The organism is Ancylobacter tetraedralis, assembly GCF_014195655.1.
In the GTDB taxonomy this organism is placed as follows: Bacteria; Pseudomonadota; Alphaproteobacteria; order Rhizobiales; family Xanthobacteraceae; genus Ancylobacter; species Ancylobacter tetraedralis.
The window spans coordinates 173,015-230,432 of sequence record NZ_JACICD010000006.1 but is presented as its reverse complement, the minus strand read 5'-3'; the positions used below and the strand labels follow the sequence as shown (position 1 = coordinate 230,432).

Below are 57,418 nucleotides of genomic sequence, written 5' to 3'. Positions count from 1 at the left end.
CTGCGCGTCGACGACGTATGGACGAGCCGCCTCCCGTCGCTCGGGCATCCGCGGCAGCAGGCTCTCTTGACTTGTATGGTAGTATGCAAGATGGTGCGCATGGGTAGGGAATACGCAGATGCAACTCGCCGGATTGGATGCCGCATCGCTCAAGACGGTACGCGTGAGCGTCGTCGATCAGCTCTATGCGACCCTGCGCGGCGCCATCATCGATAATGACCTCAGCCCCGGCGCGCGGATCTCCGAGACGGAAATCGCGCAGCATTACGGCGTCAGTCGCCAGCCGGTTCGCGAAGCGTTCATCAAGCTCGCCAATGAGGGGCTCCTCGAAATTCGCCCCCAGCGCGGCACCTTCGTCGCGAAAATCTCCCGGCCCGCCGTCATGGATGCCCGCTTCGTGCGCGAGGCTGTCGAAGCCGACATCGTCAAGTTGCTGGCACAGGCACCCGAGCCGGCGCTGATCGCGGATCTGCGCGATCAACTGGTCCGTCAGCGCCAGATTATCGGCGGCTCGGCCCGGGACTTCATGGAGGCTGACGAGGCCTTTCATCACACGCTTGCCGCCGGTGCCGGCAAGGAGAACGCCTGGCGGGTGATCGTCGAGATGAAGGCGCAGATGGACCGTGTGCGCTTCCTGTCCAGCATGCACTTCTCGGTCGCCCGCCTGGTCGATCAACACACGCAACTGGTCGATGCGATTGCGGCGGGCGATGCCGTTGGCGCCGAGCAGGCCATCCGCTTTCACCTGCGGGGCATCCTTCAGGACCTGCCGATCATTGAGCAGGAGCACCCCGAGTATTTCCGCTGACCCTCCGGCTCCTGGCCGGAAATCAAGAAACGAGGAGGAAACCATGATGTTCAAGACAATCGCGCGACTTGCGGCCACGTGTGCCGCCCTCACGCTGCTCGGCAGCGCCGCCATGGCGGATGTCACCCTCAAGCTCGGCCACCTCGCCAATGAGGACAATATTTGGCACAAGGCCGCGCTGAAGTTCGGCGAAGAAGTTCAGGCCCTCTCCGATGGCCGTGTGAAGGTTCAGGTCTATCCCAACGAGTCGCTCGGCAAGGAGATGGACCTCATCAACGGCATGCAACTCGGCACCGCCGACATGACGATCACGGGCGAGAGCCTGCAGAACTGGGCGCCCAAGGCGTCGCTGCTGGCGCTACCCTATGGTTATCGCTCGCTGGAGCACATGGACAAGGTCGCCTCCGGCGAGATCGGCAAGCAGATCGAGGCCGAGATCATCGAGAAGGCGAGTGTGCGCCCGCTCACCTATTTCGCGCGCGGCCCGCGCAACCTTTCCGCCAACAAGGAAATCAAGACGCCGGACGAGCTGAAGGGCTTCAAGCTGCGCGTCCCGAATGTGCCGATCTTCGTCGCGGCGTGGCAGGCCATGGGCGCCAACCCCACGCCGATGGCCTTCTCCGAAGTGTTCACATCGCTGCAGAACGGGACCATCAACGGCCAGGAGAACCCGCTCGCCCTGTTCAAGTCGGGCGGCTTCTACGAGGTGCAGAAGGTCATCAACAAGACCGAGCATGTCCGCTCCTGGATCTACCTCGTCATCTCCGAGAGGACCTGGAACAAGCTGTCGGACCAGGACAAGGCGGCCGTAACGGAAGCCGCCAAGCGTACGCAGGTCTATGAGCGCGCGCTGTTTCTCGCCGACGAGGCGGCGCTGGTGAAGGATCTGGAAGGTCGCGGCGTGAAGTTTGTCGATGTCGACAAGGAAGCGTTTGCCGCCAAGGCTCGCGATGCCGTGATCAAGGCCGTACCCGCCTCCATTCGCCCGCTCGCCGAGCAGATCTTCAACAGCAACTGACACGTCCGTGCCGGCCGGCTCCACCGGTGAGCCGGCCGGTCCGCGCGCGGAGGCATTCATGACACGTCTGTTCAAAGGACTGGAGGGGCTGTGCCGCCTCCTGATCCTGGCGGCATTCCTCGTGCTGTCGGGCTCGGTGCTGCTGCAGGTGTTTGCCCGAACCTTCCTTGCCTCCGCCCCTGTGTGGACCGAGGAACTGACCCGCTTCTGCCTGATCTATATCGGCGCCCTCGGTGCCGGTCTGGCGCTTCGCAGCGGTGACCTGGTCAATGTCGACCTTCTCTGCGAGAGCATGCCGGGTCGTCAGCCCTGGATAATGCGGCTCCTCTGCGCGCTGCTCACCGCCGGCTTCGCCCTGGTTCTCATCCCCCCGGCCTGGGACTACACCTCGATCGGCATGCGCCAGACCGCTCCTTCGCTCGGTTGGCGCATGGATTTCATCCACGCCGCCATGCTGGTCCTGTTCGTCACCCTCGCGCTGTGGGCGCTGATGCGCGTCTACGAGATGCTGTCCCGTCGTCATGACGGTCGCCCAATTCCGATGTCAGGGGACGAATGATGGGCCTCACACTGCTGCTTTGCACCTTCGTGGTCGGGCTTGCCATTGGCCTGCCGGTCGCGGTCACACTCGGCATCTCCTCGATGGCCTATCTCGTCTTCGCGGACATCCCCCTCGTGGTGATTCCGCAGAAGATGTATGCCGGCATGGACAGCTTCGTGCTGCTCTGCATCCCCGGCTTCATCCTGGCCGGCAATCTCATGAACTCCGGCGGCATAACCGAACGCATCATCCGCTTCGCCAACGCGCTGGTCGGCTGGATGCGCGGCGGCCTTGCGCAGGCGAATATCGCCGCCTCGATGTTGTTCGGCGGCATTTCGGGTACCGCGGTGGCGGACGTCGCCTCGGTCGGCGGCATGATGATTCCCGGCATGAAGAAGGCGGGGTATTCCGCTGCCTTCTCGGCGGCGGTCACGGCGGCCTCCTCGACCGTCGGCCCGATGATCCCGCCGAGCGTGCCGATGATCATCGTCGGTTCGCTGTCCGGTCTTTCGGTCGGCAAGCTGTTCCTGGCAGGCGCGGTGCCCGGCGTGCTGATGGGGCTCGCCATGATGGTCACCACCTATTTCCTCGCGAAGAAGCACGCCTTCCCGCGCGAGCCGTTCAAGGGCCTGCGCGAACTGTTCACCTCCTTCGCGGGTGCGATCTGGGCCATCGCGATGACGGTTCTGATCGTCGGCGGCCTGCTGCTCGGCATCACCACGCCGACCGAAACGGCCATCGTCGCCTGTCTCTATGCGGTCGTGGTGGGCCTCTTCGTCTATCGCGAACTGCCCGTCAGCCGGATTCCGAAGATCATCATCGACAGCGCCATCAGTTCGGCGGGGATCCTCGTGCTGGTCGGCACGGCCAATGTGTTCGGCTGGATCCTGGTGGCCGAGCGCATTCCGCAGATGCTCGCCGATACCGTGCTGTCGATCACCGACAACAAGTTCGTCGTCATCCTGCTGATCAACATCCTGCTGCTGTTCGTCGGCATGTTCATGGAGACGATCGCGGCGCTGATCATCCTGTTCGTGCCGCTGCTCACGCTGGCGACCGCGGTCGGCATCGATCCGCTGCACTTCGCCTGCTTCGCCGTGCTGAACCTGATGATCGGCCTGACCACGCCGCCCGTCGGCGTATGCCTGTTCGTGGCGGCCAATATCGCGCGGCTGCCGCTCTCTCCGGTCATCAAGGCAATCGTGCCCTACATCCTCACCAACATCATCGTCCTGCTGATGGTCAGCTATTTCGCCCCGCTCGCGACCTGGCTGCCCAACCTGCTGATGCCGTGAGGTCTGTCATGAGCGATGAAATTCTCAACCGCGTGGTCCGCCTCCATGCGCAGGACGACCTGCGGATCGAAACCCTGCCGCTCGCCGAACTTCAGGCCGGCGAGGTGCGCGTGTCCGTGCTGGCCGGCGGCATCTGCGGCTCGGACCTGCATTACTGGCACGAGGGCGGTATCGGCACGATCCGCGTGCGCGAGCCGATCATTCTCGGCCATGAGGTGGCCGGCCGCATCGAAGCGCTGGGGTTCGGCGTGGAGGGGCTCAAGGTCGGCCAGCTCGTGGCGGTCAACCCCTCGCATCCCTGCGGGGAGTGCGAGTTCTGCCGCAAGGGCCTGCCGCGCCATTGCATGAACATGCGCTTCAAGGGCTCGGCCATGTACCTGCCGCACGAACAGGGCATGTTCCGCGATCACCTCGTCATCGGCGCTGCCCAGTGCCTCCCGATGCCGGAGGGGGTCTGCGCGGGCGCCGCCGCGTGCAGCGAGCCGCTCGCCGTGTGCCTGCACGCCGCCAATCGCGGCGAGGCGGTCTCTGGAAGCCTGAAGGGCAAGACCGTGCTGGTGACCGGTGCCGGGCCGATCGGCGCGCTGTGCGTCGCGGTCGCCCGCCAGCGTGGTGCGGCCGAGATCCTTGTCACCGATATTCAGGACGCGACGCTCGTCATTGCCCGCCAGATGGGCGCGGACCACATCGTCAACACCGCCCGCGAGCCGGAAGGCCTTGCCCGCTGGCAGGAGGGCAAGGGCAAGGTCGACCTGGTATTCGAGTGCTCGGCGGCGGCGGCGGCGATCCGCGATGCGGTCAGCGTGCTGCGTCCGCTCGGCACGCTGGTACAGGTCGGCGTCGCCGGCCCGACTCCCCTGCCGCTCAACGTGATGGTGGGCAAGGAAATCCTGTTCGTCGGCTCGCAGCGCTTCGACAGCGAGTTCGCCGAGGCCGCCGAACTGATCGGATCCGGTGCCATCGATCCGCGCCCGATCATCACCTCGACCTATCCGATCGGCGAGGCGCTGGCGGCCTTCCACGCGGCCTCCGACCGCTCGGCCTCGGTCAAAGTGCAACTTGCCTTCGCTGCCAGCTGACGGCACGTTCGATCCGAAAAACGAAAGACGACCTCATGAGACAAACCTGGCGCTGGTTCGGCCCCAAGGACCTCTGCTCCATCGACGACATGCGGCAGGCGGATGTGGAAGGCGTGGTGTCGGCCCTTCATCATGTGCCGACCGGGGCGGTGTGGACGCCGGAAGAGATTGGCCGGCGTCAGGCCGAGATCGGCACCATGACGGATGGCGCCCCTTCCACCCTCACGTGGGATGTGGTCGAGAGCCTTCCGGTTTCCGAGGACATCAAGCGGCAAAGCGGCGAATGGCGCGACCATATCGCCAACTGGAAGACCTCGATGCGCCACCTGCGCGCGGCCGGCATCGAGGTGATCTGCTACAATTTCATGCCGATCCTCGACTGGACGCGTACCGACCTCGCCTACCGCCTGCCGAGTGGCGCGACCTGCATGCGCTTCGACGCCGTCGACTTCGCGGCCTTCGACCTGTTCATCCTGGAGCGGGCCGGGGCGGCGGAGGGCTATTCGCCGGATATCGTCGAGACGGCGCACGAGCGTTTCGCCGGCATGTCGGACGCCCGCAAGGCCGAGCTTGCCGGCAATGTCGTGTTTGGCCTGCCCGGTTCGGCCGAGGCGATGTCGATGGACGACGTGAAGCGCCATCTCGCGCGCTATGACCGCATTTCGCCGGCCACGCTGCGCCAGCATCTGGTCGACTTCCTCGCCGAGGTGAGCCCACTGGCCGAGGAGATCGGCATGCGGCTGTGCTGCCATCCCGACGACCCACCGTTCCCGCTGCTCGGCCTGCCGCGCATCATGTCGACCGAGGCCGACTACCGTGCGGTGATCGAGGCCGTGGACATTCCCGCCAACGGCATCACCCTGTGCACCGGCTCGCTGGGCGCGCGCGCCGACAATGATCTGCCGGGCATGATGGATCGCCTCGGTGGTCGGGTCCATTTCCTTCACCTGCGCAATGTCGCCCTGGAAGAGCGTCATCTCGGCGGCTCGTTCCATGAGGCGGCACATCTGGAAGGCAATACCGACATGGTGGCGATGATTGCCGCCATTCTCGCGGAGGAGAACCGTCGCAAGGCTGCCGGGCGCGCCGACTGGAACCTTCCGTTCCGCCCCGACCACGGCCAGAACATCCTCGACGATCTCAACCGGGGTGGCCAGCCGGGTTATCCCTCGATCGGCCGGCTCAAGGGCCTTGCCGAATTGCGCGGGATCATGACCGCGCTCTCGCATCCGCTCGCCAGGGCCGCGCAATGAACCGTCTTTCAGCCACCGCTTTTCCCGCCGGAACGGCCGAATGGCCCCGCTACCGGCCGGAGGAGTACCGGGCGGGCATCGTGCATCTCGGGCTTGGCAATTTCGCCCGGGCGCATCTGCTGGCCTATACCGATGAGGTTCTGGCCACCCAGGGCGGCGACTGGCGGGCGATCGGCGTGTCGCTGCGCGGCACCGCCGTCGCCGAGGCGCTGAACCCGCAGGATGGTCGCTACACGCTGATCATTCGCGGGCAGCAGACGCATGCCCGCGTCATCGGGGCGCTGAAACATGTCATTGCCGGCACGCACATGGCGCGCTGCGCGCTGACGGCCATGGCCCGCCCAACCTGCCGGATCGTCAGCATAACGGTGACGGAGAAGGGCTACGGCATCACCAGCGAGGGCCATCTCGACCGCGCACATGCGGCGATCCGCGCCGATCTCGCCCGCCCCGAGGCGCCGACGGGCGTCATCGGGCTCATCGTGGCGGCGCTGGCGCATCGGCGCGCGATGGGGGTCCAGCCCTTCACGGTACTGAGTTGCGACAATCTCTCGCATAACGGCCAGAAGCTGCAACGTGCGGTGCTGGAATTCGCGACAGAGGCGCATGGCGAGGACGTTGCCGGCTGGATCCGGCAACAGGTGCGCTTCCCCTCGACCATGGTCGATCGCATCACCCCGGCCTCGACAGCGGAAACTCTTGCCACCGCCGCCACGCTGACCGGCCATGAAGATCTTGCCGCCGTCGAGACCGAGCCTTTCCGTCAATGGGTGATCGAGGACGATTTCAGCGCCGGCCGGCCCGCGTGGGAGCTTGCGGGCGCGCTCTTCGTGCGGGATGTTGGCCCCTATGAGCACATGAAGCTGCGCATGCTCAATGGCGCGCATTCCATGCTCGCCTATAGCGGGCAACTCTCCGGCAAGGCCTATGTGCGGGATGTGATGGCCGACCCCGCCCATGCCTCTCTCGTGCGTCGCCACCTCAAAGCCGCCGCTGCCACCGTGCGTGGCCTGGCGATCGATCTCGATGCTTATGCCACGGCGCTTGCCGAGCGCTTCGCCAATCCCTCGATTGCCCACGCCACCGCGCAGATCGCGATGGATGGCACCCAGAAGCTGCCCCAGCGCATCACCGCCCCCGCACTGGAGGCGTTGGAAGCCGGAACCCCGGTTCGTCCTTTCGCCTTCGCGCTGGCGAGCTGGGCTGCCTATCTCGCGCGCCGCGATGCACGCGGTGCTCCGATCCGTGTCGATGATCCGCGTGCCGATGCGCTTTTCGCGGCGGTCTCTGGCGGGACGGACGCGGCGACGCTGCTGCCGGCCATTGCCGCCGCGTGCCCCGACATTCTGCCGGACGCCCTGCGTGCCGGGGCTTTCGGCGCGATGCTGGAGGAGCTTCTCGATGCGATCCTGCGCGAGGGCATGATGGCGGTCCTGGCCCGCGAAGCCGCGCTTGGCGGAGAGTAAGGCGGTGCGCTTTCTTTCCATCGGCGAGGCGATGCTGGAGCTTTCCGAGCAGCAGGCGCCACTCTGGGCGATGAACGTGGCGGGCGACACGCTCAACACCGCCTGGCACCTCAAGCGCCTGGCCGGCGAGGCGGCCGAGGTCGCCTATTTCACCGCGCTCGGCAGCGATTCTTTCTCGGCGCGGATCGAGGGTTTCATCGCGGATGCGGGGATCGACACCCGCTTCATTCGCCACGAGGCGTCGCGGGGGCCGGGTCTCTACGCCATCTCGCTGCGCGATGGCGAGCGCAGCTTCACCTATTGGCGCGACCACTCGGCGGCGAAGCTGCTGGCCGATGACGAGGCGACGCTGGCGGCGGCCTTCGGCTGGGCCGACATGGCCTATCTCAGCGGTATCACGCTCGCCATTCTGGCGCCCGAGGCGCGCGAACGGCTTCTGGCGGCTCTGGCTGTCGCGCGTGAAGCCGGCGTCACGATAGCCTTCGATCCCAATATTCGCCCCCGCCTCTGGGAGAGCGCCGAGATCATGCGCGCCACCCTCCTGCGCGCGGCGAAGGTGGCGGACATCGTCCTGCCCAGCTTCGAGGACGAGGCGCAGCATTTCGGCGATGCCAGCCCCGAGGACTGCGCCCGGCGCTACGACGCGGATGGCAGCCGCGAGGTCGTCGTCAAGAATGGCGGGCGCGATGTGGCGGTCGCCATGGGAGGCCGATGCAGCCACCATGCGATGAGGCCGATCGAGCCGGTGGACACAACCGGTGCCGGGGACGCCTTCAACGCCGGCTGGCTTTTCGGCCGGATCCGGGGAGGCTCGCCGGAAGAAAGTCTGGCAGGCGCCCACGCGCTGGCGACGCATGTCATTTCGCACAAGGGTGCGCTCGTCTGATCCGCCGGGCGATGGCCGGCGCGACCGGCTCGGCTTCCTCGCAAGGGAGCCGAGCCGGTCGCGCGATATTGTCTTCCGGGTCTGGTCGCCGCGGGACGCGGGGCGGCGGTCCTTTGACGGATGTCGTTGGAGCGGCCCCGGCGCCCCCTAGCCCGAGATATGCATCGTCCTGCCGGTTGCAGCCGCCGGGTGCGCCGGCCGGGGGAGGCCGAGATGTTCTCGCAGCGTGCTGCCGGTATAGTCCGAGCGGAACAGGCCGCGCTCGACGAGACGCGGGACAACCTCGTCGACAAAGCGCTCCGCCGGGCCGGGCAGATGGGTGGACATGATGGCGAAACCGTCCGCAGCGCCACTGCGGAACCAGTCTTCCAGATCGTCGGCCACCTGCTCGGCGGTGCCGACCAGCAGTCGATGCCCCGAGCTCACCGCAGCATAGTCGCGCAACTGGCGGAGCGTCATCTTCTTGCGCCGGGCAATGGAAGTCAGCTGGATGGCGTGGCCCTGCATCATCCCGGAGGGGGGAAGATCCGGCACCGGCTCGTCGAGCGGGAACGCGTTCATGTCGTGGCCCAGGCGGTCGGAGAGCACCCGCATCGCCGCCTGGGTGTCCATCATCGAAGCAAGCTCGGCGACGATCTCCTTCGCCTCCTCCTCGGTGCGGCCGATGACCGGCGAGACGCCGCAGACAACCTTCACGGCGTCGCGGGCCCGGCCGGCGGCCTCGGCCTTGTCGCGCAGCTTGTTGGCGAAGGCCAGGGCCTCTTCCTGGATCTGCTGCGCGGCAAAGACGACCTCGGCGGTGGCGCCCGCGAAATCGAGGCCGCGATCGGAGGCGCCGGCCTGGAAGATGACCGGATAGCCCTGCGGCGGGCGCGTGATGTTGAGGGGACCCTTCACGCTGAAATGGGGACCCACGTGATCGAGGACATGCATCTTCGCCGGGTCGACGAAGACGCCCTTTTCCTTGTCGCCGACGAGCGCGCCTTCCTGCCAGCTGTCCCACAGTCCCTTCGCGATCGCGACATATTCCTCGGCGATCGCGTAGCGCTCCTCATGCGGGGGGTGCTTGTCCCGGCTGAAATTCGCCGCCGCGTCCGGGCTCGATCCGGTGACGACGTTCCAGCCCGCGCGCCCCTGGCTCAGATGGTCGATCGAGGCAAAGGCGCGGGCAATGTTGTAGGGCTCCGAATAGGTCGTCGAGACGGTCGCCACCAGCCCGATGCGCGAGGTGCTCATCGCCAGCGCCGCCAGCAGCGTCAGCGGCTCGAAGCGGAGCATCATGCCGGGATGGGCGTCGAGGCCGGTATTCACCGCGTCGGCGAAGAACACGAAGTCGAGCTTGCCCGCTTCCGCCTTCTGCACCACGCGCTGGAGGAGAGGCAGGTTCTGCGATCCGAACTGCGCGTCCGGCATTCGCCATCCCGCGACATGGCTACCGGCGCCGAGCAGAATCATCCCGAGATGCATGGTCCTGTCCATTATTTCTCTCCACTGCTCAGCAGCGCCTTATGTCTGCGTTCCGCCTCCTCGGCGGCGGTCACGATCGACAGTTGCGGGGCGCGCGAGGCCATGATCGCCAGCGCGTTCTCGTGAACGTCGTGGCTTTTGGCCGCGCAGGCATCGGCGACGATCCGGACGTGGACCCCCGCATCCACGGCGGCGAAGGCGGTGGCCAGCACGCAGCAATCCGTCGAGATGCCGCACATGACGATCTCGTCCTGCGGAGCGAAGATCGCCCTCGCTTCCGGCGTCCATTTCGAGAAGGTATCGCTGGAGATGCTGCGTCGATCGCGCCAGGGATCGTCGACGTCCCAGAGCCAGTCCGAGCCTTCGGCATGGGCGAAGGACCACTTGTCGTAATAGGGAATCCAGCTGCCGGCTGGCGTCGCCGGCGGCACGAAGCGCGTGAAGACCACGCGGTCGCCAAAGAGCGGTACCAGCGAGGCCACTTTCGGCGTCGATTGCGCCGCCGCGGGCGTGAACCAGGCGCTCGCGGGGTGGGTGAAGGCCGGCTGATGGTCGATGACCATGAGCCAACTGCGGCGAAGATCGCCCATGCTGCTATACCGCCTGCTGCTGGTGGTCCGGGAGGGAGCGCGCCAGGAAGGTCCGGGTGCGCGGGTCGGTGGGCCGCGAGAGCACGTCCCGGGCCGGACCTATTTCAATGATCGCCCCGTCGCTCATCACCGCGGCGGTATCGGCGACGTCGCGGGCGAACTGGATTTCATGGGTGACGATGATCATCGTCATGCCGGTTGCGGCGAGCTCCTTGATGACGTCGAGAACTTCGTCCGTCAGGTGGGGATCGAGCGCCGAGGTCGGCTCGTCGAACAGCATGAGCTTGGGCTGCATGGCCAGCGCGCGGGCGATGGCGATGCGCTGCTGCTGGCCGCCGGACAGATGACGCGGATAGGCGCCGGCCTTGTCCAGCAGGCCGACCTTGCGCAGGAGTTCGTACGCGCGATTGGTCGCCACCGCGCGCGTTTCTCTCCGGATGCGCATCGGTGCGTCGATGATGTTGCTGAGCACCGACATATGCGGGAACAGGTTGAAGTTCTGGAAGACCATGCCGATGTCGGCGCGCTGACGGCTCAGCTGGCTTTCGCTCAGACGGACATGGCTGCCGTTGCGCAGGGCGCAGCCGATCGGTACTCCATCGACATGGACGAGCCCGCGATCCGCCAGCTCGATGGCGTTGATACAGCGGAGCAGCGTGCTCTTGCCGGCCCCGGATGGCCCGAGAAGGCAGACGACCTCGCCCTTGCGGGCCTGCAGATTGACGCCCTTCAGGACCAGGTTCTGTCCGCGCGTCTTCCAGATGTTTTCGCATCGGACGAGCGGCTCGTCGGTCTTCGCTGCGGTCATGATCGAGGCCCGATCTGCGTTGAGGGGATGCTGTTCATGCCTCATGCGCCCCGATCATCCTGCCCTTGCCAGCCCTTCGAGTAATGTTTCTCGATGAAATACTGGATGACCGACAGGATGCTCACCAGAAATAGATACCAGAGGGCGGCAACGATCAGCAGCGGCACGATCTCGAAGTTCCGTGAATAGATCAGCTCGACCGAATGCATCAGTTCGTAAAGCGCAACCACGCTGGCGATCGAGGTATATTTGAGCATCCCGATCACCTGGTTGCCCGTCGGCGGCACGATCGCCTTCATCGCCTGCGGCAGCACGACGACCCAGAAGGTATGCCAGGGCTTGTGGCCGAGTGCCTTGGAGGCTTCGCTCTGTCCGTTGTCGACCGACATCAGGCCCGCGCGGATGATCTCCGCCATATAGGCTCCCTCGTTCAGGCCGAGGCCGAGCAGGGCCGCGGTGAAGGATGAAATGGCGACGGTGGCCGGGATCTCGAAGAATTTCGGCCCGCCGAACGGAATGCCGATTTCAATGGCGGGGAAGAGGGCCGCCAGATTGTACCAAAATACCAGCTGGACCAGCACGGGTGTCCCCCGGAAGAACCAGACGAAGGCGTGGGCGCAGAAGATGAGCAGAGGATCGCCCGACATGCGCATCACGGCCACGACGATGCCGATGAGCAGCCCGACGATCATGACGATCGCGGTGAGCTGCAGCGTCATCGCGACGCCTTTCAGAACGCCGACATCCAGGAGGTAGCGGCCAACGACATCCCATTGAAAACCCGGGTTGGTCAGGGCCTGATAGACGATCCAGGCCATCACCGTGCCGACCAGGATGACGCCTATCCAGCGTCCGAGGCGGGGCGGATGGATGATCTCCGGCGCCTTCGACATGTCCCTCGACGTTCCCGTCGTGTCCATTGCGGGATGTGCGTTCATGACTGCTCCCGAAGTCGTGCTGGTGTCGGCGCGCGCGGCGACGCACCGGCGAAGCCATTGGGTGGTTCGATCACCTTGATCGAACCACGAGTCCCGAAGCCGATTGGGTGGGAGAGCGTTGGAGCGTCTTGCGCGAAAGCTGATCGACTTTCGCGATTCGAGACCGCTCCAGCTTGGTGAATCGGGAGCCATTTCCTGTCCGATCAGGCCCACCGGATCGGACAGGGCTCCAACGCGCTTCCAGGCTCATCGTGAAGAGCGTCAAGAGACAGGGCTATTTCTTGATCTGCTCGAGGGTCAGCGCGCCGTCGGCGACGCCGAACGTATCGAGGACAGCCTTATAGGAGCCATCGGCGACGGCGCTTTCCATGGCCAGCAGCAGGGCCTTGTAAAGCCCTTCATTGGACTTGCCGACGACGATGCCGGAGATCGAATCCAGGTTCGCGAGCGCACCCGGCGCAACGTCCAGCTTCGGATTGCCCTTGGCGATATAGACGCCGACGGCGCGGGCCGTCAGGAAGCCATCCCCACGGCCATTGGCGACGGCGAGATAGGTGTCGGCGCTGTCGGGGTAGAAGGTCATCTCGATCTTGGGCTTGTTCGCCGCGACGCAGGCGGCGGACAGCTTCTCGGCAATGGCGATCTGCGCGCTGCCCTGGGTCAGGGCCAGGGTCTTCCCGCACAGATCGTTCACGTCGATGCCCGTGGCACCCTTGCGCACCAGAAGGCCGTAGCCGGAGTTGAAATAGGGCAGCAGGTTGACGATCTTCTTGCGCTCGTCGGTGACGCCGAACTGGTTGACGCCGACATCGTAGCGTCCCGCCTGCACGCCCGGGATGATGGCCGGGAACTTGAGATCCTCAAATTCCGGCTTGAGCCCCAGTTTCGCGGCAAGCAGCTTCATGAGGCTGATGTCGATGCCTGTCGGTTCGCCGCTTTCCGATGCATAATCGAAGGGCGCCCACTGCAACGAGGTGGCCACCTTGAGCACGCCGGATTGCCGCGTTGCCTCGGGCAGGGCGGTTCGCGCCGCTTCCACCACGCTCTGAGCGCTTGCGTGGCCGGTCAGGCCGATCGCCGCAAGTCCGAAGAGGGCCAGCCCGGTCAGCCGGGCACGCAGTGCTGTCATTTGCTTCATGGTGCTGTCTTCTACTCTGGAGATGTTTTTGTTGCTGTTCCGCCTTGCCGCCGCGCCGCATCCGCCCCGCCCGGGAGGAGGGGTGATGTCGGAGTGTCGTGCCGAAATTGTCTTTCCGAAACCGCCCGCGCCGCCGCAACGTGCGAACCACCCCGCGACAGAAGGGCTCGAACCTGCCGGAGAAAGGGGCGGGTGCGAGAATGAAACCGTCGCAGACTCTGGATTCGCAGAGTTTCTGGAGAGGGGCGGCGATCTCGTCGGTCTCGCCGGTGACAAAGGTCGCCGTGGCGAGACGGGGGCGACGCGGCGAGACTGCCGCGCTCCGCCGGGGCGCGTCCCGGCGTGTCCCGGCACGCGCCATCGCCCCTTGGTGTCGCCATGGAAGGCCTGAAGGTCGACATTGGTCCATCGTATCGTGAAAATGGCTTCGGCCCATGATGCGGCAAGGCCTTGATCACCCTGTCGGCGCGATCATAGCGCCCATCCGTGCGAAGCACGACCGCGGGATCGAGATAACGGGCCTCTCCACCCTCGCGGAGCCCGGCTTCATGGTCACCCCAATAGACAGCCGCAAGCCCAAGCAGATCGGCGACGAGGTAACCGCCGCACGTCGCCAGTTCGAGTGTGCGCGCTATTTTAGCGGGGTGACCTCCTGTGTGGGTATTGTCGAGAGCCACATGCGGACGACGCCATCCACCATCCTGCCGGGCTGTTGGACCGGTCTTGAGGGAAGTCACCAAATGAATTTGTCTTTGGTGATTGGCGGGCAAGCCGGTGTTCCTTATCCCATTCGCCAAAACCGGCTAGGCAGGTCGGCTGAACACCGCAAATCTATAGCGCATGCACTGTAACCTGCAATGTGTTCCGTACGGGAAAATGCTTAAATGGCTGGAAATATCCAGTAATCGAGCGAAAATTGTGCAGTTGGTCAGGAATCAGTCAGGCGTATGCTGCAAATTTATAATGTACAGACTATTTCTAGGATGCAGGTGCGCTGCGGTCGCTCGGCAGGATTGCGCCGTGGCACCGGCGCTGTGTCTGACCCGTCAATGGCCCCTGGCGCTCCGCTGGATGCGAGGATCGAAGCTCCGGCCACGCCGGAAATGTCCGACGCCTATCCGTGAACCGTGCTCACGTGATACGCCCCCATCCGAAGGTCGTCCTCCGAAATCCCGTGGGCTCTATCATCCGGGCTCGACATATCCCGCGCGAAGAGCCTGCGCGTCCCAATCTTCGAGGAGATCATAGGCCGAGGCCTCGACCGGGACGAACCGTTCAAGAAGAAGGCGGTCGAGAAGAGGGCGGGCTGCATCGTCATCGGCGCTGGCCAGGAGGGCTGCCCGCAGCGCGTGGGCGGTGTCGGCGTCGATCCTGGGCGACGCGACGAGGAAAGGCAGGGGCGCCGGCTCGGTGTCCGCGACGACACGCAGCCCATGGGCCGGGTCGGCGGGATCCTGCAGCATCAGGTCGAGCGCGTAGGAATCGAGCGGACCGATATCGATTTCGTCGGCGAGGAGCGCCTTCACCACGGCGCGCGGAGTATGGAGCGGGCCGACGCTCTCGCGATAAAGGCGCGGCCGCTCGGGCGTGCGCCACGCAAGCAGATGGAAGCGTGGTGCGTTGAAGCCGGACTGGCTTTCCTCGATCGTATAGCCGAACCGTCCGCCGAAACTGTCCGCGAGGCTCTGGATCGGCCCGTCGCGCCGGACGGCAAGGCGGGTCCAGTAGCGCGGCCGTCCCTTATAGGCCAGCGGCGCGGGAACCGGTGCGGCGAGCGGCACCGGCTTTGGTTCCGCACGCCGCCATGGCCGGCCACACATGAAGACGCAGCCGAGATCGTCGCGCTGCCAAAGCTCGGCCATGGGCCTGGGAAAGCCATGGGAGATCACCTGAAGCTCGACGCCACTCGCCCGCGACAGCCAGGCGAAGAAAGCGTCCCATGCTGCCGCGGCATCGGCGGTGGCGGCATACATCCGGGCATTGGCGATGAGGCTCATGGCCGAGTGTCTCCTCAGGCGTAGCGCAGGCGCTGGCCGATCCCCAGCCTGCGCGCCTTGGTCAGCATGGCATGGCCGAGCGCGATGTCGGAGAGCGACAGGCCGCGATGCCAGAACAGATTGGTTTCCGCCTCGCTCTGCCGGCCGGGCTTCAGTCCGGCGACAATCTGGCCGAGCTCGGCATGCAGCGTGTCCGCCGAGAGCTTGCCGCTCTCGACATGGGCGCGCAGGCTGCCGAACTTGCCACCCTTGCACTGGCCCCAGTCGTCGACCACGAGCTTGTCCATGATATCGGTGAGCGAGAGTTCGATCGCGCTCATCGTGCCATAGGGCACCACGAAGGCGCCCTTCTTGATCCAGCTCGTCTTCAGGACCGGCGTCGGCGCGTCGAGGCGGGAGGCTTCGACGACGATGTCCGCGCCCTCGACGCAGGACTGCCAGTCATCTGTCACCACGACCGGCTTGCCGAGATCGCGAGTGAGCCGGTCGGCAAAGTCCTGGCGGCTTTCGGGCCGGCGGGAATGGACGCGGATTTCGTCGAAATCGAAGAGATGGTTCAGCAGGCGGACGTTCCAGTAGGCCGTGCCGCGCGCGCCGACATGGCCGAGGATCTTCGAATCCTTGCGGGCAAGGTATTTCGCGCCGATGGCCGTGACCGCGCCGGTGCGCATGTCGGTGATCGCGCTGGCGTCAAGGAACGCCTTGGGCACGCCGGTGCGTGGGTCGAACAGCAGGAGGCTCGCCAGTTCCGAGGGGAGGCCCAGCTTGTAATTGTCCACGAAGTCGCCGACCACCTTCACACCGGCTGAGTCGATCGGCTCCTTCAGCGCGCCGCGCAGCACGTTGAAATGCCCGTTCGCCACGCCGGGCTCCAGATGAACGCGAGGTTCGATCACGGCCTCGCCACGCCCCTGCGTCGCCAGGCTGGTTTCGGTCGCCTCCAGGATCTCGGCATCGGTCATGGCGAGAGCCTCGATATCGAGGCGGTTGAGGTAATCCATATAGATCGGTTGCATTGCATTCCCTCTGGAACTGGCTTCATGGCGCCGGTCTGCGTGACGCGCGGCATCGGGCGCGGCGCGGCGTGGCATGGCGTGGCGTGTCGCCGCGATCTGCGCCGTGCAGGAGAACGGGCACTCGATGCTCCACGGTTTCCCGAGCCGCGCGAGGTCGTCGTGCCGCTAGGACAGCGGCAATCTCCGGAACACGCCCGGCCGGTCCGGATCGTGGAACTTGTTGAACGGGCCATGCTCGACGAAATGCCGGTGGCAGAAGGCGAGCTTGTCCTGCGACAGGGTCACGCCGATTCCGGGACCGGTCGGCACGGGCACGACATTGTCGCGCGGGCGAAGCGGGCCTTCCTCGATGACGTCGAAAGGCTGCATGTGAAAGAGCGACTGCGAGGGCTCGCGAATGTGCTCATGCGCGGCTGCCAGATGCAGGTAGACCGTGCTCGCAATGCCGGAATCGCCGGAATAGCACCAGAAATCGAGCCCCATCAGCTCGCATGCCGCAATGAACTTCAGCGCGCGGCCAATGCCGCCATGGACGTTGACGTCCGTGCAGAACGCGTCGGGCACGCCCAGGGCCACCGCGCGGCGCAATTCCGGCGTGTGCACCGAAAACCGTATCGCGGTGTGCTGCCGAAGCTTCGCCATGTCCTCGAAGCTGGAGACCGGGTCCTCCCAGGCGCGAATGTCGAGGGGATCGATCGCCCTGGCGATGCGTATGGCGGCGCTGAGAGAGTAGGCCTTGTTCGAATCGATGCGCAGTATCGCCTCATCGCCCAGCCCCTCGCGCAAGCGTTCCAGCGTGCGGATGGACGGGCCCGGGTCCGCGGTCGAGAGCTTGCCCTCGAACATGGTGGTGCCGAAATTCTCCCGCTGGCGCAGGCAGTAGTCGAGAACGGCCTGCGGGTCGCTTTCGCCGCCGACGCCGTCCTTCTGCTCGCGAAAGGAAAAATAGTCGGTGAAGGCGACGGTATCGCGCACCCGTCCGCCGAAGAGATCGTGGAGCGGGCGACCCCAGGCCTTCCCCCGCAGGTCCCAAAGTGCCATCTCGACCGCACCGAAGGCGCGGATGCTGGCGAAATCGACGTCGGTATAGACGCCGCGCCAGGATGGCAGGCACAGGCGCTCGCAGGCCTCGATATCGATCGGATCCTGCCCGATCAGGCGCGGCGCGAACATGTTCAGGATCGTGGCGGCATTGGCAGGTGAGGGGCCCTCACCAAGTCCCACCAACCCGTCGGTGGTTTCGACCTCGACGATGGTCTTCGAAAACCCCGCCAGGGAGCCGTAGGACCAGAGATAGGGGGCCTCAAGCGGAATATTGACCGGCGTGGCGCGGATGGCGGCGATCTTCATGCGAATCTGATTTTCTCGATCTGGGTGAGCAGGGCGGCATCAACCTCGACGCCCCGTGCCTGCGAGGCCTCGCGGGCCGCCAGCCGGCGTGCGCCCGGTAGCCGGGCGCCTTCCTGGGCATGGATGGCGCAGATCAGGTCCTCGATCCGCTCCGCAAAACCGTCTGCAAAGGCCGATGGATCGAAGGCGACAATGCACTGGCCGACGCCGGGCGGAGGTCCATCCGACCGCGCATAGGCCGAGGCATCCTTCGAGAAGTTCGCCCCTGTCAGGCCGGCCGCGAGTATTTCGACGATCAGCGCCACGGCGGCGCCCTTCGCCCCGCCGAACGGCGCCATGGACCCCGAGAGTGCGGCGGCGGGGTCGGTCGTCGGTTGCCCCTCGGTATCCAGGGCCCAACCCTCCGGGATAGTCGTGCCGGCTTTCGCCGCGGCCACCAGCGACACCTTTGTCACCTGGCTCGTCGCGAGGTCGATGACGATCGGTGGGCCCGCCTTGCGCGGTGCGGCGAAGGCAAGCGGATTGGTTCCGAAAAGCGGCTTTCGGCCACCCCATGGCGCCATGTTCGGCGGTGAGTTGGTAAAGGCCAGGGCGATGAGCCCCGCTTCCGCGAGATCCTCGACCGGATGGCCGACAACGCCGATGGAGTAGGATCGTCGGATCGCCAGCGTTGCCGTGCCGGCCTCCTGCGCGGCCTCGACCAGCACCGGGCGGGCGAGGTCGAAGGCCGGATGCGCGAAGCCATGGCGTGCATCGGCGAGCACGGTGCCGGCGCGGGCTCGGTTCACGCCTGGCTCCGCCCGCCCGTCGACCTTTCCGCTCTTCAGGTGGGCGAGATAGGTGCCGAGGTAGCCAAGTCCGACACGGCCGATGCCGTCGGCCTCGGCGCGACGTACCGAGCGTGACACCGAGGCCGCGACGGGCGCGCTTGCGCCGCAGTCCGTCAGCGCGTCGCGCGCGAATGTCTCGATCTCATCCAGGGTGAGCAGGGGCATCAGGCCAAACCCGCGGTTTCGGCCAGGGGAAAGTGGCAGCGCACCTTGCGGCCATCGCCCAGCGCGCGCAGATCCGGCATTTCCTGCCTGCAGCGCGCTTGCGCGTGGGGGCAGCGCGTATGGAAACGACAGCCGCTCGGGACGTGGATCGGGCTGGGAATCTCTCCCCGCAGCACGATGCGCACGCGCCGCTTGCCCGGATCGACCACCGGGTTGGTGGAGAGTAGTGCCGCCGTATAGGGATGGGCGGGAGCGCGGAACAGCGCGGCGGTTGGCGCTTCTTCCACGATCTGGCCGAGATACATGACCACGCTGCGTGTCGTGATGCGGCGAATGACGTTCAGGTTATGACTGACGATCAGGTAGGTGAGCCTGAACTCGGCGTGCAGGTCCATCATCAGGTTCAGCAACTCGCCCTGCACCGAAACGTCGAGCCCGGCCGTAGGTTCGTCGGCGACGATGACCTCCGGCTGCAGCACCAGGGCACGCAGGATGGCGACGCGGCGGGCCTGCCCGCCGGAAAGCTGGTGCGGGAACTTTTCCAGCGAGCTTTCCGGCAGGCCAAGGCGCTTGAGCAGGGTCAGAATACGCGCGCGCCCCGCCGCGAGCGGCAGGCGATGCACATGGAGGGGCTCCTCCACGAGCCGGCGCACGCGCATGCGTGGCGAGAGAGAGGCCACGGCGTCCTGAAGCAGCATCTGCACTTCGCGGCGGAACCCGAGCCGGTCCCGATCCAAGCGGTCCGCCAATGGCTCGCCATCGATGCGGACCGTGCCGGATGTGGCCTCGCCAAGCCCCATCAACGTGCGGCACAGCGTGCTTTTGCCGGAGCCGGATTCGCCGACGAGACCGACAATCTCCCCGCGCGCGATGTTCAGGGAGACATCGTCAAGCGCGCGCACCTTGTCGCCGAAGGCGACGCTCACCGAATCGATGGCCAGGATGGGGGTGCGCCCGGCGTTCACGGCAAAACCTCCCGCGAGCGCTTGCAGGCGGCCTTGTGGCCAATGGCGACCGTCTCCAGTACGGTCGGCCCCCTGCGGCAGATGTCGGCGACATGGGCGCAGCGGCTGGCGAAGATGCAGGCATCCATGGCCCAGGTCGCGCTCGGCACCTCGCCCGGTATGGTGGCGAGCCGCCCCCCATGGTCGTCTTCTATCTCGCAGTCGAGCAGGGCGCGGGTATAGGGATGGCGCGGCCGGGCCAGCACCTCGGCGACAGGGCCGGTCTCCACGATCGTTCCGCCATACATGACGCAAAGGTCGTCGCAGAGCTCGGCAACGAGGCCGAGATGATGCGAGATGAAGACGATCGAGCCTGAAAAATCCTGCCGGAGCTGATCGAACAGATCGACGATCTGTGCCTCGACCGTGGCGTCCAGAGCCGTGGTGGGCTCGTCCGCGAGCAACAGGTCCGGCTCGACCAGAAGTGCCATCGCGATCACGATACGCTGGCGCATGCCGCCGGAGAGTTGGTGAGGATAGGCGTCAAGCCGGACGGAAGCGTCGGAAATGCCGACCTTGGTCAACATGGCAAGGCTGCGCTCGCGGGCCTCGCGCGCGGAGATCTGCGGAAATCGCCGTTTCAGTACGTCCCTGAGATGCGTGTTGATCGTGAAGAGCGGGTTGAGGGCCGTCATCGGGTCCTGGAACACCATGGCGATCTTGCGTCCTCGCCAGTCGTTCATATCCGATGGGGAGAGCTTGAGGAGGTCGATCCCGTCGAACAAGATCTCGCCCTCCAGCCGCTCGATGTTGCTCGGCAGCAGCCGCAACAGGCAGGACACGAGGGTCGACTTTCCCGACCCGGACTCGCCCACCACGCCGACAATGCGTCCGCGCCCGAATTCGAGATCAATGCCGCGCAGGATGTGCGCCGGCCCGTGCTCGGTGCGGGCGTCGAGCTTGAGGTTGCGGATCGTGATCATGGGGAGATCGGGGTTCATCTCAACGTCCCTCTCGATCGAGCCGGGGATCGACCGCGTCGCGCAAGGCTTCGCCGAAAAGGGTGAAGCCCAGCGTCGCGATGGCGAGAGCCGCGCTGGCGACGATGACCGGAACCCTGGAATCCGACAGGTAGGCATAGCCGTCATAGATCAGCGTGCCCCAGCTCGCGAGCGGCGGCCGCACACCCAGGCCGATGAAGGACAGACCGGCCTCAATGGTGATGACGACCGGAATATCGATGCTGGCGAGCACCACGAGCGGGCCGGCAATGTTCGGCAGGATATGCGACAGCGCGATACGCACGGGTGAGGCGCCGATGAGCCGTTCCGCCTCGACGAACGGGGCGTGGCGCAGGGTGAGCATCTGCGCGCGGGCAACCCGCCCGAAATGCGGCATCAGCGTCACCGCCACGATCGCCGTGACCAGTGCGGTCGACGGGCCGAACACGGCGACCACGGCAAGCGCCAGCACGAGGCTGGGAAAGGACGAGATGATGTCGAAGACGATCAGCAGCAGGCGCTCCCCGCGCGCGTTCAGCGATGCGGCGAGCATGCCGAGCAGTGTTCCCACCACCAGCGCCGAGCCGATGGCAAACAGCGCCACCATCATCGCGACGCGCGCCCCGTAGACGAGGCGGCTGTAAAGGTCTCGCCCGAGATTGTCGGTGCCGAGCCAGTGCGCCGCGGAAGGGCCGGAGAAGCGATTGAGGATGTCCAGCGCATCGGGGTCGTGCGTGACAACCAGAGGCGCGAAGATCGCCGACCCGACGACGAGCACGATGATGATCGTGCCGACGATGCCGCCGGGACCGGACAGAATGCGGGCGATGGTCGCCCTTGTGGCGGCAAAGGCTGTCATCGGGATCCCTGACGGCGAATGCGCGGGTCGATGGCCGCATAGCTGAGATCGACCAGCAGGTTCGTCAGCACGAAGATGAGAACGACCACCAGCACGGTGCCCTGCAGAACGGGGAAGTTGCGCGTCGAGATCGCATCGAACATCAGCCGGCCCAGACCGGGCCGGGAGAACACGATCTCGACCAGGACCGCGCCGCCGAGCAGGCGCCCAACCCCCATGCCGAGCACCGCGAGGGTGGGAATGCAGGCGTTCTTGAGCGCGTATTTGTAGGTGATGAGACGGTTGGAAAGTCCGTAGGCTCGCGATAGCCGGATGAAGTTCTCCCCCATCGTCTCCAGCATGGAACTGCGGACCAGCCGGGCGATGAACCCGATCCAGCCGACGCTGAGCGCGATCGTCGGCAGGATCAGGCGCTGGGCCTGGTCGAACCAGTTTCCCGCCTCGCCCGCTCCCATGACCGGAAGCCAGTCCAGCCAGATCGCGAAGATGAGCAGAAGAAAGATCGCTATCACGAAGGACGGGATGGCGATGAACGCCACGCTGACGAAGGCAAGCAGGTGGTCGAGCAGCGAGCCGCGATGCGTGGCGGCATAGCACCCGAGCGGAACGCCGAAGGCGACGGCAAGGCCGATGGAGCTGAAGGTGAGGATGAACGTATAGGGCAGCACATTGGCAATGATCCGCGTGACGGGCTGCCCCGACAGAACGTCGGTCCCGAGGTTTCCGACGAACACGTTCCCCATGAAGCTGAACAGCCGGCGATACCACGGCTGGTCCAGCCCCATCTCCTGAATGAAACGCTGCACATATTCGGGCGTCGCCGCGGGCCCCAGCAGGGCGGTGGCGGGATCGCCGGGTACCAGCGCCGAGAGTGCGAAGAGCAGGATCATCGCACCCAGGACAATCAGGAACGTCGTCGCCAATCGACTGGCAACGTACCGGAGCGTTTCGCGCATGCGGCAGCAACTCCCCTTCGGACTGCTGTGTCAGGCCGGGGTGAATTTATCGAGCTGCCAGTCGATCGCCCCCGGCAGGAATGCCGGCTTCACGTTGGTGCGACGCACGACATAGGCGACATCGTTGGTCAGCCAGACGAACGCGGCCGACTTGTCCATTTCCTGCTGGGCCTTGATGGCGATCTCGGCGCGCTTGGCGGGGTCGAGTTCGCGGATCGCCTGCTGGGCGAGCTGGTCATATTCCGGGCTGGCGAAGCGCTGCCAGTTCCACAGGCCGATCTGGCTGGAGGTGAACCATTGCATCAGGAAGCTGGGATCGAGCTTTCCGTTGAAGCGCATCAGGAACATGTCGATGTTCTTGCCGGCTTCGCCCTTTCCGGCGTCCCAGTACGTGCCGCCCTCCTGGACATCGACTTCGGCGCTGATGCCCACTTCCTGCAGCAGGGCGCGGGCGACCAGAGCCATGCTCTGGTAAGCCGGCTGATTGAGAATGGTGATGCGCGTCTTGATCGAGGTCTGGCCGGCTTCAGCCAACAGGCGGCGGGCTTCCGCAACGTTGCGCTTGTAGACCGGAGCGTCCTTCCAGTACCCGAGCACGGGCGGCATCACCAGAGCGTTGAGGCGCGGCGCCTTGCCATTGAAGCCGGCAAGCAGCATCTGGTCGACGTCGAGCGCGAGCCGCACGGCCTGGCGCACGCGCATGTCGGTGAAGGGCGCCTTCTGCATGTTGATGCCCAGCCAGATATAGGCGAGGCCGGGATAGTTCTCGACGCTGAGGCCGCTCGCGCCGCGCATCGGCTCGGCGATGGAGGGGGGCAGAACAGCAAAGTCGAGCTCACCTGAGCGCAACGCGAGCTCGGTGGTCTTGGGATCCTGGATGAAGTTGACGCGGATTTCCTCGAATGCCGGCCTGGCGCCCTTATAGTCCGGGTTGCGACGCAGCACCGCGCCGCGTTGCTTCTCCACGGAAGCGACCTGATAGGGCCCCGAGCCGACCGGATGAGTGTTGTGCTCCGTCCCGCGCTCCAGAACCGCCTTCTTCGAGACGATGCAACCCGAACAGTCGCCGATTGCGACCGTCATCAGTCCGGCATTGGGAGCCGACAGCTTGATGCGACCCGTATAGGTTCCCGTGACTTCAACCTCGGTCAGCCCCGCCCAATCGGCCTTGTAGGGCGATACCTTGCCGTCGACCGGCGCTACGGCGAAACGCTCGAAGGAAAACTTGACGTCCTCGGCGGTCATCTCGCCGAAGCCGTCGGTGAACATCTGGCCGGGCTTGAGGGTGAACTCGATGAGCGTCGGATCGACCTGCTTCAGTTCGGCTGCGGCGTCGAGTTCGAGGCCGGTCCCGTCGACCTTCAGCGCCGCAAGCCTCTGGAACACCGCTCGTACGACATTCGCGTCATGTGGGCCGCCGCGGAAGGCCGGGTCCAGCGCCGTGATGTCCCGGTCGATCCGGACGGTGATGCTGCTTTTGGGCTGGGCCGAGACCGAGGAGCTTGCGCTCATGGCTATCGTGAGCGCGGCCGCCGATGCTCCGACGAACGCACGACGCGACATGAAATGGTCCATCATGTTCCCTTGAGTTCTCTGGAAAACGCGGGACTTTGCCCGTCTTTGAAAGAGATCCTTTCGCAGAATGCCGGGGGCGTAAAGTCAGGCGCTGAAATTTGTATAGACAAAAAATAGAGTGCGCCGCAAAGGCGATACAACGATAATATCCGGGTCTGAAAAGTTCGCGGAGTATATTATCGTTCATATTGTAAACGATCCTGTGCCGATCGAACCGGCTTGTCGCGATCCCTGACCGCGGCGGGCGCCTCGATGTCGCGCCGGATTCCTCTGCGCGCGCACGCCACGGTGCCCTCTCCATTCCATGGGGGCGAGCGAGGCGGCCCTCACCGGCGGCGGAGCGCGCGCTAGGTGAGTTCGCTGAGAATGTCCGCGAGAGTATCCGTCACCTGATTGGGCTGCACCACGGCTAGCTTGATCAACTCATCGAACCGCCGGCTGAAAAGCCGGATATGTTCGATGCTGTTGAGCAGAAGGAAGCTGGTGCCCAGGAACAGGGCCACGCGCTGGGGCCCGAATACCGTGAAGGGGTTGGAGTAAGTCTCCGTAAGAGTGTACAAATATATGCGGAGACTTGGATAAAGTTCCGAATAAAGCTGTGCGAAATGCTCAAGCTGCCGGCGGCGCACGGACCTGCTGAGGCCTTCCCACTTGCCTTCCCCCTTGGCCATCATGGTGATGGCCTGGACGGACGTGCAGACTTCAAGCTCGCTCTCGGGTCGGCGCATCAGGGCGAGGCGCGTCTCCACGATATCGAGCGAGCCCACGATCTTGTTGAAGGCCGATCCCTGATATTCGAAGCGAAGGACGTCCTCGGTCTTCAGGAAATCGGGAAAGCTCTCGGGCACGGTACGCACACGATAACCCTCCGCCTCGCGCAGCCATTCCACGAACCGCTCATCGATAGGGGAGCGCGTGTGGGCCTGAATCTGCATGACCGAGTCGATGATCTGCGTGCCGACCTCCTCATGGGTGGTCAGGCCGAGCAGCCAATCGACCGAGACGTGACAGGCGCTGGCGAGCGCGACGAGCGTGTCCGCGCGCGGCATTCGCGCGCCGTCCGCCGAGAGAAGCTGTGACAGCGTCGAGCGGTCGATCGTCGTCATGCGGGCAAAGGCGGCCTGATTGAGTCCCGAGCGGTCGATCAGGGATTGCAGGCGTCGGCGAAAGGTGGCTGCAGAATCGATCGCGTTCACTTTCGCACCTGCTGCATCAATCAGTTTACGATTTTTACTATTCAAATCAAATGACAACCAGATACCGCCAATGTCAACAAATATAACATCCGCATCCTTGGCCTGTAATATTCCCCGGGCGTATCACCGGATCAAACCGGGGAAATACAGGCGATGGATGGCGATCTGTTTGAAGTAGCAGGGTCTCGCGCGAGTGCTCGGGAGAGGATGGCGCAACTATTGCGCGTGCGGTCCCCGCACACCTCGCTGCCGAGGTCTTTCTATACCGACCCCGAATTCTTCCGGCTGGACATGCAGGCCGTCTTTGAAGCGCGCTGGATCTTCGCTGGCCTTTCCTGCCAGATTCGCGAGCCCGGTGATTTCTTCTGCTTCGAGATCGGCGAGACCTCCGTCATCGTCTGCCGCGATCGCGAGCGGCACGTACGCGCCTTCTTCAATACATGCCGCCATCGCGGTTCGATTGTCGTCGACCAGCCGTGCGGGCACAAATCGTCTTTTGTCTGCCCCTATCATCACTGGACCTATGATCTGGGCGGGCGGCTTGTGCGTGCGCCGAACCTCGACCCCGCTGCCGACAAGTCCCAGCTTGGCCTGCGCCCCGTCCACATTCGCGACATTGCCGGGCTGATCTATGTCTGCCTCGCGGACGAGGCGCCCGATATCGAGCCGCTCGCCGCGGTGCTTGCACCCGCGGCGGCGCCGCACGCGCTGGCCAATGGCAAGGTCGTGCATTCGGTGACCCTGCATGAGCGGGGCAACTGGAAGCTTGTCATGGAGAACGCCCGTGAATGCGACCATTGCCAGGCCGGCCACCCTGAACTGATGAACACATTGTTGATTTTCGACTTTGCCGATCCCTGGAGCGATCCGTACATCGCGTCGTTCTGGCAGCGCTGCGAAGCCGCCGGCCTGCCGAGCGTTACCCGGGACGGAGCCGATTTTCGCGTCGGCCGCATGCCCTTCAAAGAGGGAAATCTCTCGATCACGATGGATGGGCAGCCGGCTGTCGCCAGGCGCCTTGGCGACAGGCCGGACCCGGATATCGGCTCGCTGCGCTTCACCCATTATCCCAGCATGTTCGGCCATATCCACGCCGACTACGCCATCGTTGTGCAGATGCTGCCGAAATCGGCCGAGGAGACGACCGTTACCTGCCATTGGGTCGTTCATTCCGAGGCGGTCGAAGGCGTGGACTACGATCTGGAACGGCTCGTCCAGGTCTGGCGCGAGACCAACGAACAGGACCGACGGCTTGTCGAGCGCAATCAGCGCGGCGTCCGCTCCGTCGGCTATCGCCCCGGCCCCTATGCCGAGGCCTCTGAGCACGGCGTATGGACCTTCGTGGAATGGTATGCCCGCACGATGCAGGAATTCGCCGGCCCGGCCGCCTGTCCCGCCGCCGCCCAATAGCGCCGCAAGCCCCCCTGCCGCTTCGATTGCTGAAAAGGAAATGCGCGTGAGTCTCATTCAACTGGGTTCGACGACCGTCAGTCTCGGCGCCATCCTGTCGCTTGTCGAACAGGGGAGCCAGATCGCGCTCGATCCCGCCGCTGTCGCGCGCGTGGCGGCCGCGCGTGCGGTGGTGGATCGCTATGCGAGCGGCGACGAGCCGATCTACGGGCTCAACACCGGCCTCGGCGGGAATGTCGGCTACCGGATTCCGCCGGAGGAGATCGAGGCTTTCCAGGTCAAGATGGTTCGCGGGCGCTGCATCGGCGTCGGCGAGGCGTTCCCGGAGCGGGCGGGCAGGGCGATGCTGTTGTGCCGTATCATCGGCATGGCGCAGGGTGGTTCGGGCATCACGCCCGCGGTGCTCGACCTCATGGTCTCCATGTTCAACGCGGGTATCACCCCCGTGGTGCCGGGACGAGGCTCCATCGGCGGTGGGGATCTGGGTCTGTGTGCCCATATCGGCGCGACGCTGATCGGACGTGGCGAGGTCTACGTGCAGGGGAGACGCCAGCCTGCCGGCGAGGCGCTTCGCGCCGCTGGCCTGGCGCCGGCGCGGCTCGGCCCCAAGGATGGGCTGGCCATCCTCAACGCGAGCGCCGTCTCGTGCGGGTATGCCTCGCTCGTGCTGGCGGAGCTTTCCGACGTGCTGGTCGCGTCCATGGCGGTTGCGGCGCTCGCGGGGGAGGGCTATGCCGCCAATCCCCGGATTTTCGACGCCCGCCTCGCGGCAGCCCGTCCGGCGCGGGGACAGGAGACGGCGGCGCGCGCCTTCCGTGCCGCCCTCAGCGGCAGCTATCTCCATGACGAGGGTGCGGCGCGCTCGATCCAGGATGCGCTGTGCTTCCGTGTGCTGTCGCAAATATACGGCCCGGCTCTCGCGAGCTTCGAAACGGCAGTCGGCAGTGTCCGGACGGAGGTCAACGGCGCCGCCGACAACCCGCTGGTCATGGCTGACGACGACCTGATTCGGTCGACGGCGAATTTCCACACGCCCGACATCGCGCTCAGCTTCGACACGATGGCGATCGCCAATACGCAACTCGCCACCGCCTCGGCCTATCGCACCATCAAGATGATGAACGCGCAATTGTCGGGCCTGCCCAAATACCTGTCCCCGCTCGGGGGGGCCTCGAACGGTTACAACTCCATGCAGAAGACGGTATCCGCCCTGCAGGGGGAAGTGCGCCTGAAAGCCTTCCCGGCCAGTACGGATTCGATCCCGGTATCGGAATCCGTCGAGGATCATGCGCCGCAGACGCCGCTGGCCATCCGAAAGCTCGAGGAGCAGATCCTGCCGCTGCGGCTGATCTTCGCGATCGAGGCGCTCGTCGCCACCCAGGCCGTGGATCTGCGCGGCGCGCCGCGTCTCGCCCCGACGACCGGCGCCCTCTACGAGGCGATCCGCGCCGAAATTCCGATGCTGGAGGACGATCGGGAGAATGGTCCCGACGCCGACCGTGTCGCCGCGATCCTGCACGACGCCCCCCTGCTGCGGACCCTGCGCGCTGGACTGGCGGACGAGACACTGTTCTCTCTGGGCTGAAGCGAGGGGCCGGCTGTCGAGGTCACCTTCATCCATGTCGGTGGACCGCGCGGCCTCCTGTCCCGGGTTTCAACCGACGCGAGCCGAACGGGCGCGGGCGTAGTGGCGTCCCTGGCTCTTCGGCCCGACCCGCGCCCCTTCCTGTGCGGCGATACTCGCCTGCACGGCCATCGGCGCCGCCCGGCTGTTTCGGGCCTCCCGCTCCGCCCTGTCCCCAACCCGCTCGCCGATCATTCCGGGCGGGTTGGCGCCGGACGCGCGCGGGGGCCTCGTCCGGCCGGCGCTCCGATCGCGTAGCGGCATGCTTGCTCGCCCGGTCGGGGGGACGGCCGATTTGACATTCGCCCATGGTGAAAAAGGCGATGCGTGGACGGCGCAAGAGCCATCTTCCGAGGCGGGGCGATCTGTGAAAATGCTCGTGGCATTTTCATGAAGAAAGGCGCTCTCATTTCGCTGGATCCTGGACCTAGGGCCTCGCCATGGACGCCGACCCTGCCCGCTTAGATGCATGCGCGGCGCAGGCGTCGCCTTTGCGTGAACCCTGCGCGCGATGTCGTCACCCATGGTCCGCCCATTTCCCGCCGGTTCGGGGGGCGCTCAGCCGGCCGTGTAGATCGCGCTTGACACATTCATAAAAATGAAAAAATCTTCGCCTGTTTCACTCTGATGGGGCGGTGATGGCCGATCTCGGCACTTCTGGACAGCCCCAACGACCCGGTTCGGCCTTCCGCGCGGCGCTGATGCTGCCGGGATCGGTCGTCACGCTCGGGTTGATCCTGTTCGCGCTCGGCCTTCTCGCCATCCTCGCGTTCCGCTTCAATGACGGGTCCTTGTTCGGGGCCGGTTTCACGCTCGGCAATTTCAGCATCCTCGCCACCGAGCCGCTCTATGGACGGGTCATCCTGCGCTCGCTGACGATTGCCGGTCTCGTGACGGCTGCGACGGTCGTCACCGCCTATCCCGTGGCGTACTACCTGTCCTTCCATGCGCGGTCGCGGGCGCTGATCCTGTTTCTCGTCACGCTGCCGTTCTGGACCAGCTACCTGCTGCGGGTCTTCGCCTGGAAGATCGTGCTGGCCTATAATGGGGTGCTCAATTCCGGCCTCATCGCCGCCGGCCTCTGGAGCGAGCCGTCGACCGCGCTGCTGAACACGCCGGCCGCCGTGGTGCTGACGCTGGCGCATGCCTACGCGCCCTTCGCCATCCTGCCGATCCTCGTGTCGCTGGATGCCATTCCCCGCTCGCTGGCCGAGGCGGCGGCCGATCTCGGGGCGACCCCGTTCACCGTGTTCCGGCGGGTGATCCTGCCCAACTCGATGCCGGGCGTGCTGGCGGGCGCGGTGGTCGTGTTCGTGCCGACGGTCGGCGACTATGTCACCCCCGCGCTGGTCGGCGGGCCGAGCAGCACGATGATCGGCAGCCTGATCCAGGCGCAGTTCGGCAAGGCGCAGGACTGGCCGTTCGGCGCGGCGCTCGCCCTTGTCGTCATGCTGGTGATCCTCGCCGTGATCCTCCTCGTCCGCCAGGGCGACCGCCGTTTCGGGAGCCGTCTGTGAATCTCGCCGCTCCCGCTCCCTCGGCGCCCGGCCGGCCGCGCTGGCTCGGCGTCTACATCGTGGCCTATCTCGTCTTCCTCTATCTGCCGATCGTGCTGATCCCGCTGTTCTCCTTCAACGATTCCGTGCAGGCGGCGTTTCCGCTGAAGGGTTTCACGCTGGACTGGTATCGCGGTCTCGCCGGCAATGAGGCGCTGAAGGCGGCGCTGATGACCAGCCTCGGCATCGGGGTCTGCGCGGCGTTTCTCGCCACGCTTTGCGGAATGACCATCGCCTATGCCGAACTTACCCTGCGCTCGCGGCTGTCCCGGCTGATCGCGGGCCTCGCGCGCATGCCGATCCTCATTCCCGGCGTGGTGGTGGGCATTTCCTTGCTCATCGCGGTCAATCTCATCGGGCTGGGCCCCTCCCGGCTGGCGATCGTGCTGGGCCATGTGCTGGTGGCGCTGCCGACCACGGTCATCCTCATTCGCGGCAGCCTCAAAGCCGTGCCGCGCAGCATCCCCGAGGCGGCGCAGGACCTGGGCGCCAGCGATGCCATCGTGTTCCGACGCGTCATGCTGCCGCTGGCGCTGCCCGCCGCCATCTCCGCCTTCATGCTGGCCTTCCTGACCAGCTTCGACGAGTTCATCGTCGCCTTCTTCCTCGCGGGCACGCAGCCGACCCTGCCGCTCTACATCTGGAGCCAGCTGCGCTTTCCCAAATCGCTGCCGACGGTCATGGCGCTTGGCACGGCGATCCTCGTCTCCTCGATCCTCATCGCCGGTGCGGCCGAACTGCTGCGCCGGCGCGGCCTGCGACGCCTGCCCTCGTGAATGCCCGCCCTCGTGAATGCCCGCGCTCCCGAATCCTTCCAGAAGAACGCCATCGAGCGTCGATCAACGGAGAACCGACATGTCCCAGAAGACGCCGAGACCGATCCTGTCCAGCCTCCTCGCCGCCGCGCTCGCCTGTGCCACGGCCCTCTCGCCGATGGCCGCCTCGGCGGGCGACAAGCTCACCTATTTCACCTGGTCCGGCTACGAACTGCCCGAGTTCGACGCCACCTATCTCAAGGCGCATGCCGACGGGGTCGACACCTCGACCTTTGGCGACGACGATGATGCCTTCACCAAGGTCAAGGCCGGCTTCCGGCCGGATCTGGCGCATCCCTGCTACGACAAGGTCGCGCGGTGGAGCCGGGAGGGGCTGATCGAGCCCATCGAGACATCGCGGATCAAGAACTGGGACAAGATCTTCCCGGTGTTCCGCGACCTGCCGGACCTGCAGGCCGGCCCGGGCACGGTGTGGATGGTGCCGTGGGACTGGGGCAACACCTCGATCCTCTACCGCACCGATCTGGTGAAGGATCCCGAGGCCAGCTGGAACCTGTTGTGGGACAAGGCCTATAGCGGGCGCCTCGCCACCATCGATGCGGTGCACGACACTCCGGTCGTCGCGGCCCTGCTGACCGGGGTCAGCCCGTTCGACATGACCCCGGCGCAGATGGACATCGTGGCCGCCAAGCTGCGCGAGCAGCGCCCGCTGCTGTCGAGCTACACCACCGACATGACCTCGGTGGAGCAGGCGCTCGCCAGCGGCCAGCTGGTGGCGGCGATGACGTGGAATGCCTCGGCGGTGGCGCTGAAGAAGCAGAACGTGCCGGTGGCGTTCATGAAGCCGAAGGAGGGCATGCTCACCTGGGCCTGCGGCTTCGTCCTGCTCAAGGGTAGTCCGCATGCCGACCTCGCCTATGACTTCATCAACAGCCGGCTGGAAGCCAGTTCCGGACAGAAGCTGATCGAGGATTACGGCTACGGCGCCTCGACCACGAGCGCCTTCGATGCCGTCCCGAAGGAGACGCTGGAGGCCCTGCAACTGCCCGCCGACCCGAATGTGGCGCTGAAGACCACCATCTTCACCGGGCCGATGAAGCAGGCCGACGATCTTGCCAAGATGTTCGAGAAGGTGAAGGCGGGCGGCTGATACTGCCGGGATACGGGACGAGACGGAGACGGGCGGCTGGTGCGGGCGGCCGGCGCGCCCGCGTCTCCCGGCGATGATGGTCGCCGGGAGACGCGCCGCAGACAGGGACGGATGGATGAGTGACGCTGCAGATGTGACGGACCGGGCCGGCCGGGACCCCGACGAGGCCGATATCCGCGTGGGGCGGCGTGTGCGGGCACTGCGGCTCGCCCGCAATCTCCCGCTTGCCGATCTCGCCGCCCGGGCCGGCATATCCATCGGCGCGCTCAGCCAGATCGAGCGCGGCATGACCTCGCTGCGGGTGCGGGTGATGTGGCCGCTGGCCGCCGCCCTCGACGTCGAGCCATCGGCCCTGATCGTGGCCGATGACGAGGCGGAGAACGATCTCTACTGCGTGCGCGCGGGCAGGCGGCGCCCGCTGCCCGTGCAGTCGGAAGGCATCGCCAAGGATCTTCTGTCGCCCCCCGGTGCGGTGCTCACCGGGATGATGGTGGTCGTCGAACCGGGCGGGGGAACCGATGCCTATTCCCATTCCGGCCACGAATTCGGTTTCGTTGCCGAAGGAGAGATCGAGTTGACGGTGGATGCCACGCGCTACGTGCTGAAGGCCGGCGACAGTTTCGCCTTCAAGAGCACGCTGCTGCACGCGTTCCGCAACACCCGGCCCGAGCGTTGCAGCATCGTGTGGGTGAACAGCCAGAAGGCGAAGGAGCCGCGCGATGGCGAATGAGGCACTGCTGCGGCTGGAGCGGGTGAGCAAGCGCTTTGACGGCGGGGTCGTCGGCATGGACGATATCAGCCTCGACATCGCCGAGGGTGAATTCCTCAGCCTGCTCGGCCCGTCCGGCTGCGGCAAGACCACCACGCTGCGGGTGATCGCCGGTTTCGACACGCCCACTGCCGGCCGCCTGCGGATCGACGGCCGCGACATCACCGCGCTGCGCCCCTTCGCCCGGCCGGTCAACACCGTGTTCCAGGACTATGCGCTGTTCCCGCACATGAACGTGGCGGAGAATGTCGGCTTCGGCCTCTCGCTGCGCCCGATAGCCGGCACGGAGCGGGCGCGGCGCGTGGCGGAGGCGCTGGCCATGGTCGGCCTCTCGGACAAGGCCGGGCAACGCGTGCAGGCTCTGTCGGGCGGGCAGAGGCAGCGCGTGGCGCTGGCGCGGGCGCTGGTCTGCCAGCCGCGGCTCTTGCTGCTCGACGAGCCGCTGTCGGCGCTCGACGCCAATCTGCGCGAGCAGATGCAGCTGGAATTGAAGCGGCTGCAGCGCGAGCTTGGCACCACCTTCGTGATGGTCACGCATGACCAGACCGAGGCGCTGTCGATCTCGGACCGTATCGTGGTGATGAATCGCGGCCGCATCGAGCAGGTCGCCTCGCCGGCAACGCTTTATGACGGGCCGGCCACCCGTTTCGTCGCCAGCTTCATCGGCGCGATGAACCTGCTGCCGGCGCGGATCGGTGCGACCGGCGATGCCGGCGCCACCGTTGCCGCCGGGGGCATGACCTTCCAGGTGCCGCTGGCCGGGCGCGCCGGGGTGATGCCCCTGTCCGACATGCTCGTCGGCATTCGGCCGGAGGATGTGGTTCTGGCGCCCGGCGAGGGTCCCTCCGGCGCGGCATCCGGCATCGTGGAGGGCACCTCGTTCCAGGGGCGCAGCCTGCGCGTTCACCTGCGCCTCGCCTGCGGCCCCGCTCTCATGGCAGATGTCGCGCGCGGCGCCTTTCCCGCCTCGGTGGGGCCGGGCGACCGGCTGTCCGTCTCGGTCCGGGCCGGGGCGGCGTGCGCGCTGCTGCCGGCCGACGGCTGACCTCATCGCTGCCAACCCTCCACCAAGGGACTGCCGTGCATGAGCCGCTGCCTGCGATTATCCCTTGATCCACCGGGCGCACCATCCTGCGGGGCGGCCGACGCGCCCCGCCACCGCCGAACGTTCAGCTGGAGACCATCCGCGATGACCTTGAATGCCGGGAACCCGGCCGGCGGCGCTGCCCCTGTGCACAATGCCGACGCCGTCTATGCCCTCACCGCCGGCGCGGAACCGGCGGGCGAGAGGCTGGACGGCGACCTGCGGGTCGACGTCGCCGTGGTGGGCGGGGGCATTACCGGGCTCTCGTCCGCCTATCATCTCGCCAAGGCCGGGGTCCGCGTCGCGCTGGTGGAGGCGCACGGCTTCGGCTGGGGGGCGTCCGGCCGCAATGGCGGGCAGGTCAATCCGGGCCTGAAGCACGAGCCGGCCGAAATCGAGAGGACGTTCGGGCCCGAACTGGGCGCGCGCATGGTCGCCTTTGCCTTCACCGCGCCGGACAAGGTGTTTCAGCTGGTGAGCGAGGCCGGCATCGCCTGCGAGGCCCGGCGCACCGGCACCCTGCGGGCGGCCTTCAGCGCGGGCTCGGTGGCCTTTCTGGAGCGGGCCACGGCGGAGCTGCAGCGGCGCGGCATGCCGGTGGAGTGGCTGGACCGCGAGGCGGTGGCGCAGGCCACCGGCACCACGCGCTACACGGCGGCGGCGCTAGACCGGCGCGGCGGCGCGCTCAACCCGCTGGCCTATAGCCGGGGGCTCGCCCGCGCGGCGGCGGGCGCGGGTGCCCGCCTGTTCAGCCACACGCCGGCACTCTCGCTGGCGCGAATTTCGGATGGCTGGATGCTCGCCACCCCCACCGGGCAGATCCGCGCGGCGCGCGTCATCCTCGGCACCAATGGCTATACCGATGACCTCTGGCCGGGCCTGAAGCGCGCGGTGGTGCCGGTCTTCAGCGGCATCATCGCCTCCGAGCCGCTGGCGGAGCGGGAGGCGGCGCGCATCCTGCCGGGGCGCCATGTGCTGTACGAGCATGAATCGATCACCGTCTATTACCGGCTGGATGCGGCCAACCGGCTGCTCATGGGCGGGCGCAGCCGGCTGCAGCCGTTGCACGGCCCCGCGCCGTTTGCCGATCTCCAGCGCTATACCCGGCGGCTCTGGCCGTTCCTCGCCGATATCCGGTGGAGCCACGGCTGGAACGGCCAGCTCGGGATCACCATGGATCATTATCCCGTCATCGCCGCGCCCGCGCCGGGGCTGGTTGCCTGCATCGGCTATAATGGACGGGGCGTCGCCATGGCGACGGCGATGGGCGGCGAGCTGGCGCGCTGGGCCACCGGCACGCCCGAGCACGCTCTGGACATGCCGGTGCGCCCCTTCACGACCTATCCGTTCCACCGCTTCTGGCCAATCGGCGCGGCCATCCGTATCGGTTATGGTCGCGCGCGTAACGCGCTCGGCATTTGACCCACGCCTTCCTCGCGACAAGAAACGAGATTCGCATGACCCCCAATATGCAGAAATTCTACATTGACGGCGCCTTCGTCGACCCGATTGAGAATCGGCCGCTCGGCGTCGTCGATCCCGCGACGGAACAGGTATTCGCCACCATTTCGCTCGGCACGCAGGCCGATGTCGACCGTGCGGTGGCGGCGGCCCGCGCGGCGTTCGCGAGCTTCCAGTTCACATCCAAGGAGGAACGCCTCGCGCTTCTGGAGCGCCTGCTGGAAGTGTATGAGCGCCGCTACGAGGATGTCGCCCAGGCGATCAGCCGCGAAATGGGCTCGCCCATCGCCCGCGCCCGCGATTCGCAGGCCTATGCCGGGCTCGGCCATCTGAAGGCGACCATCGAGGCGTTCCGCCGCTTCGAGTTCGACGAGACGCGCGGCACCACTCGCGTCACCCATGAGCCGGTCGGCGTGGTCGGGCTGATCACGCCGTGGAACTGGCCGCTCAACCAGATCATGTGCAAGGTGGCGCCGGCCATCGCCGCCGGCTGCACCATGGTGCTGAAGCCGTCCGAGATCGCCCCGGTCTCCGGCATCGTCTTCGCCGAGATCCTGCATGAGGCCGGCCTGCCGAAGGGCGTGTTCAACCTCGTCAACGGTACCGGGCCGGAAGTGGGCGCCGCGCTGTCCTCGCATCCCGATATCGACATGGTGTCCTTCACCGGCTCCACCCGCGCCGGCATCGACGTGGCGCGCAATGCCGCCGCGACGGTCAAGCGCGTCGCGCAGGAACTCGGCGGCAAGTCGGCCAACATCGTGCTCCCCGATGCCGATCTCGAGGTCGCGGTGTCGCAGGGCGTGAACGCCTGTTTCGGCAATACCGGCCAGTCCTGCGACGCCCCGACCCGCATGCTGGTGCCGGCCGATCGCCACACGGAAGCGCTCGCCATCGCCCGCCGCGCCGCCGAGGCGCTGCGCGTGGGCGTCCCCACCGATGTGGAGACGCAGATCGGCCCGCTGGTCAGCGACGTGCAGTTCGCCAAGGTGCAGGGCCTGATCCAGGCCGGCATCGACGAGGGCGCGACGCTGGTGACCGGCGGCACGGGCAAGCCCGAAGGGCTGGAGACCGGCTATTACGTGAAGCCCACCGTGTTCGGCGACGTGAAGCCCGGCATGCGCATCGAGCGCGAGGAAATCTTCGGCCCGGTGCTGGCGATCCTTCCCTATGACAGCGTCGATCAGGCCATCGCGATCGCCAATGACACGCCCTATGGCCTCGCCGCCTATGTGCAGGGCACGGATATCGCCGAGGCCCGCCGCGTCGCCCGCAAGCTGCGAGCCGGCTCGGTCTATCTGAACTACCCGGACTGGGACCTGTTCGCGCCGTTCGGCGGCTACAAGCAGTCCGGCAACGGGCGCGAATATGCCGATTTCGGCCTGCACGATTTCCTTGAGATCAAGGGCATCGTCGGCTACGGCGACTGATCCAGACCGTTGCGTCAGCCGGCGGCCGCGATTGCCGCCGGCTGACATTTTCCACCCTCCGCGCGGGGCATTTTCCACCCTCCGCGTGGGGCTGAGGCAGGCCGCTCCCGAGGCGACGGAGATGGCACCCGCACGTCGCCCCCGTCGCCCCCGTCGCCCTTATCGCCCTGGGCCTGCGACAAGACTTGGCCGTTCGTCGCCAATGGCGCCCTGCCGCGCCTGTTCCCGGCACGGCGCGCAATACCTGCCCGGCAGCCACTTTTCCCGGATTCCCGATTGGTGCGGGCGCGTGCGACGGACGGCGCGCCGCGGTGACGGCCATTGCCGGAGGGGAAGGCGTCGGTGCCACGCCGGCTCGACATCTGGCGCCGCGGGGATGAAGCCGCTATCAATTCAATTGAAACATTCCAGCCAGACGCCGGCAGCGGGACGGTCATGCCAGACATTACCTCCATCGCCTATTGCGGGCCCGCCGCCGTTCCGGACGACCTTCTGGCGCGGTGGAATCTCGATCCCGTTCTGCTGGCGGGGCTCGCCGCCCTGGCCGTGGCGCTGGCCGGCGGGCGCAGCGCCCATGCGCGGGCCGGCTGGGGCGCGCTGGCGCTGATGGTTGTGATCTTCGTATCCCCGCTCTGCGCGCTGTCCTCGGCGCTGTTCTCTGCGCGGGTGCTGCACCATGTGCTGCTGATTGCCGCCGTGGCACCGCTGCTGGCGCTGGCGTTCCCGCTGCGCCGCCTGCCGTCGCCGCCGCTCTCACTGCTCGTCGGCCTGCAGGGCGTGGTGCTGTGGGTCTGGCATATGCCGATTCCCTATGAATGGGGGCTCGCCACCGTGCCGACCTATTGGCTGATGCAGATCTCGCTGCTGGGCAGCGCCTTCCTGCTGTGGCGGGCGGTTCTCGCGCCGGCGATACCGGCGGGTCCGGCGCTGGTCGCACTGGTGGGGACCGTCGCGCAGATGGGCCTTCTGGCCGCGCTCATCGTGTTCGCGCCGCGCGCGCTCTACGAGGTCCATGTCGCCAGCACGCAGGCCTGGGGGATGAGCCCGCTCGCCGACCAGCAACTGGCCGGGCTGCTCATGTGGGTGCCGGCCTCGCTGCCCTATCTGGGTGTCGGTCTGTGGCTGGCATGGTCGAGCCTGCGGCCGGCAGAGCCCGCGGCATGACCACGCTGCTCAAGTTCATCCACCTCGCCACGATCGCGATCTGGTCGGCCGGGTTGATCGTGCTGCCTTTCCTGTTCTGGCAGCGGCGCGGCCTTGAGCCCGGCCCGGAGCTGGACCGGCTGCACCGCTTCACCCGCTTCATCTATGTCGAAATCACCTCGCCGGCGGCGTTCATCGCCATCGGCACCGGGACCGCGCTCATCTTCCTGCAGACCACCTTCCTGGAGTGGTTCTCGCTGAAAATGGTGCTGGTCGGGCTCATGGCGATGCTGCATGTCGTCGCCGGTCTGGTGCTCGGGCACCTGTTCGAGCCGGGCCGGCGCTTCGGGCGCGCCGCCTTCGTGTCGCTCACGCTCTCCTATCTCGTGCTGATCACGGCCATCCTCTGGGTGGTGCTCGCCAAGCCGCCGATCGATTCCAACCAGTTCGCGACAGAACTGTTCACGCCCGGCGGGCTCGGTCACTTCTTCGCCGACACCAGAATTCCGATGCCATGATCGAACACCAGCTTGCCGCCATGCCAGCCCGCGAAGCCCGCCATCGCCGCGGCGAGCGCCGAGAGGGCGAGCCCGTGCGGCAGGACGGATTGTGGATAGTCCAGCCGCAGGCCCCAGTTCGCCCCGGACATGGCGACCAGCGTCATGGCCGCGATGGCATGCGACCAGCTGGCCTCCCGCGCGCGGATGCCCCGCACCAGCAGCAATTCGCCGGTGCCGGCAAGGCTGGCCGCAATGCCGGTCCAGAAGGTGACGCCGGCCGACCACACGCCGGCCCGCAGCCAGAAATCATCCCCCGACCACCAGTAGACGACATCGATGCCCAGGGTCGCGATGACGAAGGCCACCGGAAAATGGACCATCATCACATGGATCGGGTGGCCGACCAGCGCGACGGCCGAGCCGGTGTCGAGTTCCAGCAGTTCGAGCATGACGGGGCTCTTGCGCGGCGCGGCGCGCTTTTTCCGGTTCCTTGCCATGCCGCCCGCTCCCCTGACCCAAGGCCGATCATTCCGAGCGATCATAACCCGCGGCGCCCGCCCGTCCATGTCCGGATCCGGATGCTGATCCCCCTCGCGATGGGGGGAATGCTGGCCGGCTGCACCGGCCCGCTGTCCACGCTCGCCCCCGCCGGTCCGACGGCCGGGTCCATCGCCAGCCTGTGGTGGGTCATGCTGGCCGGTGCCACCGCGCTGTTCGCGCTGGTCATGGGGCTGTTCGCCCTGGTGATGCTGCGCCCCGACTGGGCGCGCCGGATATCGCCCGGGCGCTGGATCGTGCTGGGCGGCCTGGTCCTGCCGGCGATCGTGCTGACGCCGCTTCTCGTCTTCGCGCTGCTGACCGGCGAGCGGCTGCTCCCGCGCCTCGCGGCCGACCCGATGCGGATCGAGGCGGAGGCGCGGCAGTGGGAATGGACCTTCCGCTATCCCGCCGCCGGCGGCGCCGAAACCCGGGGCGTGCTGCATTTGCCGGCCGGCACGCCGGTGGATGTGGTCGTGACCAGCACGGATGTCATCCACGCCTTCTGGATACCCCGGCTGGCCGGCAAGATCGACGCCGTGCCCGGCCATGCCAATGTGCTGCGCATCGAGGCCGACCGGCCCGGCACCTATCAGGGCCTGTGCAACGAGTTCTGCGGCGTGGGCCATACCGGCATGCGCTTCGACGTGATCGTTCATCCGGCAGTGGAGTTCCCGGCCTCCCTCGCCGCGGCCGCCGCCGGGAAGGTGCAGCCATGAGTTCCTCACAGGATGACACCGCGACGTCCGGCGCCTCGCAGCCCGCCGCCTCGGCCGGCGCGGCGCTGAGCCTGCACCGCCAGCTCACCGAGATCTGGAAGACCGGCCCCGGATGGCAGCGGCTGGCGGCGGTGAACCATTCGGTGCTCGGCATCCGCTTCATGGTGACCGCGCTGGTCTTCTTCGGCATTGGCGGCGTGCTCGGCATGCTGACGCGCGTCCAACTGGCGACGCCGATGGCGACCTTCATGGAGCCGGGGACCTATAATCAGGTCTTCACCATGCATGGCTCGATCATGCTGTTCCTGTTCGCCATTCCGATGCTGGAGGGAATCGCGGTCTATCTCACGCCGAAAATCCTCGGCACGCGCGACTTCGCCTTTCCGCGCCTCACGGCCTATGGCTACTGGTGCTACCTGTTCGGTGGCACCATCCTCACCGTCTCGCTGCTGGCCGGCGTGGCGCCCGACAGCGGCTGGTTCATGTACACGCCGCTCTCGTCCAACGTGTACACGCCCGGCATCAATGCCGATGTCTGGCTGCTCGGGGTCACCTTCGTCGAGATATCGGCGCTGACGCTGGCGGTGGAGATCGTCGTCTCCATCCTCACCATGCGCGCGCCGGGCATGTCGCTGGACCGGATGCCGATCTTCGGCTGGTACATGCTCGTCACCGCGCTGATGATGATCCTCGCCTTCCCACCGCTGATCCTCGGCTCGATCCTGCTGGAGAGCGAGCGGGCCTTCGGCCTTCCGTTCTTCGATCCGACGCGCGGAGGCGACCCGCTCTTGTGGCAGCACCTGTTCTGGCTGTTCGGCCACCCGGACGTCTACATCATCTTCCTGCCGATGGCCGGGCTGCTCTCCACCATGATCCCGGTGCTCGCCGGCACGGTTCTGGTCGGCTACCGCGCCATCGTGGTGGCGATCATCGGCCTCGCCTTCGCCAGCTTCGGCATCTGGGTGCACCACATGTTCACGGTGGGCATTCCCCATCTGGCGCTGGCCTTCTTCTCCACCGGATCGGCGATTGTCGCGGTGCCGACGGCAGTGCAGATCTTCGCCTGGCTGGCCACGCTGGCGCAGGGCAAGCCGCGCTGGAACGTGCCGATGCTCTATGTCTTCGGCTTCTTCTCCACCTTCGTGATGGGCGGGCTCACCGGGGTGATGCTCGCCATCGTGCCGTTCGACTGGCAGGCGCACGACACCTATTTCGTCGTCGCGCATTTCCATTACGTGATCGCCGGCTCGGTCGCCTTCCCGCTGTTCGGAGCGCTGTATTACTGGCTGCCGCTGCTCACCGGGCGGGTGGCGGTCTACCGGCTGTCGGTGCCGGCCTTCTGGCTGATCTTCGTCGGCTTCAACATGACCTTCTTCCTGATGCATCTGGTCGGCCTGCTCGGCATGCCCCGGCGCATCTACACCTACCCGGACGTCGAGAGCTGGACCTGGCTCAACCTCCTCTCCTCGGTGGGCGGCTTCATCATGACCATCGGCTTCGCGCTGGCGGTGATCGACCTCCTCGCGCAGATCCGCTTCGGCCGCCGGGTGCGCCGCGATCCCTGGAAGGCGGCGACGCTGGAATGGGCGATGCCGATTCCACCCGCGCCCTATGGCTTTGCCTCGCTGCCGCATGTCGAGACCCGCGCCGACCGCCTGGCGGTGGGCGAGATCGCCCCGGCGCTGGCGCGCGGCGAGGGTTATCTCGGCTTCACCCGCCATGGCTGGCAGGAGACGCTGGGCGTGCACATGACGACCGGTGCGCCGGAACAGCTCATCGTGCTGCCGCGCGCGACCTACCTCCCGCTGTGGACGGCGCTCGCCACGGCGGCGGCCGTGCTGTCCATGCTGGCCAAGCTCTATTGGCTGACCGCCCTCATGGCGGCGGTGACGATCGCCCTGTTCGTCTTCGCCGCCCGCATGGCGGGGTTCGATCGGGATTACGGGCGGATGCCGGTCGGCCGGGGCGTGAGCCTGCCGGTGCACACGGAAGTCGTCCATCCGCCGGCCTGGTGGGCGCTGGTGTTCACGCTGGTGGCCGATGCCACGCTGTTCACCTCGCTGGTGTTCGGGCTGCTGTTTCTCTGGATCTCCGCGCCCAACTGGCCACCCAATGGGGTGCCCGATACCGATCTCGCGCTGGCGCTGGCCGCCATGGCCGCGCTCGGCATCTCGGCGCTGTTCGCCCGCGCCGCCCTGCGTGCGCTCGTCGGCAGGCGCACGCCGCGTCTGTGGATGGGGCTGGCGACCCTCGCGCTGCTGGCGGCAATCGGCCTTGCGGTGGTGCTGATCGCCGGCATCGTTCCGCACCCGAGCGCGCATGCGCTGGGCGCGACGGCGGCGGCCTTGCTGACCTTCGTGGTCGTTCACGCCGGAATCGGGCTGCTCTTCCTGCTCACCGCCACCCTGCGGCTGGCCTCCGGCCATGCCTCTCCCCGGCGCGCGATCGACCTGCGCCTGGCCCGGCTGTGGATCGACTACACCGCGATCACCGGCGCGGTGGCGATCGGCCTCGTGCTGGCGCTGCCGGCGCTGGTGACGATGCTGGGGATGCGGCCGTGACGACAGGATCTTCGCGCGAGACATATGCCGAGGGCAAAACGCCTGTGGGGGGCGAGACGGGAACCCGCCGCGCGCCGGCCCGCCAGATCCTGTGGCTGGCGCCGGGCTTCTGCCTCTGGTTCAGCGCTCTGGTGGTCGTCTACGTGCTCCATACCATGGGGTGCGCCTTCGGCTGGAGCGCCGGTACCATCCGCCTCAGCCTTGCCGCCGCGCTTGTCGCCCATATCGCGGCGATCGCGGTTCTGTGGCGCGTGCAGGCCCTGCGCGGGCCGAACCCGGCCTTCGGCCATACCGGCGTCTTCCTGCACTGGGTCATCATCGGCACGCTGGTCTCCGCGCTGGCGAAGATCGTGCTTACCCTCGGGCCGACGCTGTTCCTGAGCGCGTGCACCTGAAGGCGCGCGATGGCTGTTTATTCGTTCACTTGTTCCGGAGCCCGCACCATGCGTTCCCCCGCACTCGCCCTGGCCCTTGGCCTCGCGCTGTCGCCGCCGGGAGCCTTGACGACCGCCCATGCCGCCGCCGCTGCCGCGGCCGCCAGCGACGTTGCGGGGCCGGCCACGCTGCCGCCGATCCCGCCGCCGATCCCGCAACCTTGGAGCGCGCGGGGCAACGAGCCGAGCTGGGTGCTCAACCTCGAGGCCGGCAGGATGATCTACCGCACGATGGAGGAGACCCTCGAGGCTCCCCTGCCGGCGCCCGAAATGCAGGACGGCGCCTGGGTCTATCGCGCGCCGCAGGGGCCGTTGACCCTCACCGTCGCGCGAAAGATCTGTCGTGACACCATGACGGGGATGCCCAGCCCGATGAGCGTACAGGTCCAGACCGCCGCCGCACGCGTGACCGGGTGCGGGGGCAACCCGTCCGAACTGCTCGCCGGCGGCGAATGGCGGGTGACGGCGATCGGCGATGCGCCGGTGCCGCCCGATGTGATGGTGAGCCTGGATTTCGACACCGTCGCGGGTCAGGTCTCCGGGTCCTCGGGATGCAACCGCTATTTCGGCGCCTTCACCCTGAGCGGCGAGGGGGTGCGCTTCACGCCGGGAATGGCGGCCTCGAGGATGGCGTGCGAGGAGGCCCAGACTGCCATCGAGCGGACATTTCTGTCCACGCTGGCAAAGGTGCAGCGGTTCGATATCGACCCCGACGGCTCGCTGCGGCTGATCGCCGACGACCGGACGGCGATCAGCGCCGCCCGCGTCGGCAGGTAGTTGCGCGTCGGCCCTGGGGGGGGCACGCCGCTATCCGCCGCGCTGGAGACGACAGGCGACCGCCCGCCATGGGGACGTTTCGTCCGGGCGGGCCGTCGCATGGCACCGAACCGGGCGCGACCGCGGCCGGCATGGGGCTGCTGCCACGGCCGCGCGTCTGTCAGTCTTCCGCCGCCAGTTCCGCGCGTGCCGCGGCGAGTTGCTGCTGCAGTAGCTCGGGGGCGACGGGATAGGCAAGGTCCAGCTTGTCGATTGCCTCGACGATGGCCGCGGCGACGATGAGGCGGGTGAACCATTTATTGTCCGCCGGCACCACATACCACGGTGCCGCCTTGGAGGCCGTGGCCCGGATGGCCTCCTCGTAGGCGTGCATGTAATCGTCCCAGTAGCGGCGTTCGGCAATGTCGGAGGGAGAGAATTTCCAGTTCTTCTCCGGGTTGTCGAGCCGCTCCAGGAAGCGCTTCTTCTGCTCGGTGGGCGACAGGTTGAGGAAGAACTTGAGGACGAGAACGCCCTGCCGCGTCCAGTAATCCTCGAAACGGGCAATATCGGCCAGTCGCTCGTCCCAGAGGCGCTTGCCGACGAATTCGGGCGGCAGCTTCTGCTTTTCCAGCAGAGCCTCGTGCACGCGCACGACGAGCGTTTCCTCGTAATAGGAGCGGTTGAAGATGCCGATCCGCCCGCGCGCCGGGACATGCGCCGCGTAGCGCCACATGAAATCATGCGAGAGTTCTTCGTCCGAGGGCTGCTTGAACGAGACGACGTCGCAGCCCTGCGGATTGATCCGCGACATGACGTGCTTGATCGTGCTGTCCTTGCCGGCCGCGTCCATGGCCTGGAACAGGATCAGCACCGAGCGATTGCCCTGCGCGTAGAGCATCTCCTGCTCCTTCGCGAGCCACTCGGAGCCGCTCGCCAGCAACTCGGCGGCCTCCGACTTGTCCATCTTGAGGCCCAGGGTTTCGCCGGGATCGTGATCCTTGAGGCGAAAGTCCGCGCCCTTGGTGATGCGAAACGGATCGACGTATCGGGTAATGTTCTTGCCAATATCACCACGCAGCATGCCATCTGTCCTCCCAGTGTCGTCAGACAAGTTCGCATATGGCTGACGACTATTCTCGGCTCTTCGTCATCATTCGGTTCAATTCCTCTCGGGGGAATCTTCCTCGGAACGGTATCCAAACGCCTCTCACCGAGGCGCCGTTCCGGATCCGCACGCGCCGGACGGCCCTTTCCAAAAAGGAATGTCCGCCGAGGCGGAACATACCAATGGAAGATTATCTTCCGCGCGCCGGCTCGGTAGGTCTGTCACGGCCCGTTACGCATCTTCCGTAAATCGGTCAAGGAACAGGAGATCTTCCGATGAGTGATCTGAAGCAGCCGATCGTCGGCACCCGTGGCGCGGACATTGCCGGCCCGCGCAACCTCGAGATCGAGGCGCAGAATCCCGATATCCTCATTCCGCCGGCTACCGACCATGGCGGGCTGCCGAACCTCAAATTCCCCTTCTCCATGGCACATAACCGTCTGGAGGACGGTGGATGGGCGCGCGAGGTGACGATCCGCGAACTCGGAGCGCTGAAGGAACTCGCCACCGTCAACATGCGGCTCGGGCCCGGCGTGGTGCGCGAACTGCACTGGCACAAGGAAGCCGAATGGGCCTATGTCCTGAAGGGCCGCGTGCGCTTCTACCTCGTCGACGAGAACCGCCAGACGCTGGTCGAAGACCTCGGCCCGGGCGACCTCTGGCTGGCCCCGGCCGGCTTTCCCCATGCGATCCAGGGGCTTGAGGAGGGCACGGAATTCCTGCTCGTCTTCAATGACGGCAATTTCTCCGAGAACCAGACCCTGCTGATCACCGAATTGTTCGCCCATACTCCGCGCGAGGTGCTGGCCAAGAATTTCGGCGTGCCCGAGAGCGCGTTCGACGGCATTCCGGCGGAGGAAAAGTACATTTTCCGCCTGCCCGTTCCCGGCCCCATCGAAGAGGCGCGCCGGCAGCTCGGCGCGGCGTCGATGACGGACAAATATGTGTTCCGCGCCTCGCAGGTGCCGGCAAACAAATTCCCCGGCGGTTCGACCAAAGTCATCGATTCGAAGACCTTCGGCGTCACCAACATGGCAGCGCTGTTCATCGAGCTGGAGCCGGGCGGCATGCGCGAGATCCACTGGCATCCGGATGCCGATGAAATTCAGTATTACGTCTCCGGAAAGGCGCGGATGACCGTGTTCGATGCGGTCAACAATGCGCGAACCTTCGACTATGTGGCCGGTGATGTCGGTTATGTCCCGAAGACGCTGGCGCATTACATCGAGAATATCGGCGACGAGCCGGTTCTGGTGCTGAACGTCTTCAGCAATGGCGTGTACAAGGACGTCTCGCTGAACCAGTGGATGGCGCTCACCCCGCCGGGGATCGTGCAGGGTCACCTCGATGTCGGCGACACGCTGATGAAGGCGCTGCGCCAGAGCCATAGCCCGGTCGTGAAGGGCTGATCCGCCGCGCTCGTCCCATGTGACTCCAAAGCCGGGCGGCCACGCGTCGCCCGGCTTTGCCATGTCTGGCCCTGCCCGACCCCCTGCGCCGTGCGCGGATGACCGCGACACCTGCGCGGGTGCCCGCACGCAGCTGCCGTCTCCCCGCCCCGATCCGTCACCCATCGCCATCCACCACCCCGCCGCGGAAAAATCACCGGGGCGGGAATGGGCGCGTTGACGCGTTCAATAAATCGACATATCGTCCACATATGTTCGTGATTTCTACAACTCATATGTAGATTAAGAATGGCCAAGACCGCCGATAACCGCTTTCCCTACTCGATCGGCCATGTGGCGAAGGTCACGGGCATTCCGGTCTCGACGCTGCGTTCGTGGGAAGGCCAGGGGCTGCTGTCGCCGCAGAAATCCGAGAGCGGCCACCGCTCCTATGGCGAGGCGCATATCGACCGGGTGCGGCGTATCGACCGCATGCGCCGGGTCGACGGGCAGAGCCTGTCGGTCATCCGCCGGCTGCTCGACAGCGAGGAAGAACAGGCGCCCCCCGCCGCGGTGGACGAGGAGGCGGCATCCGTCGTCGCCTTCAACAATCTGGGCGCGCGGGTGCGCAGCCTGCGGCAGGAGGCGGGGCTCTCGCTGCGCGAAGTGTCCGAGCGCACCGACATCGCCACCTCGCATCTGAGCATGTTCGAGCGCGGCGTCGCCTTTCTCTCGCCGGCCCGGCTGAACGCGCTGGCGGAAGTGTTCGGCCGCACGCTGGCGGAACTGCTGGGCGGCACCAAGGGGCGCGATTTTCCGGTGGTCCGCCGCGGCCAGGGCCGCATCGTCGGCTCGTTCGGGCCGGGCGTGGCGATCGAGCAGCTCACCGTCTCCCAGCGCCTGATGGACGCCGAGGTCTGGACGATCGATCCCGACCGCGAGAGCGACGGTTTCTACGCCCATGAGGGCGAGGAACTCATCTACGTGCTGGAAGGCGCGCTCGAACTGGCGCTGGCCGACCGGGACGTCGAGGTGCTGGGTCCCGGCGACGGGGCGTATTTCAACAGCCGCATCGCCCATCGCTGGCGCAATCCCGGCACCGTGCCGGCCAAGGTGCTGTGGATCAACACCGACAGCAGCCGCCTCTCGGCCATGAGCTTCGAGAAGAGCGACCGTCGGCTGGGTCTCGGCGCCGGGCTGGGGGAGGGCGCGCTGAGCCTCGAACTGCCCGAGGGCGCGCGCACCTTCCGGGTGATCGAGACCCATACCGAGGGCCATCCCACCCATATCCTGATCGAGCCGCTGGAAGGGCTCGATGCCGAGACCGTCGCCGGCAAGGCGCGCCAGTTCGCGGAGCGCTACGACGCGCTGCGCCCGATGCTGCTGCACGAGCCGCGCGGCCATTCCGGTGCCTTCGGCCTGGTGCCGGTGGCGTCCACGGCGGCCGATTTCGGCGCCTTCTTCATTTCGTCCTATGGCTATCCCGGCTTCTGCGGCCACGCGGTGATGGGCTATACCGCCGCGCTGCGGGCGCTCGGGCGGCTCTCCCATACCCCCCGCTTCACCATCGAGGTGCCCGACAGCATCCTCACCGTGCAGGTGGGCGTGGAGGGCGACGCCGAGGCGATCGCGCTCGACATGCCCCCTGCCATCGTGGTGGAGCCCGGCCGCGCGGTCGTGCTGGGCGGGCGCACGTTCAACGTCGCCATCGTGCTGTGCGGCGGCTGCTACGCGCTGATCGACGCGGAGGTCGATGGCGTGGCGCTCACGCTTAATGAGATCGAGAACCTGCTCGCCATCGGCGCGGGACTGCGCAGCCAGCTGAACGAGACCCTGCCGCGCCGGCATGGGATGCAGCCGGCCGTCGAGTCTGTGCTGTTCCACGCGCCGGACGAGGCCGGCCTGTCGCGCCAGTTTCTGGCGATCGACCGCCAGAAGTTCGACCGTTCGCCCGGCGTTGCCGGCCTCGCCTGCCTGCTCGCCCTCAACACGGCGCGCGGCACGGCGGCACCCGGCACGCGGCTCGACGCCGTCAGCCTGTTCGGCGGGCGGCTCACCGGCGAGGTTTCCGCCGCCACCCACGGCGCCGGCGGTGCCGTGGCCGTCACCACCCGGATCACCGGACGCGCGCATCTCAAGGGCATGGCCACGCTCATTCAGGAAGCGGGCGACCCCCTGGGCAGCGGCTTCCTGCGATAGGGGGCCGCGCCCCCACGACTTTTCGACCCCCGAACGTCTCGACCCCCCAAGAAACCGACAAACCAGGGAACACCGATGCTCAGCCTCGCAAATGTCCGGCCGCAATCGACGGCCCGCTTCTCGCTCCACCGCCTCGTCATGGCGGTGGCGGCTTTCGTGATCATGGCGCTGTCGAGCTACCAGGCCATGGCCGCCGATCCCAATCTGGTGCTCGACCGCATCCGCAAGAGCGGCGAACTGCGCGTGCCGGTCATGGTGGGCGAGGAGCCCGGCTATATCCGTGATCGCGCGACCGGCGCCTGGGGCGGGTTCTACATGGACTGGGCCAACGACATCGCCACCATTCTCGGCGTGAAGGCGGTTCCGGTGGAAACCACCTGGGGCAACCTTGCCGCCGACTTCCAGGCCAACAAGATCGACATCGCCTTCGGTCTCAATCCCAATCCCAAGCGCGGGCTCGTGGTCGACTATCTCAGCGTCCCGCTGTTCACGGATGCCTGGGCGATCGTCACCAAGCCGGGCTTCACCAAGACCACCTGGAAGGAGCTCAACGACCCGTCGGTGCGCATTGTCGTGCAGAAGGGCGGCACCATGCAGGTCGTGGCGGAAGCGCTCACCCCGAAGGCCACCATCACCCCGGTCGAGGATCGTCCGCTCGGCGTGATGGAACTGCAGTCCGGCCGCGCCGACGTGATGATCGTCGCCATTTTCGACGCCGTCGAGATCGCCAAGCAGATCAAGGGCCAGATCACGCTGCCCACCCCGATGCTGCGCAACCCCGCCACGATCGGCGTGCGCCGCGAGGAGGGCAATGAGGGCTACGAGAACTGGCTGACCAACTGGGTCAACCAGCAGCGCGCCCTCGGCCTTGCCCAGGGCAAGCTGCAGCAGGCCTTCGAGAAGCACGGTATCGACCTGTCCATGCTGCCGCCCGAATTCAGCTTCTGACGCCGACGGCCGGGCGCGACCCCTGACGACGCCGCGCCCGGCTTTTCCTCCCGTCCGATCCAGAAGGTCCCATCACCGTGTTCGACTGGTCAGTTATCACCCAGAATCTCGATCTGCTCGGCTGGGGACTGCTCGTCACCCTGCGCTATACGGTGATTACCTGCCTGTTGGGGCTCGTCATCGGCCTGGTAATCGCGCTGGCCCAACTCTCGCCGCTGCGCGTCACGCGGGTGGCCGGGATGCTGTTCGTCGAATTCTTCCGCAACGTGCCGCTGCTGGTCTGGCTCTTGTGGAGCTACTACGCCCTGCCGATCTTCGCCGGCATCCGGATCAGCCGCGAGGCGGCCGGCATCCTCGCTCTCAGCCTCTATGGCGCGGCCTATTATGCCGAGATCCTGCGGGCCGGCATTCAGGCGCTCGACCATGGGCAGGGGGATGCGGCCAAGGCGCTCGGCATGTCGCCGCTGCAGGCCATGTATCGCATCATCCTGCCGCAGGCCTTCCGCCAGATGATCCCGCCGCTGGCCGGTCAGACCATCATCCAGATGAAGAATACCACGCTTCTGTCGGTCATCACTATTCCGGATCTGCTTTATCAGGCGAGCTACATCTCATCCTTCACGTACCGGCCGATGGAAGTCTACACGGCGGTCGGCATCATTTTCCTGATCATCCTGGTGCCGTCGAACTATCTCGCCCGCCGGCTTGAGCTGCGCAACCACTGAGAAGGGCCCCGCGACATGATCCCCGTTCAGTCCACCGCAGACCCGCTCGTCGAACTCCGCGATATCCGCAAGTGCTTCGGCTCGCACGAGGTGCTCAAGGGCATCGACCTTGACGTGCGCCCGGGCGAGGTGGTGGCGCTGCTCGGCTCCTCCGGCTCGGGCAAGACGACGCTGCTGCGCTGCGTCAATCTGCTCGACCAGCCGAGCTCGGGCCGCATCGCCATTGCCGGCCAGCCGATCTACGACCGTTCGCCGGACGGGCGCGACAATGTCCACCTCAAGGGTCGCGACATCTGGGCGATGCGCAGCCGCGTGGGCATGGTGTTCCAGCAGTTCAACCTGTTTCCGCACATGAGCGTGCTCGCCAATGTGATGGAGGGGCCGCGCACCGTGCTGGGCGAGGACGATCGCACCAACCGGGAGCGGGCGATGGACCTGCTGGCCAAGGTCGGCATGGCCGATTTCGCCGACCGGATGCCGACCCGGCTCTCGGGCGGGCAGAAGCAGCGTGTCTCGATCGCCCGCGCGCTCAACATGCGCCCCGCCATGATGCTGTTCGACGAGCCCACCTCGGCGCTCGATCCCGAGCTGGTCGGCGAGGTGCTGAACACCATGATCACGCTCGCTCGCGAGGGCATGACCATGCTGGTGGTGACGCACGAACTGGGTTTCGCGCTCGAAGTCGCCACGCGGGTCGTGTTCCTCGATCAGGGCGCCATCGCCGCGCAGGGCACGCCGCAGCAAGTGCTGCTCCATCCGGAGAACGAGCGGGTGCGCACCTTCGTGAACCGCTTCCACGCCACGGCCGAGCTCATGCGGCCGCTGCTGTCAACCTGACGCTATGGGCCGGACGAGAGCCGGCCGCGATCCACGCAGGACCGGCCCTGCCGCGCGCGCCTCTCGCGGCGTTCGCGCCACGGCCCGGTTCATCCGCACTTCACGCTTCAACCGCTGAGACGAGACATGACGAAGACCAGTTGGCAGGGCATTCACAGCGTCCTGGTTACCCCCTTCCTGCCCGAGGGCGCGATCGACTTCCCCCGCTTCGAGGCGCTCGCCGAGGCCAACATCGCCAGCGGTGCCGACGGTCTCATCGTGTGCGGTTCGACCGGCGAATTCTACGCCATGAGCGTCGCGGAGCGGGTGAAGCTGTTCGAGGCCACGGTGAAGGTGGCCGCCGGCCGCGTTCCCGTGCTGGCGGGCGTCTCCGACCTGCAGACGGACGTGGTGCTCGAACTGATCAAGGCCGCCGAGACCACGGGATGCGACGGCATCCTCGCGCTGCCGCCGGTCTATGCCAAGCCCGACCTGCGCGAGGCCGAGCATTTCTACCGCCGCCTCTGCGCGGCCACCGGCCTGCCGGTGATGCTCTACAACAGCCCGGCGCGCATCGGCGTCAACATCACGCCCGATCTCGTCGCGCGCCTCGCCGAAGTGCCGAATGTCGTCGCCATCAAGGATTCTTCGGCCGATATCCAGCAGGTGGCCGAGCTGTGCCAGAAGGTGAAGGGCGAGCTGGCGGTGTTCGTCGGCTATGAGACGATGATCCGCTCCTCCCTGCCGCACGGTGTGGTCGGCGTGGTCGCCATGGCGCACCAGCTCTCCGGCCGCCTCGTGCGCCGCTATTTCGACGCCTGCGCGAGCGGCGATGGCGCCACGGCGGATGCTCTGGAGCCGGCTCTGTTCGCCATCTATCGCTGCTTCAAGACCGGCAGCTTCTATGCCGGCATCAAGGCGACGATGAACAGCCTCGGCCAGCCGGTCGGACTGCCGCGCGAGCCGCTGCTGCCCTTCACCGACGCCCAGATGGCCAGCGTGGCGAAGATCCTCACGGACGCCGACGTCGCCGCCACCATCCAGAAGGTTGCGTGAACCATGCGTTCCACCCGTATCATCCAGGGCATCGATTCCCACACCGCCGGCTGCCCGCTGCGCCTCATCACCTCCGGCTTCGGCCCCATCCGCGGCAAGACCATGGTGGAGAAGCGCGCGGACCTGATGAGCCGCGACTGGCTGCGCCAGCTCGTGCTGTTCGAGCCGCGCGGCTCGTTCAACATGCCGGCCGCCGTGCTCACCGAGGCCTGCTCGCCGGATGCCGATATCGGCATGCTCATTCTTGAGCCCGATACCTATCCGCCCATGTGCGGCCATTGCGCCATGGCGGTCGCCACCATTGCGGTGGAAGCCGGCTACATCACCGCGCAGGAAGGCGAGACGCTGGTGCGCCTCGACACGCCGGCCGGCGTGGTGCCGGCGCGGGTGAAGGTGGAGAACGGCCGCGCCGTCTCCGTCACGCTGGAGATGCCGCTCAGCTTCCTCTACCAGCGCGACGTGATGGTGGAGACCAAGAGCTTCGGCAAGGTGCGCGCCGACATCGCCTTCGGCGGCGATTTCTACCTGATCGTCAAGGGCTCGGACCTCGGTCTCGACCTCACCACCGACAATGCCTGGGCGCTGGTGAGCGCGGCCGCCGAGCTGCGCGCGGGGCTCAAGGACATTCCCGTCCAGCACCCCACGCTCGCGCATGTGAACGAGATCTACCAGATCGAGATCATCGGCGAGGGAGACGGCGTGCGCTTCGACGGCAAGAATGTCGTGGTCTGCCCGCCGACCGTGATCGACCGCTCGCCCTGCGGCACCGGCACCGCCTCGCGCATGGCGATGCTGCACGGCAAGGGCGAATTGGCGGTGGGCGACACGTTCCGCCATGCCGGCATTCTCGACACGGTGTTCACCGGCGAGATCCATGGCGAGGCCTCCGTCGGCGACCTGCCGGCGATCCGCTGCACCGTCACCGGCTCGGCCTACCTCACCGGCAGCTTCAACTTCTTCCTCGATCCCCACGACCCGTTCCAGCAGGGCTTCCGCCTTACCGGCGTCTGAGGATCCGCGTTCAGGAGAGGGCAACATGTCCCATGATTTCGACCCGAACGGCGTTGCCGCCATCACCGATCACCTGATCGGCGGGCGGCGCGTCGCTGGCGACGGCGCGGCCATCGCGCTGGTGCGTCCCTCGGACGGGGCGCCGATCGGCACCATCCGCGCGGGCGATGCGGCGCTGGTGGACGAGGCGGTGCGCCTCGCCGCCGCTACCCGCACCGCCTCCGGCTGGGCCGGCGCCACGCCGACCGAGCGGGCGCGGGTGTTGAAGGCGTGGGCCGACCTCATCGACGCACGACGCCTCGACCTCGCCCGACTGGAAGCGGCGACCACGACCCGGCCGATCGCCGACGTGGTGACCCGCGACCTCGTGCGGGCGGCGGGCGCCGTGCGCTATTTCGCCGAATGGGCCGACAAGATCGAGGGCACGCTGGTGGCCGGCGCCAATAGCGGCACCACCTTCCTCACGCCCGAGCCCTATGGCGTCATCGCCTCCATCGCGCCGTTCAACTTCCCGGCGATCAACGCCATCTGGAAGTCGGCCCCGGCGCTGGTGACGGGCAATGCCGTGGTGCTGAAGCCCTCCGAACTCACCCCGTCCTCGGCGGTGATGATCGCGGAACTGGCGATCGAGGCGGGCCTTCCGGCCGGCCTGTTCAACGTGGTGCAGGGCGCCGGCGAGACCGGTTCAGTGCTGGTGCGCCATCCCTTGATCGGAAAGATCACCTTCACCGGCTCCTCCGCCACCGGCGCGCGGGTGATGGCGGATGCCGCCATGACCGGCACCAAGCCGCTGACGCTGGAACTGGGCGGCAAGACGCCCCAATTGGTGATGGACGACGCGCACGACCTTGATGCGCTCGCCGCCACCATCGCCGGCGGCTTCCTCGCCAATGCCGGGCAGGTCTGCACGGCCGGCACGCGGCTCATCGCGCCGCGCCGGATCTTCGACGACCTGACCGAGCGCGTGGTGGCACTGGCGCAGGCCCGCGTGCCGGGCCCCACCTGGGACAGCCGCGCGACGCTGCCGCCGATCATCAGCGAAAAGCAGGCGGCGCGGATCGACCGCATGGTCGAGCAGACGGTTGCCGATGGAGCGCGGGTGCTGACGGGCGGCTCGCGCTATGCCGGGATCAACCGCGGCGCCTATTTCGAGCCGACCGTGCTGGCCGGCGTGCCCGACAGTTCCGTCGGATTCCGCGAGGAGTTCTTCGGCCCGGTCCTGTCGGTCTATGCCTATGATGACGAGGACGAGGCCATCGCCATGGCCAACCATCCCAGCTACGCGCTGGCCGCCAGCGTCTACACCGCCAGCGCCGCCAAGGCGATGACGCTGCCCTCCCGCCTCTCTGCCGGCACGGTGTGGGTGAACGGCCATGGCCGCCAGCCCGATTTCGCCACCCCGCAGGGCGGCTTTGCCGGCTCGGGTTTCGGCAAGGAGATGGGGCGCGCCGGGCTTGAGGGCTTCCTGCGCTTCAAGACCGTCTGGCATAATCACGGCTGACCTGAAAAAATGTCCCAGCATTCCTTTGACTATATCGTCGTCGGCGGCGGCGCGGCCGGTGCCGTGCTGGCCAGCCGGCTGTCCGAGGCGTCCAACCTCAAGGTGGCGCTGATCGAGGCCGGCAAGGACACGCCGCCCGGCGCCGAGCCGGCCGATACGCTCGATGCCTATCCCATCGTCGCCTATTTCAACCGTTTCTATCACTGGCAGAACCTGAAGGTTCACCTCTCCGACCCGCAGCCGGGCGCGGAAGGGCGGCGCTATGAGCAGGCGCGGGTGATGGGCGGGGGCACCTCCATCAACGGCCAGTTCGCCTTTCGCGGCGTGCCGTGGGACTATGACCACTGGCGCGCGGACGGCGCCGAAGGCTGGGGCTGGGACGACGTCCTGCCCTATTTCCGCAAGCTGGAGACCGACCTCGATTTCGGCGACAGCCAGCTGCACGGCAGCCACGGCCCGCTGCCGGTGCGCCGCATCGCGGAAAAAGACTGGTCGCCCTTCGCCAAGACGGTCGCGAAGGTGCTGGACAAGCAGGGCGTGCGCAACATCGCCGACCATAATGGCGTGTTCGACGACGGCTATTTCCCGATGACCATCAACAATGTCGATGGCCAGCGCGTCTCCACCGCCCGCGCCTACCTTACCCGTGAGGTGCGGGCGCGGCCGAACCTCACCATCCTCGCCGAGACCGAGCTCACCGAACTGCTGTTCGAGGGCCACCGCGTGGTCGGGCTGGAGGCGGTGGGCCCGCGCGGGCCGATGACATTGAGGGCGCGCGAGGTGATCCTCTCCACCGGCGCCCTGCAGACCCCGGCACAGCTGATGCGCGCGGGCATCGGCCCGGCCGAGCATCTCAAGGAGTTCGGCATCGCCGTGCGGTCCGACCGGCCGGGTGTCGGGCAGAACCTGCAGGACCACCCGATGGTGGCCTTCGCCGCCTATCTGCCCAAATCCGCCCGCCTGCCGGCCAGCCAGCGCCGGCATATCCAGATGGGCTATCGCTACACCTCCGGCCTGCCGGAGACGACGCCGGGCGACATGTTCGTGCTGCCCTCCAACCGCGCGGCCTGGCATCCGCTCGGCCGGCGGCTCGCCTCCATCATCGTCTGCGTCAACCGGCCCTATTCCACCGGCGAGGTGCGCCTGGCCGGTGCGTCGCCCGAGACGGCGCCGTTCGTCAATTTCCGCCAGCTGTCGGACGAGCGTGACCTCGCGCGGCTGGAGGACGGCATGCACCGGCTGTGGCGCGTGGTGAACGATCCGGCGATGGATGGGGTGATCGAGAACATCTTCCCCGCCACCTTCTCCGAGCGCGTGCGCAAGCTGGGCGCGGTCAGCCGCGCCAACTGGTTCATGACGCTGATGGCCGCCGGCATCATGGGTACCGGCCCGCTGTCGCGCAAACTGATGATCGAGAAAATCATCACCCCCGGCCTGAAGGCGGGCGAGATGATGGGTGACCGCGAGCAGTTGCGCGCGTGGATCCGCGAGAATGCCTGCGGCAGCTGGCACGCCTCCGGCACCTGCCGGATCGGCCGTCCTGACGACCGGCGCGCCGTGGTGGACAGCCATGCGCGCGTCATCGGCGTCGAGGGGCTGCGCGTGGTCGATGCCTCGATCATGCCCTCGGTCATCAGCGGCAACACCATGCTCACCACCGTGATGGCTGGCGAGAAGATCGCCGATGCCATCAAGGCCGGGCAGTGAGGGAGAACACGGCCATGGCCGAACGGCGCTGGATCGCCACCATTGACAGCCATACGGCGGGCCACCCGACCCGCGTCGTCACCGGCGGCGTGCCGGTGCTGCACGGCGACAGCGTGGCGGTGCGGCGGGACGACTTTCGCGCCCGCTTCGATCCGCTGCGTACCTTCCTGCTGCATGAGCCGCGCGGCCATGCGGCGATGGTCGGCGTGATCCTGACCGAGAGCCGGGTCGCCGATTTCGGCGCCTTCTTCCTCGGCAGCTACAAATATCTCGAAATGTGCGGCCACGCGACGATCGGCCTGGCCGTCACGCTGGATCATATGGGCCTGATCGGTCCGTCCGATGCGCCGGAGAGCACCTTCACGCTGGAGGTGCCGGCCGGCATCGTCACCGTGCACGTCACCCGCCGGGGCGGTACGGTGGCGGCGGTGACCTTCGAGAACGTGCCGGCCCGCGTGGTCGCGACCGATGTCGCGGTGTCGGCGGGCGGGCTCACCGTGTCGGCGGATGTCGTCTGGGGCGGCAACTGGTACGGGCTGGTGCCGGCCGAGGCCGCCGGCATCGTGCTGGAACCGCGCGGCGTCTCCCATGCCATGGCGATCGGGGCGGCGCTGAAGGCGCGGCTCAACGCAAGGATCGTGGCCGGCGAGGTGCCGGGCGCGATGGAGCCGATCGACAGCATCCTGTTCCACGCGACACAGCAGGACGAGGACGGGCTCGTCAGCCGGCAGCTCGTGGTGCTGGAGGCCAACAAGTTCGACCGCTCGCCCTGCGGCACCGGCTCTTCCGCCCGGCTGGCCCAGCTGGTGGCGCGCGGCGCGATCATGACGGGCCAGACCATCCGCACGCGCAACATCCTCGATGTCGATTTCACCGCCACGGCGATGGCGATCGAGGGGCGCAGCGACGCCATCCGCCCGCACATCGTGGGCCTCGCCCACATCACCGGCGAGCACCGCTTCGTGCTTGCCGCCGGCGATCCCTTGCCCGACGGCTTCCTCTGCCGCTGACGACCCGTAAACGGCCCTCTCCGAGGGGCCTTCAGGAGATGACGATGAGCGTATCCGCGCTTTACGACGAGAAGATCGAACTGCTGATCGACGGCGAATGGTGCCAGGGCTCCGACGGCGCCAGCGAAGTGCTGGAAAATCCGGCCACCGGCGAAGCGCTCGCCACCGTGCCGCACGCCTCCGACGCCGATCTCGCCCGCGCCCTCGAGGCCGCCCAGCGCGGCTTCAAGGTGTGGAAGTCGATGACCGCGCAGGCGCGTTACGTCATTATGATGAAGGCGGCGGAGCTGATCGAGGCGCGCAAGCAGCAGATCGGGCGCATTCTCACGCTGGAGAACGGCAAGCCGCTCGCCGAGGCGGTGCCGGAAGTGCAGTTCGCGGCCGATGCCACGCGCTGGTATGCCGAGGAAGGCAAGCGCGCCTATGGCCGCGTGGTGCCCGCCCGCATGCCCAATGTGCGCCAGCTCGTGCTGAAGGAGCCGGTCGGCCCGGTCGCGGCCTTCGCGGCTTGGAATTTCCCGGCATCCAACGTGATCCGCAAGATTTCCGGCGCGCTCGGCGCGGGTTGCTCGATCATCATCAAGCCGGCCGAGGAAACCCCCGGCACGGCGGTGGCGATGGCCCGCTGCTTCCAGGAGGCGGGGCTGCCGGCGGGCGTGCTCAATGTCGTGTTCGGCGTGCCCGCGCATGTCAGCGAGGTGCTGCTCGCCTCGCCGATCCCGAAGGCGGTGACGCTGACCGGCTCGACCGCCGTGGGCAAGGTACTGCAGGGCCTCGCCGCGCGCACGCTCAAGCGCTGCACGATGGAGCTGGGCGGCCATGCGCCGGTCATCGTCCATGGCGACGCCGATCTCGATCTGGCCACG

Annotated in this window: 51 protein-coding genes (1 of these 51 only partly in view); 34 read left to right on the top strand and 17 right to left on the bottom strand. The window is 66.8% G+C overall.

The genetic code is table 11. The features are described 5' to 3' along the window. The first annotated feature begins 118 nt into the window (after positions 1-118). Genes FHS55_RS16445 through FHS55_RS16410 form a run of 8 tightly spaced genes read left to right on the top strand, consistent with a single transcriptional unit; the run spans position 119 to position 8,346 of the window. Positions 119-808 carry a GntR family transcriptional regulator gene (locus FHS55_RS16445; RefSeq protein WP_183190860.1) on the top strand — a complete coding sequence of 230 codons (690 nt, stop codon included), beginning with the start codon at positions 119-121 and terminating at the stop codon, positions 806-808. Positions 809-851: 43 nt separating this feature from the next. Then, on the top strand, positions 852-1,826 hold the full coding sequence (locus FHS55_RS16440) for a TRAP transporter substrate-binding protein (protein WP_183190859.1): 975 nt from the start codon (positions 852-854) through the stop codon (positions 1,824-1,826). 58 nt (positions 1,827-1,884) lie between these two features. Further along, on the top strand, positions 1,885-2,385 hold the full coding sequence (locus FHS55_RS16435) for a TRAP transporter small permease (protein WP_183190858.1): 501 nt from the start codon (positions 1,885-1,887) through the stop codon (positions 2,383-2,385). Continuing rightward, positions 2,382-3,662, top strand: coding sequence for a TRAP transporter large permease (locus FHS55_RS16430; protein WP_246340202.1), 1,281 nt, complete (start codon positions 2,382-2,384; stop codon positions 3,660-3,662). Before FHS55_RS16435 ends, FHS55_RS16430 begins: the two co-directional genes overlap by 4 nt. 20 nt (positions 3,663-3,682) lie before the next feature. Next, positions 3,683-4,741 carry an L-idonate 5-dehydrogenase gene (locus FHS55_RS16425; protein WP_425485829.1) on the top strand — a complete coding sequence of 353 codons (1,059 nt, stop codon included), beginning with the start codon at positions 3,683-3,685 and terminating at the stop codon, positions 4,739-4,741. A gap of 35 nt (positions 4,742-4,776) precedes the next feature. After that, positions 4,777-5,994 (top strand): mannonate dehydratase, encoded by a 1,218-nt coding sequence (uxuA, locus tag FHS55_RS16420; protein ID WP_183190856.1) that lies wholly within the window; start codon positions 4,777-4,779, stop codon positions 5,992-5,994. Beyond that, complete coding sequence (locus FHS55_RS16415) at positions 5,991-7,460, top strand: mannitol dehydrogenase family protein (protein WP_183190855.1); 1,470 nt, start codon at positions 5,991-5,993, stop codon at positions 7,458-7,460. The genes uxuA and FHS55_RS16415 overlap by 4 nt, the downstream gene beginning before the upstream one ends. A 4-nt stretch (positions 7,461-7,464) precedes the next feature. After that, the gene (locus FHS55_RS16410) at positions 7,465-8,346 is read left to right on the top strand and encodes a sugar kinase (RefSeq protein ID WP_343056203.1); all 882 of its coding nucleotides are present in this window, start codon (positions 7,465-7,467) and stop codon (positions 8,344-8,346) included. 147 nt (positions 8,347-8,493) lie between these two features. Here FHS55_RS16410 and FHS55_RS16405 read toward each other — a convergent pair whose 3' ends face one another. The 15 genes from FHS55_RS16405 to FHS55_RS16335 all read right to left on the bottom strand — a co-directional run bounded on the left by FHS55_RS16405 (position 8,494) and on the right by FHS55_RS16335 (position 25,176). Further along, entirely contained in the window at positions 8,494-9,825 is a 1,332-nt protein-coding gene (locus FHS55_RS16405) for an LLM class flavin-dependent oxidoreductase (RefSeq protein ID WP_183190854.1), read from the bottom strand. Continuing rightward, positions 9,825-10,403 carry a cysteine hydrolase family protein gene (locus tag FHS55_RS16400; protein WP_183190853.1) on the bottom strand — a complete coding sequence of 193 codons (579 nt, stop codon included), beginning with the start codon at positions 10,401-10,403 and terminating at the stop codon, positions 9,825-9,827. Before FHS55_RS16400 ends, FHS55_RS16405 begins: the two co-directional genes overlap by 1 nt. A 4-nt stretch (positions 10,404-10,407) precedes the next feature. After that, positions 10,408-11,211 carry an amino acid ABC transporter ATP-binding protein gene (locus FHS55_RS16395; protein ID WP_183190852.1) on the bottom strand — a complete coding sequence of 268 codons (804 nt, stop codon included), beginning with the start codon at positions 11,209-11,211 and terminating at the stop codon, positions 10,408-10,410. A gap of 41 nt (positions 11,212-11,252) precedes the next feature. Next, a complete protein-coding gene (locus FHS55_RS16390; RefSeq protein ID WP_246340201.1) occupies positions 11,253-12,341 on the bottom strand; it encodes an amino acid ABC transporter permease in 1,089 nt (362 codons plus the stop codon). 82 nt (positions 12,342-12,423) lie between these two features. After that, positions 12,424-13,287, bottom strand: a complete 864-nt coding sequence (locus FHS55_RS16385; RefSeq protein ID WP_183190851.1) for an ABC transporter substrate-binding protein — start codon at positions 13,285-13,287, stop codon at positions 12,424-12,426. A gap of 1,184 nt (positions 13,288-14,471) precedes the next feature. Further along, a complete protein-coding gene (locus tag FHS55_RS16380) occupies positions 14,472-15,284 on the bottom strand; it encodes a phosphate/phosphite/phosphonate ABC transporter substrate-binding protein (protein ID WP_183190850.1) in 813 nt (270 codons plus the stop codon). Between the two features lie 14 nt (positions 15,285-15,298). After that, complete coding sequence (locus FHS55_RS16375; RefSeq protein WP_183190849.1) at positions 15,299-16,300, bottom strand: ornithine cyclodeaminase family protein; 1,002 nt, start codon at positions 16,298-16,300, stop codon at positions 15,299-15,301. Between the two features lie 165 nt (positions 16,301-16,465). Continuing rightward, positions 16,466-17,650, bottom strand: a complete 1,185-nt coding sequence (locus FHS55_RS16370) for a mandelate racemase/muconate lactonizing enzyme family protein (RefSeq protein WP_183190848.1) — start codon at positions 17,648-17,650, stop codon at positions 16,466-16,468. Next, entirely contained in the window at positions 17,647-18,645 is a 999-nt protein-coding gene (locus tag FHS55_RS16365) for an Ldh family oxidoreductase (RefSeq protein ID WP_183190847.1), read from the bottom strand. The genes FHS55_RS16370 and FHS55_RS16365 overlap by 4 nt, the downstream gene beginning before the upstream one ends. Next, on the bottom strand, positions 18,645-19,610 hold the full coding sequence (locus tag FHS55_RS16360) for an oligopeptide/dipeptide ABC transporter ATP-binding protein (protein ID WP_343056201.1): 966 nt from the start codon (positions 19,608-19,610) through the stop codon (positions 18,645-18,647). Before FHS55_RS16360 ends, FHS55_RS16365 begins: the two co-directional genes overlap by 1 nt. Next, positions 19,607-20,590 carry an ABC transporter ATP-binding protein gene (locus FHS55_RS16355; RefSeq protein WP_183190846.1) on the bottom strand — a complete coding sequence of 328 codons (984 nt, stop codon included), beginning with the start codon at positions 20,588-20,590 and terminating at the stop codon, positions 19,607-19,609. The genes FHS55_RS16360 and FHS55_RS16355 overlap by 4 nt, the downstream gene beginning before the upstream one ends. A 1-nt stretch (position 20,591) precedes the next feature. Next, positions 20,592-21,449, bottom strand: coding sequence for an ABC transporter permease (locus FHS55_RS16350; RefSeq protein WP_183190845.1), 858 nt, complete (start codon positions 21,447-21,449; stop codon positions 20,592-20,594). Next, positions 21,446-22,405, bottom strand: a complete 960-nt coding sequence (locus FHS55_RS16345; RefSeq protein ID WP_210287026.1) for an ABC transporter permease — start codon at positions 22,403-22,405, stop codon at positions 21,446-21,448. Before FHS55_RS16345 ends, FHS55_RS16350 begins: the two co-directional genes overlap by 4 nt. A 30-nt stretch (positions 22,406-22,435) precedes the next feature. Next, on the bottom strand, positions 22,436-23,917 hold the full coding sequence (locus FHS55_RS16340) for an ABC transporter substrate-binding protein (protein ID WP_183190844.1): 1,482 nt from the start codon (positions 23,915-23,917) through the stop codon (positions 22,436-22,438). Positions 23,918-24,327: 410 nt separating this feature from the next. Next, positions 24,328-25,176 carry a helix-turn-helix domain-containing protein gene (locus tag FHS55_RS16335; RefSeq protein WP_183190843.1) on the bottom strand — a complete coding sequence of 283 codons (849 nt, stop codon included), beginning with the start codon at positions 25,174-25,176 and terminating at the stop codon, positions 24,328-24,330. A gap of 153 nt (positions 25,177-25,329) precedes the next feature. Between FHS55_RS16335 and FHS55_RS16330 the strand changes: the two genes are divergently transcribed. The 11 genes from FHS55_RS16330 (at position 25,330) to FHS55_RS16280 (ending at position 38,094) form a co-directional block, all read left to right on the top strand. Then, positions 25,330-26,586 carry an aromatic ring-hydroxylating oxygenase subunit alpha gene (locus FHS55_RS16330; protein WP_183190842.1) on the top strand — a complete coding sequence of 419 codons (1,257 nt, stop codon included), beginning with the start codon at positions 25,330-25,332 and terminating at the stop codon, positions 26,584-26,586. 46 nt (positions 26,587-26,632) lie between these two features. Continuing rightward, positions 26,633-28,171: an aromatic amino acid lyase gene (locus tag FHS55_RS16325; RefSeq protein WP_183190841.1), complete on the top strand. Its 1,539-nt coding sequence runs from the start codon at positions 26,633-26,635 to the stop codon at positions 28,169-28,171. A gap of 677 nt (positions 28,172-28,848) precedes the next feature. After that, positions 28,849-29,727: an ABC transporter permease gene (locus FHS55_RS16320; protein ID WP_183190840.1), complete on the top strand. Its 879-nt coding sequence runs from the start codon at positions 28,849-28,851 to the stop codon at positions 29,725-29,727. Beyond that, positions 29,724-30,542: an ABC transporter permease subunit gene (locus tag FHS55_RS16315; RefSeq protein ID WP_183190839.1), complete on the top strand. Its 819-nt coding sequence runs from the start codon at positions 29,724-29,726 to the stop codon at positions 30,540-30,542. Before FHS55_RS16320 ends, FHS55_RS16315 begins: the two co-directional genes overlap by 4 nt. A gap of 79 nt (positions 30,543-30,621) precedes the next feature. Further along, positions 30,622-31,692 carry an ABC transporter substrate-binding protein gene (locus tag FHS55_RS16310; RefSeq protein ID WP_183190838.1) on the top strand — a complete coding sequence of 357 codons (1,071 nt, stop codon included), beginning with the start codon at positions 30,622-30,624 and terminating at the stop codon, positions 31,690-31,692. Between the two features lie 115 nt (positions 31,693-31,807). Beyond that, positions 31,808-32,422 carry a helix-turn-helix domain-containing protein gene (locus tag FHS55_RS16305; protein WP_183190837.1) on the top strand — a complete coding sequence of 205 codons (615 nt, stop codon included), beginning with the start codon at positions 31,808-31,810 and terminating at the stop codon, positions 32,420-32,422. Continuing rightward, the gene (locus tag FHS55_RS16300) at positions 32,412-33,506 is read left to right on the top strand and encodes an ABC transporter ATP-binding protein (RefSeq protein ID WP_183190836.1); all 1,095 of its coding nucleotides are present in this window, start codon (positions 32,412-32,414) and stop codon (positions 33,504-33,506) included. Before FHS55_RS16305 ends, FHS55_RS16300 begins: the two co-directional genes overlap by 11 nt. Positions 33,507-33,650: 144 nt before the next feature. Continuing rightward, complete coding sequence (locus FHS55_RS16295) at positions 33,651-34,967, top strand: NAD(P)/FAD-dependent oxidoreductase (protein ID WP_183190835.1); 1,317 nt, start codon at positions 33,651-33,653, stop codon at positions 34,965-34,967. A gap of 35 nt (positions 34,968-35,002) precedes the next feature. Further along, positions 35,003-36,433: an aldehyde dehydrogenase family protein gene (locus tag FHS55_RS16290; protein WP_183190834.1), complete on the top strand. Its 1,431-nt coding sequence runs from the start codon at positions 35,003-35,005 to the stop codon at positions 36,431-36,433. Positions 36,434-36,868: 435 nt separating this feature from the next. Then, positions 36,869-37,597 carry a cytochrome c oxidase assembly protein gene (locus tag FHS55_RS16285; protein ID WP_183190833.1) on the top strand — a complete coding sequence of 243 codons (729 nt, stop codon included), beginning with the start codon at positions 36,869-36,871 and terminating at the stop codon, positions 37,595-37,597. After that, positions 37,594-38,094 (top strand): CopD family protein, encoded by a 501-nt coding sequence (locus tag FHS55_RS16280; protein WP_183190832.1) that lies wholly within the window; start codon positions 37,594-37,596, stop codon positions 38,092-38,094. The genes FHS55_RS16285 and FHS55_RS16280 overlap by 4 nt, the downstream gene beginning before the upstream one ends. Here FHS55_RS16280 and FHS55_RS16275 read toward each other — a convergent pair. Further along, on the bottom strand, positions 38,058-38,573 hold the full coding sequence (locus tag FHS55_RS16275; RefSeq protein WP_183190831.1) for a DUF2231 domain-containing protein: 516 nt from the start codon (positions 38,571-38,573) through the stop codon (positions 38,058-38,060). The genes FHS55_RS16280 and FHS55_RS16275 overlap by 37 nt on opposite strands. Positions 38,574-38,654: 81 nt before the next feature. Between FHS55_RS16275 and coxB the strand changes: the two genes are divergently transcribed. From coxB to FHS55_RS16255, 4 genes are read left to right on the top strand one after another with little or no spacing between them, the layout of a single operon-like run. Further along, positions 38,655-39,332, top strand: a complete 678-nt coding sequence (gene coxB / locus FHS55_RS16270; RefSeq protein ID WP_183190830.1) for a cytochrome c oxidase subunit II — start codon at positions 38,655-38,657, stop codon at positions 39,330-39,332. Next, positions 39,329-41,893: a cytochrome c oxidase subunit I gene (gene ctaD / locus FHS55_RS16265; protein WP_183190829.1), complete on the top strand. Its 2,565-nt coding sequence runs from the start codon at positions 39,329-39,331 to the stop codon at positions 41,891-41,893. The genes coxB and ctaD overlap by 4 nt, the downstream gene beginning before the upstream one ends. Beyond that, complete coding sequence (locus FHS55_RS16260; RefSeq protein ID WP_210287025.1) at positions 41,890-42,288, top strand: hypothetical protein; 399 nt, start codon at positions 41,890-41,892, stop codon at positions 42,286-42,288. The genes ctaD and FHS55_RS16260 overlap by 4 nt, the downstream gene beginning before the upstream one ends. A 48-nt stretch (positions 42,289-42,336) precedes the next feature. Then, complete coding sequence (locus FHS55_RS16255; protein ID WP_183190828.1) at positions 42,337-43,104, top strand: META domain-containing protein; 768 nt, start codon at positions 42,337-42,339, stop codon at positions 43,102-43,104. A 160-nt stretch (positions 43,105-43,264) separates the two neighbouring features. On the opposite strand, the gene FHS55_RS16250 is transcribed toward FHS55_RS16255, so the two are convergent. Next, entirely contained in the window at positions 43,265-44,167 is a 903-nt protein-coding gene (locus tag FHS55_RS16250; protein WP_183190827.1) for a polyphosphate kinase 2 family protein, read from the bottom strand. A gap of 299 nt (positions 44,168-44,466) precedes the next feature. On the opposite strand from FHS55_RS16250, the gene FHS55_RS16245 reads away from it, so the two are divergent. From FHS55_RS16245 to FHS55_RS16195, 11 genes are all read left to right on the top strand, one after another. After that, a complete protein-coding gene (locus FHS55_RS16245; RefSeq protein ID WP_183190826.1) occupies positions 44,467-45,600 on the top strand; it encodes a cupin domain-containing protein in 1,134 nt (377 codons plus the stop codon). Between the two features lie 288 nt (positions 45,601-45,888). Further along, positions 45,889-47,778, top strand: a complete 1,890-nt coding sequence (locus FHS55_RS16240) for a proline racemase family protein (RefSeq protein WP_183190825.1) — start codon at positions 45,889-45,891, stop codon at positions 47,776-47,778. A gap of 75 nt (positions 47,779-47,853) precedes the next feature. Beyond that, the gene (locus FHS55_RS16235) at positions 47,854-48,726 is read left to right on the top strand and encodes a transporter substrate-binding domain-containing protein (RefSeq protein ID WP_183190824.1); all 873 of its coding nucleotides are present in this window, start codon (positions 47,854-47,856) and stop codon (positions 48,724-48,726) included. Positions 48,727-48,803: 77 nt separating this feature from the next. Continuing rightward, the gene (locus FHS55_RS16230; protein WP_183190823.1) at positions 48,804-49,451 is read left to right on the top strand and encodes an ABC transporter permease subunit; all 648 of its coding nucleotides are present in this window, start codon (positions 48,804-48,806) and stop codon (positions 49,449-49,451) included. A gap of 15 nt (positions 49,452-49,466) precedes the next feature. Next, positions 49,467-50,288, top strand: a complete 822-nt coding sequence (locus tag FHS55_RS16225) for an amino acid ABC transporter ATP-binding protein (RefSeq protein ID WP_183190822.1) — start codon at positions 49,467-49,469, stop codon at positions 50,286-50,288. A gap of 126 nt (positions 50,289-50,414) precedes the next feature. After that, on the top strand, positions 50,415-51,323 hold the full coding sequence (locus FHS55_RS16220) for a dihydrodipicolinate synthase family protein (RefSeq protein WP_183190821.1): 909 nt from the start codon (positions 50,415-50,417) through the stop codon (positions 51,321-51,323). Positions 51,324-51,326: 3 nt separating this feature from the next. Continuing rightward, the gene (locus tag FHS55_RS16215; protein WP_183190820.1) at positions 51,327-52,334 is read left to right on the top strand and encodes a proline racemase family protein; all 1,008 of its coding nucleotides are present in this window, start codon (positions 51,327-51,329) and stop codon (positions 52,332-52,334) included. 25 nt (positions 52,335-52,359) lie between these two features. After that, the gene (locus tag FHS55_RS16210) at positions 52,360-53,835 is read left to right on the top strand and encodes an aldehyde dehydrogenase family protein (RefSeq protein ID WP_183190819.1); all 1,476 of its coding nucleotides are present in this window, start codon (positions 52,360-52,362) and stop codon (positions 53,833-53,835) included. 9 nt (positions 53,836-53,844) lie between these two features. Then, a complete protein-coding gene (locus tag FHS55_RS16205) occupies positions 53,845-55,542 on the top strand; it encodes a GMC family oxidoreductase (protein ID WP_183190818.1) in 1,698 nt (565 codons plus the stop codon). Positions 55,543-55,556: 14 nt separating this feature from the next. Then, a complete protein-coding gene (locus tag FHS55_RS16200) occupies positions 55,557-56,552 on the top strand; it encodes a proline racemase family protein (RefSeq protein WP_183190817.1) in 996 nt (331 codons plus the stop codon). A 44-nt stretch (positions 56,553-56,596) separates the two neighbouring features. Further along, positions 56,597-57,418 carry the 5' portion of an NAD-dependent succinate-semialdehyde dehydrogenase gene (locus FHS55_RS16195; protein WP_183190816.1) on the top strand. Its footprint extends 633 nt past the window's final position, so 822 of the gene's 1,455 nt are visible here — the first part of the coding sequence; it begins with the start codon at positions 56,597-56,599; its stop codon lies beyond the right edge, outside the window.

What these genes read in the sequence shown, in the direction of transcription:
- FHS55_RS16445 (WP_183190860.1), top strand. Translation starts at nt 119, where the DNA reads ATGCAACTCGCCGGATTGGATGCCGCATCGCTCAAGACGGTACGCGTG.
- FHS55_RS16440 (WP_183190859.1), top strand. Translation starts at nt 852, where the DNA reads ATGATGTTCAAGACAATCGCGCGACTTGCGGCCACGTGTGCCGCCCTC.
- FHS55_RS16435 (WP_183190858.1), top strand. Translation starts at nt 1,885, where the DNA reads ATGACACGTCTGTTCAAAGGACTGGAGGGGCTGTGCCGCCTCCTGATC.
- FHS55_RS16430 (WP_246340202.1), top strand. Translation starts at nt 2,382, where the DNA reads ATGATGGGCCTCACACTGCTGCTTTGCACCTTCGTGGTCGGGCTTGCC.
- uxuA (WP_183190856.1), top strand. Translation starts at nt 4,777, where the DNA reads ATGAGACAAACCTGGCGCTGGTTCGGCCCCAAGGACCTCTGCTCCATC.
- FHS55_RS16415 (WP_183190855.1), top strand. Translation starts at nt 5,991, where the DNA reads ATGAACCGTCTTTCAGCCACCGCTTTTCCCGCCGGAACGGCCGAATGG.
- FHS55_RS16405 (WP_183190854.1), bottom strand. Translation starts at nt 9,825, where the DNA reads ATGGACAGGACCATGCATCTCGGGATGATTCTGCTCGGCGCCGGTAGC.
- FHS55_RS16400 (WP_183190853.1), bottom strand. Translation starts at nt 10,403, where the DNA reads ATGGGCGATCTTCGCCGCAGTTGGCTCATGGTCATCGACCATCAGCCG.
- FHS55_RS16395 (WP_183190852.1), bottom strand. Translation starts at nt 11,211, where the DNA reads ATGACCGCAGCGAAGACCGACGAGCCGCTCGTCCGATGCGAAAACATC.
- FHS55_RS16390 (WP_246340201.1), bottom strand. Translation starts at nt 12,341, where the DNA reads ATGGCTCCCGATTCACCAAGCTGGAGCGGTCTCGAATCGCGAAAGTCG.
- FHS55_RS16385 (WP_183190851.1), bottom strand. Translation starts at nt 13,287, where the DNA reads ATGAAGCAAATGACAGCACTGCGTGCCCGGCTGACCGGGCTGGCCCTC.
- FHS55_RS16380 (WP_183190850.1), bottom strand. Translation starts at nt 15,284, where the DNA reads ATGAGCCTCATCGCCAATGCCCGGATGTATGCCGCCACCGCCGATGCC.
- FHS55_RS16375 (WP_183190849.1), bottom strand. Translation starts at nt 16,300, where the DNA reads ATGCAACCGATCTATATGGATTACCTCAACCGCCTCGATATCGAGGCT.
- FHS55_RS16370 (WP_183190848.1), bottom strand. Translation starts at nt 17,650, where the DNA reads ATGAAGATCGCCGCCATCCGCGCCACGCCGGTCAATATTCCGCTTGAG.
- FHS55_RS16365 (WP_183190847.1), bottom strand. Translation starts at nt 18,645, where the DNA reads ATGCCCCTGCTCACCCTGGATGAGATCGAGACATTCGCGCGCGACGCG.
- FHS55_RS16355 (WP_183190846.1), bottom strand. Translation starts at nt 20,590, where the DNA reads ATGAACCCCGATCTCCCCATGATCACGATCCGCAACCTCAAGCTCGAC.
- FHS55_RS16350 (WP_183190845.1), bottom strand. Translation starts at nt 21,449, where the DNA reads ATGACAGCCTTTGCCGCCACAAGGGCGACCATCGCCCGCATTCTGTCC.
- FHS55_RS16345 (WP_210287026.1), bottom strand. Translation starts at nt 22,405, where the DNA reads ATGCGCGAAACGCTCCGGTACGTTGCCAGTCGATTGGCGACGACGTTC.
- FHS55_RS16340 (WP_183190844.1), bottom strand. Translation starts at nt 23,917, where the DNA reads ATGAGCGCAAGCTCCTCGGTCTCGGCCCAGCCCAAAAGCAGCATCACC.
- FHS55_RS16330 (WP_183190842.1), top strand. Translation starts at nt 25,330, where the DNA reads ATGGATGGCGATCTGTTTGAAGTAGCAGGGTCTCGCGCGAGTGCTCGG.
- FHS55_RS16320 (WP_183190840.1), top strand. Translation starts at nt 28,849, where the DNA reads ATGGCCGATCTCGGCACTTCTGGACAGCCCCAACGACCCGGTTCGGCC.
- FHS55_RS16310 (WP_183190838.1), top strand. Translation starts at nt 30,622, where the DNA reads ATGTCCCAGAAGACGCCGAGACCGATCCTGTCCAGCCTCCTCGCCGCC.
- FHS55_RS16305 (WP_183190837.1), top strand. Translation starts at nt 31,808, where the DNA reads ATGAGTGACGCTGCAGATGTGACGGACCGGGCCGGCCGGGACCCCGAC.
- FHS55_RS16300 (WP_183190836.1), top strand. Translation starts at nt 32,412, where the DNA reads ATGGCGAATGAGGCACTGCTGCGGCTGGAGCGGGTGAGCAAGCGCTTT.
- FHS55_RS16295 (WP_183190835.1), top strand. Translation starts at nt 33,651, where the DNA reads ATGACCTTGAATGCCGGGAACCCGGCCGGCGGCGCTGCCCCTGTGCAC.
- FHS55_RS16290 (WP_183190834.1), top strand. Translation starts at nt 35,003, where the DNA reads ATGACCCCCAATATGCAGAAATTCTACATTGACGGCGCCTTCGTCGAC.
- FHS55_RS16285 (WP_183190833.1), top strand. Translation starts at nt 36,869, where the DNA reads ATGCCAGACATTACCTCCATCGCCTATTGCGGGCCCGCCGCCGTTCCG.
- FHS55_RS16280 (WP_183190832.1), top strand. Translation starts at nt 37,594, where the DNA reads ATGACCACGCTGCTCAAGTTCATCCACCTCGCCACGATCGCGATCTGG.
- FHS55_RS16275 (WP_183190831.1), bottom strand. Translation starts at nt 38,573, where the DNA reads ATGGCAAGGAACCGGAAAAAGCGCGCCGCGCCGCGCAAGAGCCCCGTC.
- coxB (WP_183190830.1), top strand. Translation starts at nt 38,655, where the DNA reads ATGCTGATCCCCCTCGCGATGGGGGGAATGCTGGCCGGCTGCACCGGC.
- ctaD (WP_183190829.1), top strand. Translation starts at nt 39,329, where the DNA reads ATGAGTTCCTCACAGGATGACACCGCGACGTCCGGCGCCTCGCAGCCC.
- FHS55_RS16255 (WP_183190828.1), top strand. Translation starts at nt 42,337, where the DNA reads ATGCGTTCCCCCGCACTCGCCCTGGCCCTTGGCCTCGCGCTGTCGCCG.
- FHS55_RS16250 (WP_183190827.1), bottom strand. Translation starts at nt 44,167, where the DNA reads ATGCTGCGTGGTGATATTGGCAAGAACATTACCCGATACGTCGATCCG.
- FHS55_RS16245 (WP_183190826.1), top strand. Translation starts at nt 44,467, where the DNA reads ATGAGTGATCTGAAGCAGCCGATCGTCGGCACCCGTGGCGCGGACATT.
- FHS55_RS16240 (WP_183190825.1), top strand. Translation starts at nt 45,889, where the DNA reads ATGGCCAAGACCGCCGATAACCGCTTTCCCTACTCGATCGGCCATGTG.
- FHS55_RS16235 (WP_183190824.1), top strand. Translation starts at nt 47,854, where the DNA reads ATGCTCAGCCTCGCAAATGTCCGGCCGCAATCGACGGCCCGCTTCTCG.
- FHS55_RS16225 (WP_183190822.1), top strand. Translation starts at nt 49,467, where the DNA reads ATGATCCCCGTTCAGTCCACCGCAGACCCGCTCGTCGAACTCCGCGAT.
- FHS55_RS16220 (WP_183190821.1), top strand. Translation starts at nt 50,415, where the DNA reads ATGACGAAGACCAGTTGGCAGGGCATTCACAGCGTCCTGGTTACCCCC.
- FHS55_RS16215 (WP_183190820.1), top strand. Translation starts at nt 51,327, where the DNA reads ATGCGTTCCACCCGTATCATCCAGGGCATCGATTCCCACACCGCCGGC.
- FHS55_RS16210 (WP_183190819.1), top strand. Translation starts at nt 52,360, where the DNA reads ATGTCCCATGATTTCGACCCGAACGGCGTTGCCGCCATCACCGATCAC.
- FHS55_RS16205 (WP_183190818.1), top strand. Translation starts at nt 53,845, where the DNA reads ATGTCCCAGCATTCCTTTGACTATATCGTCGTCGGCGGCGGCGCGGCC.
- FHS55_RS16200 (WP_183190817.1), top strand. Translation starts at nt 55,557, where the DNA reads ATGGCCGAACGGCGCTGGATCGCCACCATTGACAGCCATACGGCGGGC.